61 protein-coding genes and 3 tRNA genes (1 of these 64 cut by a window edge) are annotated in these 55,771 nt (G+C 67.5%); 36 read left to right on the top strand and 28 right to left on the bottom strand.

The window, feature by feature from the left end; all coding sequences use genetic code 11:
* Positions 1–10: 10 nt before the first annotated feature.
* Positions 11–400, top strand: a complete 390-nt coding sequence (locus tag AC1DX8_RS16925; RefSeq protein ID WP_477631191.1) for an ArsR/SmtB family transcription factor — start codon at positions 11–13, stop codon at positions 398–400.
* Positions 397–888: an SRPBCC family protein gene (locus AC1DX8_RS16930; RefSeq protein ID WP_477631115.1), complete on the top strand. Its 492-nt coding sequence runs from the start codon at positions 397–399 to the stop codon at positions 886–888. The genes AC1DX8_RS16925 and AC1DX8_RS16930 overlap by 4 nt, the downstream gene beginning before the upstream one ends.
* Before the next feature lie 12 nt (positions 889–900).
* On the opposite strand, the gene AC1DX8_RS16935 is transcribed toward AC1DX8_RS16930, so the two are convergent.
* The 3 genes from AC1DX8_RS16935 to AC1DX8_RS16945 form a co-directional block, all read right to left on the bottom strand.
* On the bottom strand, positions 901–1,887 hold the full coding sequence (locus tag AC1DX8_RS16935) for an NADPH:quinone oxidoreductase family protein (protein ID WP_477631116.1): 987 nt from the start codon (positions 1,885–1,887) through the stop codon (positions 901–903).
* 67 nt (positions 1,888–1,954) lie between these two features.
* Complete coding sequence (locus AC1DX8_RS16940; protein ID WP_477631117.1) at positions 1,955–2,749, bottom strand: SDR family oxidoreductase; 795 nt, start codon at positions 2,747–2,749, stop codon at positions 1,955–1,957.
* 1 nt (position 2,750) lies between these two features.
* Positions 2,751–3,896 (bottom strand): acyl-CoA dehydrogenase family protein, encoded by a 1,146-nt coding sequence (locus tag AC1DX8_RS16945; protein ID WP_477631118.1) that lies wholly within the window; start codon positions 3,894–3,896, stop codon positions 2,751–2,753.
* A 104-nt stretch (positions 3,897–4,000) separates the two neighbouring features.
* Between AC1DX8_RS16945 and AC1DX8_RS16950 the strand changes: the two genes are divergently transcribed.
* Positions 4,001–4,669, top strand: a complete 669-nt coding sequence (locus AC1DX8_RS16950) for a TetR/AcrR family transcriptional regulator (protein ID WP_477631119.1) — start codon at positions 4,001–4,003, stop codon at positions 4,667–4,669.
* Here AC1DX8_RS16950 and AC1DX8_RS16955 read toward each other — a convergent pair.
* From AC1DX8_RS16955 to AC1DX8_RS16965, 3 genes are all read right to left on the bottom strand, one after another.
* Positions 4,656–5,576: an LLM class F420-dependent oxidoreductase gene (locus AC1DX8_RS16955; RefSeq protein ID WP_477631120.1), complete on the bottom strand. Its 921-nt coding sequence runs from the start codon at positions 5,574–5,576 to the stop codon at positions 4,656–4,658. The genes AC1DX8_RS16950 and AC1DX8_RS16955 overlap by 14 nt on opposite strands.
* 108 nt (positions 5,577–5,684) lie before the next feature.
* A complete protein-coding gene (gene ettA / locus AC1DX8_RS16960) occupies positions 5,685–7,367 on the bottom strand; it encodes an energy-dependent translational throttle protein EttA (RefSeq protein ID WP_477631121.1) in 1,683 nt (560 codons plus the stop codon).
* Positions 7,368–7,410: 43 nt separating this feature from the next.
* A complete protein-coding gene (locus tag AC1DX8_RS16965; RefSeq protein ID WP_477631122.1) occupies positions 7,411–7,800 on the bottom strand; it encodes a hypothetical protein in 390 nt (129 codons plus the stop codon).
* On the opposite strand from AC1DX8_RS16965, the gene AC1DX8_RS16970 reads away from it, so the two are divergent.
* The 17 genes from AC1DX8_RS16970 to AC1DX8_RS17050 all read left to right on the top strand — a co-directional run bounded on the left by AC1DX8_RS16970 (position 7,799) and on the right by AC1DX8_RS17050 (position 23,470).
* On the top strand, positions 7,799–9,295 hold the full coding sequence (locus AC1DX8_RS16970) for a recombinase family protein (protein ID WP_477631123.1): 1,497 nt from the start codon (positions 7,799–7,801) through the stop codon (positions 9,293–9,295). The two genes, AC1DX8_RS16965 and AC1DX8_RS16970, sit on opposite strands and share 2 nt — an antisense overlap.
* Positions 9,296–9,463: 168 nt before the next feature.
* Positions 9,464–9,715 carry a hypothetical protein gene (locus AC1DX8_RS16975; protein WP_477631124.1) on the top strand — a complete coding sequence of 84 codons (252 nt, stop codon included), beginning with the start codon at positions 9,464–9,466 and terminating at the stop codon, positions 9,713–9,715.
* Positions 9,716–9,916: 201 nt separating this feature from the next.
* Positions 9,917–10,285, top strand: coding sequence for a hypothetical protein (locus tag AC1DX8_RS16980; protein WP_477631125.1), 369 nt, complete (start codon positions 9,917–9,919; stop codon positions 10,283–10,285).
* The gene (locus tag AC1DX8_RS16985) at positions 10,282–11,901 is read left to right on the top strand and encodes a hypothetical protein (protein WP_477631126.1); all 1,620 of its coding nucleotides are present in this window, start codon (positions 10,282–10,284) and stop codon (positions 11,899–11,901) included. The genes AC1DX8_RS16980 and AC1DX8_RS16985 overlap by 4 nt, the downstream gene beginning before the upstream one ends.
* A 491-nt stretch (positions 11,902–12,392) precedes the next feature.
* A complete protein-coding gene (locus tag AC1DX8_RS16990) occupies positions 12,393–12,740 on the top strand; it encodes a DUF732 domain-containing protein (protein ID WP_477631127.1) in 348 nt (115 codons plus the stop codon).
* 63 nt (positions 12,741–12,803) lie between these two features.
* Positions 12,804–12,968: a hypothetical protein gene (locus tag AC1DX8_RS16995; protein ID WP_477631128.1), complete on the top strand. Its 165-nt coding sequence runs from the start codon at positions 12,804–12,806 to the stop codon at positions 12,966–12,968.
* A gap of 363 nt (positions 12,969–13,331) precedes the next feature.
* Positions 13,332–14,747 (top strand): hypothetical protein, encoded by a 1,416-nt coding sequence (locus AC1DX8_RS17000; RefSeq protein ID WP_477631129.1) that lies wholly within the window; start codon positions 13,332–13,334, stop codon positions 14,745–14,747.
* Positions 14,748–14,865: 118 nt separating this feature from the next.
* Positions 14,866–15,858 carry a phage portal protein gene (locus tag AC1DX8_RS17005; RefSeq protein WP_477631130.1) on the top strand — a complete coding sequence of 331 codons (993 nt, stop codon included), beginning with the start codon at positions 14,866–14,868 and terminating at the stop codon, positions 15,856–15,858.
* Positions 15,859–15,861: 3 nt separating this feature from the next.
* Positions 15,862–17,358 (top strand): hypothetical protein, encoded by a 1,497-nt coding sequence (locus AC1DX8_RS17010; protein WP_477631131.1) that lies wholly within the window; start codon positions 15,862–15,864, stop codon positions 17,356–17,358.
* Complete coding sequence (locus tag AC1DX8_RS17015; protein ID WP_477631132.1) at positions 17,355–17,675, top strand: hypothetical protein; 321 nt, start codon at positions 17,355–17,357, stop codon at positions 17,673–17,675. Before AC1DX8_RS17010 ends, AC1DX8_RS17015 begins: the two co-directional genes overlap by 4 nt.
* Entirely contained in the window at positions 17,665–18,051 is a 387-nt protein-coding gene (locus tag AC1DX8_RS17020; protein ID WP_477631133.1) for a hypothetical protein, read from the top strand. The genes AC1DX8_RS17015 and AC1DX8_RS17020 overlap by 11 nt, the downstream gene beginning before the upstream one ends.
* A 7-nt stretch (positions 18,052–18,058) precedes the next feature.
* Positions 18,059–18,460 carry a hypothetical protein gene (locus tag AC1DX8_RS17025; RefSeq protein WP_477631134.1) on the top strand — a complete coding sequence of 134 codons (402 nt, stop codon included), beginning with the start codon at positions 18,059–18,061 and terminating at the stop codon, positions 18,458–18,460.
* Positions 18,461–18,961: a hypothetical protein gene (locus tag AC1DX8_RS17030; RefSeq protein ID WP_477631135.1), complete on the top strand. Its 501-nt coding sequence runs from the start codon at positions 18,461–18,463 to the stop codon at positions 18,959–18,961.
* Between the two features lie 3 nt (positions 18,962–18,964).
* Positions 18,965–20,476, top strand: a complete 1,512-nt coding sequence (locus tag AC1DX8_RS17035) for a hypothetical protein (protein ID WP_477631136.1) — start codon at positions 18,965–18,967, stop codon at positions 20,474–20,476.
* Positions 20,473–21,834, top strand: coding sequence for a hypothetical protein (locus tag AC1DX8_RS17040; RefSeq protein ID WP_477631137.1), 1,362 nt, complete (start codon positions 20,473–20,475; stop codon positions 21,832–21,834). Before AC1DX8_RS17035 ends, AC1DX8_RS17040 begins: the two co-directional genes overlap by 4 nt.
* Positions 21,831–22,955 (top strand): hypothetical protein, encoded by a 1,125-nt coding sequence (locus tag AC1DX8_RS17045; protein WP_477631138.1) that lies wholly within the window; start codon positions 21,831–21,833, stop codon positions 22,953–22,955. Before AC1DX8_RS17040 ends, AC1DX8_RS17045 begins: the two co-directional genes overlap by 4 nt.
* The gene (locus AC1DX8_RS17050) at positions 22,952–23,470 is read left to right on the top strand and encodes a hypothetical protein (protein WP_477631139.1); all 519 of its coding nucleotides are present in this window, start codon (positions 22,952–22,954) and stop codon (positions 23,468–23,470) included. The genes AC1DX8_RS17045 and AC1DX8_RS17050 overlap by 4 nt, the downstream gene beginning before the upstream one ends.
* 81 nt (positions 23,471–23,551) lie before the next feature.
* Here the strand turns inward: AC1DX8_RS17050 and AC1DX8_RS17055 are convergent, their stop codons facing one another.
* The 6 genes from AC1DX8_RS17055 to AC1DX8_RS17080 all read right to left on the bottom strand — a co-directional run bounded on the left by AC1DX8_RS17055 (position 23,552) and on the right by AC1DX8_RS17080 (position 28,611).
* Positions 23,552–23,758, bottom strand: coding sequence for a hypothetical protein (locus AC1DX8_RS17055; protein ID WP_477631140.1), 207 nt, complete (start codon positions 23,756–23,758; stop codon positions 23,552–23,554).
* Positions 23,758–23,895, bottom strand: coding sequence for a hypothetical protein (locus AC1DX8_RS17060; RefSeq protein ID WP_477631141.1), 138 nt, complete (start codon positions 23,893–23,895; stop codon positions 23,758–23,760). Before AC1DX8_RS17060 ends, AC1DX8_RS17055 begins: the two co-directional genes overlap by 1 nt.
* Positions 23,896–23,979: 84 nt before the next feature.
* The gene (locus tag AC1DX8_RS17065; RefSeq protein WP_477631192.1) at positions 23,980–24,246 is read right to left on the bottom strand and encodes a single-stranded DNA-binding protein; all 267 of its coding nucleotides are present in this window, start codon (positions 24,244–24,246) and stop codon (positions 23,980–23,982) included.
* 133 nt (positions 24,247–24,379) lie between these two features.
* Positions 24,380–26,071, bottom strand: a complete 1,692-nt coding sequence (locus AC1DX8_RS17070; protein WP_477631142.1) for a GTPase — start codon at positions 26,069–26,071, stop codon at positions 24,380–24,382.
* The gene (locus AC1DX8_RS17075; RefSeq protein ID WP_477631143.1) at positions 26,068–27,774 is read right to left on the bottom strand and encodes a dynamin family protein; all 1,707 of its coding nucleotides are present in this window, start codon (positions 27,772–27,774) and stop codon (positions 26,068–26,070) included. Before AC1DX8_RS17075 ends, AC1DX8_RS17070 begins: the two co-directional genes overlap by 4 nt.
* Before the next feature lie 78 nt (positions 27,775–27,852).
* Entirely contained in the window at positions 27,853–28,611 is a 759-nt protein-coding gene (locus AC1DX8_RS17080) for a hypothetical protein (protein WP_477631144.1), read from the bottom strand.
* A gap of 122 nt (positions 28,612–28,733) precedes the next feature.
* Between AC1DX8_RS17080 and thpR the strand changes: the two genes are divergently transcribed.
* Positions 28,734–29,300, top strand: coding sequence for an RNA 2',3'-cyclic phosphodiesterase (gene thpR, locus AC1DX8_RS17085; RefSeq protein ID WP_477631145.1), 567 nt, complete (start codon positions 28,734–28,736; stop codon positions 29,298–29,300).
* A gap of 8 nt (positions 29,301–29,308) precedes the next feature.
* On the opposite strand, the gene AC1DX8_RS17090 is transcribed toward thpR, so the two are convergent.
* The 3 genes from AC1DX8_RS17090 to AC1DX8_RS17100 form a co-directional block, all read right to left on the bottom strand.
* Positions 29,309–29,384, bottom strand: a tRNA-Arg gene (locus tag AC1DX8_RS17090).
* A gap of 13 nt (positions 29,385–29,397) precedes the next feature.
* Positions 29,398–30,654 carry a M20 metallopeptidase family protein gene (locus AC1DX8_RS17095; protein ID WP_477631146.1) on the bottom strand — a complete coding sequence of 419 codons (1,257 nt, stop codon included), beginning with the start codon at positions 30,652–30,654 and terminating at the stop codon, positions 29,398–29,400.
* A gap of 10 nt (positions 30,655–30,664) precedes the next feature.
* Positions 30,665–31,855, bottom strand: a complete 1,191-nt coding sequence (locus AC1DX8_RS17100; RefSeq protein WP_477631147.1) for a PrsW family intramembrane metalloprotease — start codon at positions 31,853–31,855, stop codon at positions 30,665–30,667.
* Positions 31,856–31,936: 81 nt separating this feature from the next.
* Here AC1DX8_RS17100 and orn point away from each other — a divergent pair, with 81 nt between their 5' ends.
* The 5 genes from orn (at position 31,937) to AC1DX8_RS17125 (ending at position 34,360) form a co-directional block, all read left to right on the top strand.
* The gene (gene orn, locus AC1DX8_RS17105; protein ID WP_477631148.1) at positions 31,937–32,566 is read left to right on the top strand and encodes an oligoribonuclease; all 630 of its coding nucleotides are present in this window, start codon (positions 31,937–31,939) and stop codon (positions 32,564–32,566) included.
* A 143-nt stretch (positions 32,567–32,709) separates the two neighbouring features.
* Positions 32,710–32,785: transfer RNA gene (locus AC1DX8_RS17110), tRNA-His, on the top strand.
* Between the two features lie 88 nt (positions 32,786–32,873).
* Complete coding sequence (locus AC1DX8_RS17115; RefSeq protein ID WP_477631149.1) at positions 32,874–33,524, top strand: class I SAM-dependent methyltransferase; 651 nt, start codon at positions 32,874–32,876, stop codon at positions 33,522–33,524.
* 55 nt (positions 33,525–33,579) lie between these two features.
* A complete protein-coding gene (locus AC1DX8_RS17120; protein WP_477631193.1) occupies positions 33,580–34,203 on the top strand; it encodes a copper resistance CopC family protein in 624 nt (207 codons plus the stop codon).
* Between the two features lie 81 nt (positions 34,204–34,284).
* Positions 34,285–34,360, top strand: a tRNA-Lys gene (locus AC1DX8_RS17125).
* 10 nt (positions 34,361–34,370) lie between these two features.
* Here the strand turns inward: AC1DX8_RS17125 and AC1DX8_RS17130 are convergent.
* A complete protein-coding gene (locus tag AC1DX8_RS17130; RefSeq protein WP_477631150.1) occupies positions 34,371–35,843 on the bottom strand; it encodes a site-specific integrase in 1,473 nt (490 codons plus the stop codon).
* A 23-nt stretch (positions 35,844–35,866) separates the two neighbouring features.
* Complete coding sequence (locus AC1DX8_RS17135) at positions 35,867–36,073, bottom strand: helix-turn-helix transcriptional regulator (RefSeq protein ID WP_477631151.1); 207 nt, start codon at positions 36,071–36,073, stop codon at positions 35,867–35,869.
* Between the two features lie 896 nt (positions 36,074–36,969).
* Here AC1DX8_RS17135 and AC1DX8_RS17140 point away from each other — a divergent pair.
* A complete protein-coding gene (locus AC1DX8_RS17140; protein WP_477631152.1) occupies positions 36,970–37,935 on the top strand; it encodes an anti-sigma factor RsbA family regulatory protein in 966 nt (321 codons plus the stop codon).
* A gap of 424 nt (positions 37,936–38,359) precedes the next feature.
* On the opposite strand, the gene AC1DX8_RS17145 is transcribed toward AC1DX8_RS17140, so the two are convergent.
* A complete protein-coding gene (locus AC1DX8_RS17145) occupies positions 38,360–38,539 on the bottom strand; it encodes a hypothetical protein (protein ID WP_477631153.1) in 180 nt (59 codons plus the stop codon).
* Between the two features lie 185 nt (positions 38,540–38,724).
* Here AC1DX8_RS17145 and AC1DX8_RS17150 point away from each other — a divergent pair, with 185 nt between their 5' ends.
* From AC1DX8_RS17150 to AC1DX8_RS17185, 8 genes are all read left to right on the top strand, one after another.
* A complete protein-coding gene (locus AC1DX8_RS17150) occupies positions 38,725–39,150 on the top strand; it encodes an ATP-binding protein (protein WP_477631154.1) in 426 nt (141 codons plus the stop codon).
* A gap of 684 nt (positions 39,151–39,834) precedes the next feature.
* Positions 39,835–40,269, top strand: a complete 435-nt coding sequence (locus AC1DX8_RS17155) for a response regulator (RefSeq protein ID WP_477631155.1) — start codon at positions 39,835–39,837, stop codon at positions 40,267–40,269.
* 159 nt (positions 40,270–40,428) lie between these two features.
* Complete coding sequence (gene bioB, locus AC1DX8_RS17160; RefSeq protein WP_477631156.1) at positions 40,429–41,445, top strand: biotin synthase BioB; 1,017 nt, start codon at positions 40,429–40,431, stop codon at positions 41,443–41,445.
* A 13-nt stretch (positions 41,446–41,458) separates the two neighbouring features.
* Positions 41,459–41,656, top strand: coding sequence for a biotin synthase auxiliary protein BsaP (bsaP, locus tag AC1DX8_RS17165; RefSeq protein WP_477631157.1), 198 nt, complete (start codon positions 41,459–41,461; stop codon positions 41,654–41,656).
* Positions 41,649–42,962: an adenosylmethionine--8-amino-7-oxononanoate transaminase gene (locus AC1DX8_RS17170; RefSeq protein WP_477631158.1), complete on the top strand. Its 1,314-nt coding sequence runs from the start codon at positions 41,649–41,651 to the stop codon at positions 42,960–42,962. The genes bsaP and AC1DX8_RS17170 overlap by 8 nt, the downstream gene beginning before the upstream one ends.
* A gap of 13 nt (positions 42,963–42,975) precedes the next feature.
* Positions 42,976–44,100 (top strand): 8-amino-7-oxononanoate synthase, encoded by a 1,125-nt coding sequence (locus AC1DX8_RS17175; RefSeq protein WP_477631159.1) that lies wholly within the window; start codon positions 42,976–42,978, stop codon positions 44,098–44,100.
* Positions 44,093–44,851, top strand: a complete 759-nt coding sequence (bioD, locus tag AC1DX8_RS17180; RefSeq protein WP_477631160.1) for a dethiobiotin synthase — start codon at positions 44,093–44,095, stop codon at positions 44,849–44,851. The genes AC1DX8_RS17175 and bioD overlap by 8 nt, the downstream gene beginning before the upstream one ends.
* Positions 44,852–44,866: 15 nt before the next feature.
* On the top strand, positions 44,867–45,505 hold the full coding sequence (locus AC1DX8_RS17185) for a hypothetical protein (protein ID WP_477631161.1): 639 nt from the start codon (positions 44,867–44,869) through the stop codon (positions 45,503–45,505).
* 68 nt (positions 45,506–45,573) lie between these two features.
* Here the strand turns inward: AC1DX8_RS17185 and AC1DX8_RS17190 are convergent, their stop codons facing one another.
* The 3 genes from AC1DX8_RS17190 to AC1DX8_RS17200 all read right to left on the bottom strand — a co-directional run bounded on the left by AC1DX8_RS17190 (position 45,574) and on the right by AC1DX8_RS17200 (position 48,176).
* Positions 45,574–46,398, bottom strand: coding sequence for an alpha/beta fold hydrolase (locus tag AC1DX8_RS17190; protein WP_477631162.1), 825 nt, complete (start codon positions 46,396–46,398; stop codon positions 45,574–45,576).
* Positions 46,399–46,440: 42 nt separating this feature from the next.
* Positions 46,441–47,727, bottom strand: coding sequence for an RNA polymerase sigma factor (locus tag AC1DX8_RS17195; protein WP_477631163.1), 1,287 nt, complete (start codon positions 47,725–47,727; stop codon positions 46,441–46,443).
* Between the two features lie 71 nt (positions 47,728–47,798).
* A complete protein-coding gene (locus tag AC1DX8_RS17200; RefSeq protein WP_477631164.1) occupies positions 47,799–48,176 on the bottom strand; it encodes a YciI family protein in 378 nt (125 codons plus the stop codon).
* 369 nt (positions 48,177–48,545) lie between these two features.
* Between AC1DX8_RS17200 and AC1DX8_RS17205 the strand changes: the two genes are divergently transcribed.
* A complete protein-coding gene (locus AC1DX8_RS17205) occupies positions 48,546–48,686 on the top strand; it encodes a hypothetical protein (protein ID WP_477631165.1) in 141 nt (46 codons plus the stop codon).
* Positions 48,687–48,874: 188 nt separating this feature from the next.
* Here the strand turns inward: AC1DX8_RS17205 and hisD are convergent, their stop codons facing one another.
* The 7 genes from hisD to AC1DX8_RS17240 form a co-directional block, all read right to left on the bottom strand.
* Positions 48,875–50,206 carry a histidinol dehydrogenase gene (hisD, locus tag AC1DX8_RS17210; protein ID WP_477631166.1) on the bottom strand — a complete coding sequence of 444 codons (1,332 nt, stop codon included), beginning with the start codon at positions 50,204–50,206 and terminating at the stop codon, positions 48,875–48,877.
* Positions 50,203–51,483, bottom strand: coding sequence for a DegT/DnrJ/EryC1/StrS family aminotransferase (locus AC1DX8_RS17215; RefSeq protein ID WP_477631167.1), 1,281 nt, complete (start codon positions 51,481–51,483; stop codon positions 50,203–50,205). The genes hisD and AC1DX8_RS17215 overlap by 4 nt, the downstream gene beginning before the upstream one ends.
* Positions 51,480–52,724, bottom strand: coding sequence for a threonine synthase (locus AC1DX8_RS17220; RefSeq protein WP_477631168.1), 1,245 nt, complete (start codon positions 52,722–52,724; stop codon positions 51,480–51,482). The genes AC1DX8_RS17215 and AC1DX8_RS17220 overlap by 4 nt, the downstream gene beginning before the upstream one ends.
* 22 nt (positions 52,725–52,746) lie before the next feature.
* Entirely contained in the window at positions 52,747–53,541 is a 795-nt protein-coding gene (locus AC1DX8_RS17225; RefSeq protein WP_477631169.1) for an ABC transporter ATP-binding protein, read from the bottom strand.
* Positions 53,542–53,546: 5 nt separating this feature from the next.
* Positions 53,547–54,458, bottom strand: a complete 912-nt coding sequence (locus AC1DX8_RS17230; RefSeq protein WP_477631170.1) for a taurine ABC transporter substrate-binding protein — start codon at positions 54,456–54,458, stop codon at positions 53,547–53,549.
* A gap of 214 nt (positions 54,459–54,672) precedes the next feature.
* On the bottom strand, positions 54,673–55,455 hold the full coding sequence (locus tag AC1DX8_RS17235; RefSeq protein WP_477631171.1) for an ABC transporter permease: 783 nt from the start codon (positions 55,453–55,455) through the stop codon (positions 54,673–54,675).
* 94 nt (positions 55,456–55,549) lie between these two features.
* Positions 55,550–55,771, bottom strand: partial view of a FadR/GntR family transcriptional regulator gene (locus AC1DX8_RS17240; protein ID WP_477631172.1) — the end only. Its footprint extends 588 nt past the window's final position; only the last 222 of its 810 coding nucleotides appear in the window; its start codon lies beyond the right edge, outside the window; the stop codon is at positions 55,550–55,552.

Here is a 55,771-nt window from a genome sequence, read left to right on the forward strand (position 1 = left end):
GTTAAGGACTGTGGACCACGACCCGCTGAGCACCACCTTCGCCGCCTTGGCCGACCCCACGCGCCGCGCGATCCTCGAGCGCCTCGCTGACGGTGACGCCACGGTGGGAGAGCTCGCCGAGCCGTTCGCCATGAGCCTGCCAGCCATCTCCAAGCACCTCTCGGTGCTCGAGCGGGCCGGGCTGGTGGCCAAGGACCGGGACGGCCAGCGACGCAACTGCCGCATCACCGCCACCCCACTGCAGAGCGCAACGTCGTGGCTCGAGGAGTACCGCCGCCACTGGGAGGCCAACCTCGACCACCTCGACGCGTACCTCAACCGCCTCCAGGGGACCGCGTCCCCCACCAGCACCAGCGCCGGATCCACCCCCGTCACACCCACCCAGGAGAACCAGCCATGAGCAACGCAGCCGACACCCACGAGCGCGCCACCGTCACCCGCGACGGCAGCCAGGTGGTCATCACCCGCACCTTCGCCGCTCCCGCCGCCCTCGTCTACGAGGCGATGACCACCCCCGAGCACATCCGCCAGTGGTGGGGTGCCGGGCACGGGGAGGTCACCGTCTGTGAGGTCGACCTGCGGGTCGGCGGCCGTTGGCACTTCGCACAGACCACCCCCAGCGGCGACGAGGTCTCGTTCTCCGGCGAGTACCGCGAGCTGGACCCGCCGGGCCGGATGGTGCACACCGAGGTCTTCGACACCATCCAGAGCCCGGAGTCGGTCATCGAGTCCACCCTCACCGAGCACGACGGCCGCACCACCCTGCGGGCCGTGATCACGTACGACTCCCCGGAGACCGTCGAGATGGTGTTCGCGTCGGGCATGGAGACGGGCATGAACGACTCCTACGACGCCCTCGAGAAGGTGGCCCAGGCCCTGGCCGCCTGAGACGTCAGCGGCTCAGGCGCCGCGCACCACGAGGCGTCCGGTGCTCTCGCCGGCTCCCAGCCGGGCGAGGGCTGCGGGCGCCTCGTCGAACGCCACCTCCTGCGACACCACCGGGCGCACCAGACCGGCGTCGGCCCACGCCACGAGCTGGTCGTGCGCCGCAACGGCGACGCCGTGGTCGCGCTGGAGGTAGAGGCCCCAGTGCAGCCCGAGGATCGAGTAGTTCTTGACCAGGGCGTGGTTCAGCGCAGGGGCCGGGATCGTGCCGCTGGTGAAGCCCACGACCACGATCCGGCCCTCGAACGCCACCACCTTCGTCGAGGCGTCGTAGGCGGCGCCGCCGACCGGGTCGAAGACGACGTCGGCGCCGGCCCGCCCGAGAGCATCCTTGAGGGCGGTCACGAGGTCACCCGCGGAGCGGTCGACCACCGTGTCGGCGCCAGCGGCCCGAGCGACCTCGGCCTTGGCCTCGCTGCCGACGACCGCGACCACCCGCGCCCCGAGCGCCGTGCCGACCTGGACCGCTGCCGTGCCGACTCCCCCGGCCGCCGCGTGCACCAGCAGGGTCTCCCCCGCACGCAGCGCGGCGCGCCGCACGAGCCCGACGTATGCCGTCTGGTAGCCGATCGTCAGCGTGCTCGCCTCGGCATCAGGCAGGGCGGCCGGAGCCGCGAACGTCCCGGTGGCGGGCATGAGGCACTCCTGCGCCAGTCCACCGTGTGGCACCGCCGTCGTGCCGACGACCCGGTCACCGACCGCGAAGCCGGCAACGCCCTCGCCGAGCTCGAGCACCTCACCACAGACCTCCACACCGGGGGTGAAGGGCAGGTCAGGACGCACCTGGTAGTGCCCACGCACCATGAGCACGTCGGGGAAGTTGAGCGCCGTCGCCAGCACCCGCACCCGCAGGTGGCCCGGCACGACCTCAGGAGCCGGCGCCTCGACGGCGCGCATCACGTCGACCGGCTCGCCCAGAGTCGGGACGTTCCAGGCCCTCACGCGCGCCCCGACGGCGTCACGACGCGGTGCAGGGCAACCACGGACTGAGTCGTATCACGGTGCTGCACTAGAGGTTTCCACCCAGGGTCACGCCGCCATCGACCACGAGCGTCTGTCCGGTCACCCAGCTCGCATCCGGCGACAGCAGGAACGACACGGCTCCTGCGATGTCCTCGGGAGCCCCCAGCCGCTTCATCGGGTAGGCCGCCGCGACCTTCTCCTCGCGGCCCTCGTACAACGCCTGCGCGAACTGGGTCTTGACGATCGCCGGAGCCACCGCGTTCACCCGCACCGACGGGCCGAGCTGGTACGCCAGCTCGACGGTGAGGTGGATCAGCGCGGCCTTGCTCACGCCATACCAGCCGATGGAGCCGGTGGCCCCCAGCCCGGCGATGGACGCGACGTTGACGATGGCCCCCGGACGGTCGCCCTGGCCGAGCCCGGCCGCGATCGCCTTCTGGGTCCACGAGAACGCGGACAGCACGTTGACATCCATGATCTTGCGGGCGACGTCGAGCGGGGCGTCGAGGATGGGCCCGTAGACCGGGTTGATGCCGGTGTTGTTGACGAGGTGGTCGAGTCCGCCGAACGCCTCGTGGGCGAGCCGGAGGACCTCGTCCTGGTGCGCCTCGTCAGCGGCGTTGCCCGCGACGGCGAGGGCCTTGGACTCGCCGCCGAGCAGCTCGACCGCCTCGGCGAGGGCCTCGGGCTTGCGCGCCGTGATGACCACGCGGGCACCCTCGGCCACCAGCTTCTGGGCGATGCCCAGGCCGATGCCGCGGGAGGCACCGGTGACGATCGCGACCTTGCCGGCGTGGACGCCCTGGCGGTCAGGGCGCGGCGCGGCGCTGTCGGGAGCCACGTCAGAGGCCCAGGTCGCGGCCGATGAGCTCCTTCATGATCTCGTTCGACCCTGCCCAGATCTTGGAGACCCGGGCATCGCGCCAGGCACGCGCAACGCGGTACTCGTTCATGAAGCCGTAGCCACCGTGGAGCTGGACGCACTCGTCGAGCACGTCGTTCTGGACCTCCGCGGAGAACCACTTGGCCTTCGCGGCGTCGACGGCGGTGAGCTTGCCCTCCGCGTGGGCGGCGATGCAGTCGTCGACGTAGGCCTGGGTGACCTCGAGCTTGGTCTGCAGCTCGGCCATCTTGAACTTGTTGTGCTGGAACGACCCGACCGGCTGACCGAAGGCCTTGCGCTCCTTGGTGTAGGCGACCGTCTCACGGAAGATCTGGAAGGCGTGGGCGGTGTTGGCCACCGCAGCGCCCACCCGCTCCTGCGGGAGCCGCTGCATCATCGAGATGAAGCCGAGGCCCTCTTCGCCGAGGCGGTTCGCGTCCGGCACCTTGACGTCCTCGAAGAAGAGCTCAGAGGTGTCGGCCTCCTCCTGGCCGACCTTGTCGAGCTTGCGACCACGGCTGAAGCCCTCCATGCCGGCCTCGACCATGAACAGGGTGATGCCCTTGGCACCCTTGGACGGGTCGGTGCGGGCGGCGACGATGACCAGGTCGGCCTGGTAGCCGTTGGTGATGAACGTCTTGGAGCCGTTGAGGACCCAGTGGTCACCGTCGCGGACGGCGGTGGTCTTCAGGGCGGCGAGGTCGGACCCACCGGACGGCTCGGTCATGGCGATGGCGCAGATGAGGTCGCCGTTGGCCATGCCGGGCAGCCAGCGCTCCTTCTGCTCCTGGGTGCCGAGGTCGACGATGTAGGGCGGGCACACGTCGGAGTGGATGCCGAAGCACGAAGACACGGCGAAGTTGAAACCCGCGATCTCCTCGGCAGCGATGGCGTTGAACCGGTAGTCCTCGGCGCCGGCACCCCCGAACTCCTCGGGGATGTCGAGTCCGAACAGGCCCTGCTTGCCGGCTTCCTTCCAGATGTCACGGTCGACCGACTTCACCTCGAGCATCTGCTCGGCACGCGGCTTGAGCGTGCGCTCGACGAACTCGCGGACCGAGCTGCGGAAGGCCTCGTGATCGGGACCGTAGATGTTGCGGGGCATGGCTCTCCTTGACGATGACACCGGTGACGCTGGACCGTGGCGACGCTGAAGTGAGGTTAGTAAGCGCTTGCTTAGTGTCCGATGGCTGGGGCATGCTGTCAACCATGTCCAGCCCCGCGCGCCACGTGGAACCCGAGGCCTCCGTCGACCCCGCGGCCTCCCTCGACCCCGCGGCGTCCATCGACCCCGCGGCGTCCATCGAGCGCGTGGACACCGCCCACCGGCTGCTCGAGGCGGCGGCCGAGGCGTTCGCCGACCGGGGCTTCCACGCCACCACAACGCGTGACATCGCCTCACGGGCCGGCCTGTCCCCCGCCGGGGTCTACGTGCACTTCGCGTCCAAGGAGGAGCTGCTCTACCAGCTCAGCCGCGAGGGACACGTGGCAGCTCGCGACATGCTGCTCGCCGCAGCGGAGGGGGCGTCGTCCCCCACCGAGGCACTGCGGGCGATCATGGGGCGGTTCGCCACCTGGCACGCCGAGCACTTCCGGGTCGCCCGCATCGTCCAGTACGAGTTCGCGAACCTGACCCCGGAGCACCGCGACGCCGTGCTCGCGCTGCGCAAGCAGATCGACGCGGTGGTGCGCGACGTCGTCACGGCCGGGGTGGCCAGTGGTGAGTTCAGTGTCGACGACGTGCCCGACACGACGTTGGCCCTCATGTCGATGGCCGTCGACGTCGCCCGCTGGTACGACCCGGAGATCAAGCGCACCCCCGAAGCCATCGGCGCGGCCTACGCAGACCTCGGGGTCCGCCTGGTCACCGCGCGCTGAGCGGCTCGACCTGCCTGACCACCTCGGCGACGAGGTCGTACGCGGCATCGTCCGTGTCGTTGCCCATGCCGAGGAGCACCGTGTCGATCCCGGCCTCCGACAGCCGCCCGAACCGCTCCACCGCCTGGTCCACCGTCTGCACCGGCGCCCGCGACGTCGAGTCGCCCTTCCCGTCCTTGGCCAGGGTGACCCGCGCCAGGCAGGTCTTCTCGATCTCGGCGTAGTCGCGGCCCAGGTCGTCGCAGTGCTGCCGGATGACGTCCAGCTTGCGCGGGATCCCCTCCGGCCCGAGCCCGAGGTCGAACAGGTTGCAGGCGTCCGCGTACTGCGCCACCAGCCGGAGCGTCTTCTTCTCGCCGCCACCGCCGATCAGGATCGGGGGGTGGGGTCGTCGCAGGCTCTGCGGCACGTTGAGGGGCCGCTCGAGCTGGTAGTGCTTGCCGGCATACGGGCTCTCATCGCCCTCCCACATCTGGAGGCAGATCTGCAGCGTCTCCTCGAGGCGCTCGAACCGCTCCCGCGTGCTGGGGTAGGGCACCCCGAGCCCGCGGTGCTCCTCCTCGTTCCACGCCGCCCCGATGCCGAGCCAAGCCCTCCCACCCGAGAGCACGTCGAGGCTGGTGACGGTCTTGGCCAGCACCCCCGGGTGGCGGTAGGTGACGCCGGTGACGAGGGTGCCGAGCTCGATCCGGCTGGTCTGACCGGCCGCGAACGCCAGGGCGGTGTAGGCCTCCACCATGTCGAGCTCGGACGGCCCGATCACGTGGATCTGGAAGAAGTGGTCCATCACCCAGAGGCTGGCCAGCCCGGCGTCCTCCGCGTTGCGGGCGATCCGCCCGAAGGTGGGGCCGATGGAGGCTGGTGCATCCGGCCAGGAGAAGTACGAGACCTGCAGTCCGAGGCGCATGGTTGCATCCTGCACACATCTCGGGATCGATCACAAGGTCGTTGGAGCGTCGTGGGACCACAAGGAGATTGGTGTGTCGGTGCAGCCGCCAGGCAGCGCGAGGACCGGTCAGTCGCGGGTCAGCTTGCGGTAGGTGACGCGGTGCGGCCGGGCCGCATCGGCACCGAGGCGCTCGATCTTGTTCGCCTCGTACGACTCGAAGTTGCCCTCGAACCAGTACCACTTGGCCGGGTTCTCTTCGTCCCCCTCGTAGGCGAGGATGTGCGTCGCCACGCGGTCGAGGAACCACCGGTCGTGGCTGATCACGACGGCACAACCCGGGAAGTCGAGCAGGGCGTTCTCGAGCGAGCCCAGCGTCTCGACGTCGAGGTCGTTGGTCGGCTCGTCGAGGAGCAGCAGGTTGCCACCCTCCTTGAGGGTGAGCGCCAGGTTGAGGCGGTTGCGCTCGCCACCGGACAGGACGCCGGTCTTCTTCTGCTGGTCGGGGCCCTTGAACCCGAACTGCGACACGTAGGCCCGCGAGGGGATCTCGACCTGGCCGACGTTGATGTAGTCGTGGCCGCCGGACACCGTCTCCCAGAGGTTCTTCGCAGGGTCGAGTCCGCCACGGCTCTGGTCGACGTAGGAGATCTTGACCGTCTCGCCCACCTTGACCGAACCGCTGTCGGCCTCCTCGAGGCCGACGATGGTCTTGAAGAGCGTGGTCTTGCCGACTCCGTTGGGGCCGATCACCCCCACGATCCCGTTGCGCGGCAACGTGAACGAGAGGTTGTCGATCAGGACGCGGTCGCCGAAGCCCTTCCTCAGGTCCTTGACCTCGATGACCGTGGACCCCAGGCGCGGACCCGGCGGGATCGCGATCTCGTCGAAGTCGAGCTTGCGGGTGCGGTCGGCCTCGGCGGCCATCTCCTCGTAACGGGCGAGGCGGGCCTTGGACTTCACCTGGCGGGCCTTCGCGTTGGACCGGACCCACTCCAGCTCTTCCTTGAGTCGCTTGGAGAGCTTGGCGTCCTTCTTGCCCTGCACCTGGAGGCGGGCCTGCTTCTTCTCGAGGTAGGTCGAGTAGTTGCCCTCGTAGGGGTAGGCGCGGCCGCGGTCGAGCTCGAGGATCCACTGCGCGACGTTGTCCATGAAGTACCGGTCGTGCGTCACCGCGACGACGGCGCCGTGGTAGGCGGCGAGGTGCTGCTCGAGCCAGAGGACCGACTCGGCGTCGAGGTGGTTGGTCGGCTCGTCGAGCAGCAGGAGGTCGGGCTTCTGCAGGAGCAGCTTGCACAGGGCCACCCGGCGACGCTCACCACCCGAGAGCACGGTCACGTCGGCGTCCGGCGGCGGGCAGCGGAGGGCGTCCATGGCCTGCTCGAGCTGGGAGTCGAGGTCCCAGGCGTCCGCGGCGTCGATGGCCTCCTGGAGCTTGCCCATCTCCTCCATCAACGCGTCGAAGTCTGCGTCGGGCTCGGCCATCTCGGCGGAGATCGCGTTGTAGCGGTCGAGCTTGGCCTTGATCTCGCCGGCGCCCTCCTCGACGTTGCCGAGAACGGTCTTCTCCTCGTTCAGCTCCGGCTCCTGCATGAGGATCCCCACGGAGTAACCGGGCGTCAGCCGGGCCTCACCGTTGGATGGCTGGTCGAGGCCGGCCATGATCTTGAGGACCGACGACTTGCCGGCTCCGTTCGGACCGACGACGCCGATCTTGGCGCCGGGGTAGAAGGAGAGGGTCACGTCATCGAGGATGACCTTGTCGCCGTGGGCCTTGCGGGCCTTCGACATGACGTAGATGAACTCGGGCATGGGGGCAAGGCTATCCGCCGGTGCCCCCACGCCCGAATCCGCGTCAGACGGTGGAGAGCTCCCGGCCGCCGTCCTGGCGGGGCACCTCACCGGTCGGCTCGACGGCCACCTCGTAGTCGTCGGTCTCGGGATCGTGCTCCCCCGGGGTGCGCCGACCCGCGAGGTCGCCCGGGTCGTAGGAGGCGAAGTCGTCCTCGACGACGATCGGCTCGCCCTCCAGGGCAGCCATCGCGTCCTGCACGCCCTCGTCGGCCATCCGGTCCTGGGTGTCGAGCTGGGCTCGCGACACCCGGGTCAGTGACGTGGTGCCCCAGCTCAGGTCGTGTCCGACGCTGTACGCGTCGATCTCCACCGAGGTCGCGTGCGAGTTGTCCTGCCGCAACCACTGGTTGACGCGCAGCCGGCCGTAGACAACGATACGATAAGTAACCATGGCGAAGCAGCAGCGCGAGTGGTGCGCATACGTACGAGTGAGCAGGGTCGGCGGGCGCAGTGGAGAGTCGTTCCACTCCCCCGATGAACAGGAACAGGCGGTGCGCCGCGCGCACAACGTGGTGCGGGTCTTCACCGACCTCGACGTCTCGGGCGCGGAGTTCTCGCGAGAGGGTCTGGACGCCGCGCTCGCGTGGGTGCATGAAGACCCTGACCATCGCGGCATCAGCGTCTACGACATCGACCGCCTCGGGCGCGACCTGATCGAGTCGCTGCTGCTCGTGCGCTCCTTGCAGGACATCGGAGTACCGGTCACGGTCAAGGGCGACGAGGTCGAGACGCGCTCGGCGGACGGCATGCTCAAGTGGGGCATCCACATGAGCATCGCGGAGTCCTACCGCCTCAAGGTCGGCGCACGCTGGCGGTCGGTGGGCGCACGCCGCATCGAGGCGGGCCACCCCAAGAACGGCAACCCGCGCCTGGGCTACACCAAGAACGACGTCAAGCGGTTCATAGTCGACCCTGTCACCGGGCCGGTGCTGCGTCAGTGCTACATCGACTACATCAACGGCGTGGGCTTCACCAACCTCGTGCAGCGTCTCGCCGACAAGGGCATCCGGTCGACGCGAGGGAACGCCATCGGAGTCGCCACCCTGCGCAGTGCGATGGACTCGGGCTTCGCGGCGGGGCTGATCATCGACAAGAAGACGCAGACGTTCTCGCAGGGCGCGCACGAGCCGCTGCTGTCCGACGAGGAGTGGGCGCGGTACCTCCGTCGGCGTGAGCAGATGGCCGAGCTGCCCTCGCGCTCGCAGTCGCCCAAGTGGTTCCTCGCGAGCATCGTCCGGTGCGGGCTGTGCGGTGGGCGCATGACGATCAACTCGTTCAACGCTCTGCCCTCGAAGTCGCTCGCCGCCTGCGCCAACCGCAACAACGGCGAGGGCTGCACCGGCGTGAAGATGATCCGGGTCGGGATCGAGAACGTCGTCGGCAAGTGGCTCGGCGCACACATCGAGACGCTCGCCGCTCACGCTTACGAGGACAAGAGCCGCACCGATGAGCGCGCTCAGGTGGAGACACGTCGTGACGCCGCGCTCGCTGCGGTGGAGGCTCACGAGCGCAGCCTCGGCAAGTTGACCACCCTCTTGGCCACGGACGTGATCGACCAGACGGCCTACAACGCCTCACGTAGCGAGATCGACGCGAACCTCAAGGCCGCTCGCGCCAGCCTGCGAGAGGCGCACCATGCGCTGGACTCCCTCGCGCCCGTCGACCTCGACGTCTACGAGCGGCTGGCCGCAGGGACGGAGGGTATGGACTCCGCCGAGTGGAACCACCTCCTCAAGCGGGTCATCGACAGGGTCGAGGTGCACAAGGACGGGCTGCGCATGGTGCCCGTGGTGGGAGAACCCGTGCAGTTGCCGAGACCGCCTCGCGCGGCCTACGGGAGTCGGTCACGGAACGGCGAGGGCAGGTTTACAAAAGCCTCGCATTAGGTGACCTTATTGCGGGGGTGATATCAAAAGTCCGAGTCCTTTGTGGGCTCGGACTTTTGACATCTGAACAGCGTAGATAGTTCTCGTGCGATTCCTGAGCGTGGAAGGACGCACGCCCTTTCCAGCGCCGCGTAACGTCGTCCTTACCACCACCAACAAGGAGAAATCGTGGACCACTTTGAAATGAACGGTCGTCATATCGTTCGACCGGAAGAGGCGGCAGACCTAATTGGCCTCACGCCACGGCAACTGCTCAACCTCGCACGAGACGGCAAGGTCGAGTCCTTCTGGGTCGGTCGCCAGATCTGGTACTTCGCCGACTCGGTTAATGCAGAGCGGACCGCCCGTCAAGAGCGGGCCGAACGTCGCAAGAAGGTCGCCGCTGATCAGAGATACATCTCGCGTTACGCGGGCAACTGATGGCTGCCTACTACGTCTGCTTCGTGCTGGGTTTCTCGACCCTCGGATACGGCATCGGTAACGCTGTTGCCGAGCGACTAATCAGAAACGTCCCCGCCGCGGCTAAGGACGGGACCGCGACGGGGACGAGTGACTGAACTGTTTCTAAGAGGTGTTAATCAACGCACGCTACGAACATTGAACCAACAGGAAGATAATAACGTGGAAAGCAACAACGGTGCATTTGCACCAAACGATCTATGGCACGTCGGAGACACTGTCATCCGTGACCGCTGCCCGAGCGTGACGGTTAAGAAGTGCACGCCATTCGTGCGACGCATGGTCAACTGGCGTAACACCCACGAGCGCCCGGCCGACCAGTGGATCTGCTACAACGTCAAGAGCCGTCACGGCGTGAACCTTGATGATCTCGCCCGCGCGGTCCACCCCGACCGGGTCTACGTGGGCAACGGCTGGCACCTCATCGAGCGCAAGGACGCGTGGCGTCTCGTTGCTGCGTTTGATGCGATGGGCGAGATCCGCGCTCTCACGTTCATGCAGACTGAGGATGTCTCGGACGGTGCAGCGTGAACGTGGCTCCATCCGGCGGAGTGCCGGTATCTACCAAGGACCGACAGGTCGTCCTTGAACGGACGATCCACGAGGTGAAGACCGTGAACAACACGGTGCCAACTCTGTTCCTCTCGAAGAGCGCGCTCGTCACCGTGTTCGACGGCTCGATCTTCTACGTGGCCAAGCCCGCTCAGTTCAAGGGTTGGTGCGTTCGTAATGGCGTGACATTCGTGAACCACGAGGGCAACAACCAGTTCGCCCCCGACGACGTGTCCGCCATCTGCGTCCTCGATACCCCGATCTGGGGTCACCACCTGCCTCGTCTCAACTCCATCTCCACGCTGCCGTTCGCCCACAAGGACGGGTCCTTCGTCTCGACCTTCGGCTACGACAAGGAGACAGGGGTCTACTGCACGGACACAAAGGTGGGTGCATTCGCCCACCTTGTTCCCGAGGCCCCGAACCAGGAGAACGCACGGCTTGCGGCGAAGTGGCTGCTCGATGAGGTCTTCACTGACTTCCCGTTCGTCTCGCAGGCCGACAAGGCCAACGCCCTTGGCCTCCTGCTCAGTGCGCTCACGCGGTATATCCACAACCGTCCCAGCCCGCTCTGGGGCGTTACTGCGCCTGACGCAGGAACGGGTAAGGGTCTGCTCACCGCAGTCCTCTCGATGATCCTGCAGGGCACCACGCCTGAGATGCGCACGCTCTCCAGCAGCACGGAGGAGCAGCGCAAGGCCATCACGGGCGTGTTGAAGGACAGCGCCAACCCTGTCGTCGTGTGGGACAACATCGAGACAGGCTCGAAGGTTCGGTCATCGGTGCTCTGCATGCTGCACACAGCGGACTCATGGTCTGACCGCGTCCTCGGCACCAGCAACAGCGTTGAGTTCGCCAACGACCGGATCTGGATCGCAACAGGCAACAACATCGGGCCAGCCGACGACATGGTGCGGCGATGGGTGCAGATCCGCCTCGACGCGGGCGTCCCGCACCCTGAGCAGCGCAAGGGCTTCAAGCACAGGGACCTCAAGGCATGGGTATTGGAGAACCGGCACACGGCCATCGCCGCGCTGCACACCATGATCAAGGCCTGGCACCTTGCAGGGCAGCCACGACCCACAGAGAACACCCCCGTGGTCGGGGACTACCAGCCCATCGTCAACACGGTGGGAGGCATCCTCAACTTCGCTGGCATCGACGGGTTCCTCATGAACACGGACGACGTGCGCGACGAGGCTGCTGCTGGGTCGGACGCAGAGGTTTCAGAGGACTTCCTGCACTGGCTCTACGGCGCTATGCCGCTGGCTGGGTACGAGCTGTCGGGGTTCAACGCCCAGCAGGTCCAGAAGGCGATCCAGAAGATCGACGGGGCCTTCTCGGCGAACCTGACTGACGTGCCCCTACCTCAGCCGATTGCCGAGAATCTGAGCAAGGGCAGCACTGCCACCTCAGTGTCGATCACGGCGTGGCTCGCCTCTCACGAAGGCCAGCGCTTCGGCTACGAGGGCTTCAGGGTCGTGAAACTGAAGAACAAGGTCGACAGGCGCGCGGCATACGCCCTCACTGTCGAGGCCACCACTGTCGATCTACACCCTCTGGTGGCTCAGAGTGCAACCAGATTGGAGGCCTAAAGCGAGGTTGCACAGGATGGTTGCATCGGTATAGCTGCAGGTCAGAGCGTTAATAGGCTACTTAAATACAACCATACAACCATTACAACCACTTACAGCCCTAAGCATGACCTGTAGTTAGATGGGATATCCGGAAAACAGGTTGCATTGGTTGCATGGTTGCACAAGACCACTTCTGACCTCGATAAATACCAAAGGCAACCACTGATGTAACGACAACCATTGCTTGCATCGACACCTGACATTGCCGTACTTCACAGCGACGCACTTGTAAACCACAACGCGTCAAGGAGTACGACCCATGAACCACCAAGAGCAAGCGCACCTGTGCGACCAGTGCAGACGAGTAATGATCGACCTCAACTGGATGATCGTCTGCCCTACGGCAAAGCCGCCAACAACACAACAACACGGCCAAGAGAAATAAACATGTACATAGATATTGAGGCTCGATACGTTACGACTTCGACCACAAACGATAAGGACAAGAAATGAAGTACACAAAGGCGGCCCTCGTGGCAGCAATTGCGCTGGGACTATCCGCCTGTGGTGGTAGCCCTAAGGCGGCAACACCAACACCGACTGTCACCGTGACAGCAGCACCTACTACCACCAGGGCGCCTGACACTCAGGGCTACCTCATCTACCTCCGCTCAGGAAACGTCGAGAACGTGACGGCGTTGGATACCAGCTATGTGGAACTCGGCATGGCTGTCTGTGAGTGGCGCGACAGCGGCAAGAGCAGGGACGACTACGTGACCCTTGTCCGCGCCAATGGCATCCAGATTATTGACGCCTTCGTCATCTACGACGGAGCCGAGAAGTACCTCTGCTCCTGATCCACCCGCTCTACCAAACGACACAGCGACGACCCACTCAGAGAACGAGAAGAAGGAATCGCTGTGATCGACAACAAGATTGACTCCGATGTAGCCATCCTCGCGGCGCGAGCGCGAGAACTGGCCGAGAACGTCGAGGATGCCACGCTGGTCCTAGAACTGGCTGAGTACGAGTATCGCGTCGCCTGTGACCGGCTCGTGGCTCTGGTGATGGGTGGCCGTGGCTAAGGACCACCGCAGTCTGTGGCAGGGCAAGGTGGTGCAGGACGCGCGCAAGTACTGGCGCGCCCTGCTCCCCCTCCCCTGCTACCGCTGCGGTCTACCGGTGACCACCGATATGCGGTGGCACGTCGACCACCTCGTTGACCTGGTCCGAGGTGGTGACCTACTCGACCGCAAGAACCAGTGGCCGAGCCATGGGCCGTGCAACGAGCGGGCTGGTCAAGCGACGGCGCAAGAAAGAACGCGCGCCCGAAAGAATGGCGAACAAAAGATTAGAAATTGGTTGACATAGAGACTTTTTGGGAGAGGCACCATAACCCTCTCGTCTTCCGCGAAAGTTTTACTTATTCTTAGAGAGAGCAGTTGTAAATGCAAGCCGTTCCCCTCCATCTGTCCCCGACTCCGGACGATGTCGATCTATCCGAAGCGCTCGATGGACTGAGGGCGCTCGGGCAGACACCTACGCCGCAGCAACTCAACGTGGCGCGTGTCCTGTGCGCACTGGACGGGTCTGGAATGCCTCTCTACCCGGAGACGGGTATCTGTATCCCGCGCCGCTCCGGCAAGTCCAGCGCCATCTGGGCCGTTGCCATCGGCCGCTGCATGAACCGTGACGACTACATGGTGGTGGTCACGGCTGCGACCGGCCTCGCGCTCGACAAGTACGCCAAGGGCATCAACGCCACGCTCGACAAGTTCGACCCTGACCCTGACCACCTGCGCCGCAAGTTCTACAAGGGCGCTGGGCGCGTCCACTGGGAGTGGACGAACGGCTCGCAGTTGTGGATCGTCCCGCCGCGCGAGAACTCCTACCGAGGCGACGCCGCCGCGCTGCTGATCTTCGATGAGGCGCAGTCCCACGACCCCGAGACCAGCGACGACCTCGTGGCCGCCGCTGAGCCGCTGACCGACACGGTCCCTGAGGCGCAGCTGATCGTCGCCGGGACGGCTGGCTCTGTCCGAGCGGGCATGTTGTGGGGACAGCTAGAGGCCGGGCGAAACGACCCGTCTCGCAAGGGGATCGTGGAGTACGCCGCAGAGCCGGACGCCGACCCTGAGGATGACGCAACCCTGCTCGCCGTTCACCCAGGCATCACGAGTGGTCTCACGACGCTGGAGAAGATTGCTGGGCGCCGACTGAAGATGTCGCTGCCCGCGTTCGCCCGTGAGTACTGCGGACAGTGGCCCGAGTCCGGATCAGTTCGTGCAATTGACATCGACCAGTGGGAGAAGGCGGCAGGCGAATTCGCTGAGCGGCCCGAGCACTTCGCCCTTGGCTTCGAGGTGAAGGCGTTCACTGGGGACACGACTGCTGTGGTTGCCGCGTGGCGCGATGAGAACGGTGTCGCGTGCATCGAGGTCTTGGCTCATCGGGCAGGCTCTGACTGGGCACCGAGGTTCGTGCATGACCTCGTGAAGAAGCACCGCGTTCAGTGCCGCCACGACATGTCGTCCAGCAATGTAGATGTTGCCGATCGGCTTTCGCGTGAGCCCGCGACGCGCAGCCGCGTAGCACCGACCAGCGCCAAGGACACTTCGGGCTCACAGTCACGGCTAGAGCGCGAGATCAGAAACGGAATGCTCCGTCACGCTGACCAACCGTCACTAAACGCGGCGGTCGATGCTGCCGTTTGGAGTCCGCAGGGACACCGTTCTGGACGCTATCTCAGAGCGCGCGCATTCACGGATGACATCACTCCTCTGATTGCTGCGGCGCAAGCGCTGTGGGCATTCGACCAAGCAAAGGAAAAGGGTGCACTGCTAAGCGTGGTGCAAGTGGGTTAAAAAGGCCGCGTATATTTAGTACTGACTGAGCGACGCATTTCCCTTTCTTTAGGAGCGTCGCTTGAACTGGCTCGGAAGCCTCTTTAAGGATGTCGGTGGTTATCCGACGTCCGATGTGATGGGCTCCCCCACTCAGGGCATCCGTTCTCCGTGGGCGACCACGAACCTTCAGCCGGTCATCCTCGCCGACATCTTCGGCACCGCAGACCTCGTCCCTGTCACGCGCGCTGAGGCGATGTCCATCCCGGCCATCAAGAAGGGCCGCAACCTCATCACGGGCAACATCGCCCGCCTGCCACTGAAGGCGTACCAAGGCGCTGATGAACTAGCCGACCAGCCGACGTGGCTCTACCGCACGAACGGGCAGACGCCTCCGCAGCACCGCATGCGCTGGACTCTCGATGACCTGATCTTCTCCGGCTGGGCGCTGTGGGTCGTTGAGCGCGGCGCGGTCGGCCAGATCATCGACGCGGTCCGAATCCCGCCGCACTCGTGGGCGTTCGACAAGGTCGGCAACGTCCTCATCAACAACCAGCAGGTGCCCTCGGACTCCGTGATCCTGTTCTCCGGTCCTGACGAGGGACTGCTGGCCAACGGCTCCCGCACGATCCGCACCGCCGCCGACATCGAGCGGACTGCCGCGATCCGGGCATCAAACCCCATTCCGATGATGGCGCTCAAGCAGACCAATGAAGATCAGCTCGACCCGAGCGAGGTCACGTCCGTAGTCAACGACTGGGTCGTTGCCCGTCAGTCCAAGACCGGCGCGGTCGGCTTCCTGCCCTACGGCCTCGACATCCAAGAACTCGGTGCTGGCGGCGCTGACTTCATGATCCAGGCGCGCAACCAGATCGCCATCGACATCGCCAACCTGCTGTGCCTACCGGCGTCAATCCTCAACGGCACCACCGCTACTGCGTCACTCACCTACACGACGCAAGAGGGCTCACGCGGCGAACTAGTCGACTTCGCCCTCTCGATGTGGACCGACTGCATCACGGCCCGCCTGTCCATGGACGACTGCGTGCCGCGCGGCACCCGCGTTGGTTTCGACCTGTCGTTCCTCACCACCACCCCACCGCCCACCGGCGGCGTACCAGTTCAGGACTGACCTATGACCGCTCCCATCCAACTCGCCGGATCGCTGATCGCCAGCGATGCGGAAGACCGCATCCTCAGTTACCTCCTGCTCCCCTTTGGCGAGGAAGGTCGCACCTCCGTTGGCCGCGTCAGCGCAGCCAAGGGCGCGATCACGATTCCCGAAACCCTGATCGCCAACATGGAGCACGACGGCACCCGCCCGGTCGCTCGCTCGACCTCAGTCGCAGAGACGGACGCCGGCATCGTCGCCACGTTCCGTGTCCTTCCGACGAACGCAGGCAACGACCTGCTGATCGAGGCGCGCGAGGGCGTGCGTACCGGCATCTCCGTCGAGATCGACAACCCGACCATTCGCTCTGGCGCACTCGTCGCAGGCGAACTCACTGGCGCTGGCTTCGTCACGCGCCCCGCCTTCCCTTCCGCGCAACTCGTTGCGTGCGACTGCGGAGACGACCCCACAGACACCTCCGATGACGATGCGGCGCTCACTGTTCCGTCGTCGGAGGAACCAACTTCTGAGGCAGACGCCGAAGAGGTCACCCAAGAAGAAGAGAAGGAAGTAATGGAAAACACCAACGCGGCGGCACCTGCCGATCTCATGGTGGCATCGCGCGGCGGTGCTTCCAACGAGGTCACAGTTGTTGGCCCCAATGACGTCGCACGCATGGTTGCGGCGTACCACGAGAGCGGCCGTTCCGACAGCACGCTTCTCGCTGCCCTGTCCGACATCACGCAGACCGGCGTCTTCAACAACCTTTCGGTCCCGCAGTACATCGGTCAGCTCTGGAACGAGCGCACCTACCAGGCCAAGTACACCGGCCTGATCGGTCACAAGGACCTGACTGCCATGAAGATCGTGTCGTGGAAGTTCGACAACCTCCCGGTTGTTGACGACTACGCCGGAGACAAGGCATCGATCCCGTCCAACGCTGTCACCACCTCCGCCCTCAACGAGACGGCTGCTCGCCTCGCTGCTGGCTGGGACGTGGACCGCATCATGGTCGACTTCCCCAACCCCGAGTTCTGGGCTGCGTTCTTCGCTGCTGCGACCGACGACTACTCCCGCAAGATCGACGCCAAGGTGCTCACCCGCCTGAAGGCCGACGCGGTTGCAGTCACAGGTGCAGGCGCTGGCCCGGTCGCCAAGTTGATCAAGGGTGCTCGCGCACTCGACGGTCAGAACGTTGGTCTTCCGACCTACGCCATCATGGGCTGGGACCTCTACGAGACCTACCTCTCGACCACGAACAACAACGTGGCGGTCTTCCTCTCGCAGGCTCTCGGCATCGACGCCGGATCCTTCGAAGGATTCCAGATCGTTCCCACTGAGGACGCTGGCGTTCTCGGCAAGGTGCTCGTCGGAACCAAGGCGTCGCACACCCTGTTCGAACTGCCGGGTTCGCCGATCCGCGTTGACGCTCTCGACATCGCTCGTGGTGGCGTGGATTCTGCATTGTTCGGCTACTACGCCATTGTGTCCCACGGCAAGGGTCTGGTCTCGGTCGCATGAGCCTCGTGGGCTGGGTGACAACAGAGGAGGTGCGTCTCCACTTCAAGGATGACGTGCCGCTGGATGATGACGTCCTCACGTCTCTACTCCAGGCTGCGTATGAACTTTGCAGCGCATACGCACCTCAGGTTGTCCCCAGCCCACTGCCCGAGCGATGGAAGCTCGCGCAGATGACTCAGGCAAAGAATATGTGGGACGCCGACCGCGAGTCGGGCGACGGCCTTGGTCCGGATGGGTTCGCAATCCGAGTCTTCCCAATGGACTGGAAGGTCAAGAACCTTCTCCGTCCGAAGCGGGGTCTGGGCTATGTCGGGTGACTTCACCTCAGTGCGTCAGGACGTCGCCAACATGCTCACGGCTGCTCTCGGTGCGGGCTGGCTGGTCTTCCCGTATGCCAAGTCGTTCAACCAACTCAACCCCGGCGTCGGCGTCATCGTCGTCAGCCGGTCCAAGGTCGCACCGGCTGGTTCCGGTCTACGCACGAACACGATGGAAGTCCACGTGATCGAGCCGACGACTGACCCAGCCACCGCGGAGGACGCGCTAGAAGCCCGGCTGGACGCCGTGCTGGATGCGTTCGATACGAGCGACTTTCAGGCCCTCGTCGGTGACGCAGACCGCGCCATGTACCCCGTCGGCGATTCGTCCAACCACTCCTACGTAGTCAACCTCTCCGTTCTAACTCGAAAGTAGAAAGCAAATGGCAAACATCGTTCCCGCACCGTTCACGCTGAAGGACGCAGTCCTCACGCTTGACGGCAACACGTATGACGGTGTGGACGGTGTGACCTTCACGCCCGACACTCCTGTCAACACATGGAAGAGCATCACCGGCAAGGTGTTTCAGGACATCGGCGTCACCGCCTGGACCTGCACCATCGACGGTGTTCAGGACCACGAGACCGCGAACTCGCTGTCTCTGAAGTTCCTGTCCGCCACCTCGACTCCGGTGACCGGCAACTTCAAGCCGAAGGGCAGCGGCACGAAGTCCTACAACTTCTCCGCCGTCCTGCGCCCGACTCAGATCGGTGGCAAGGCCAACGACTGGGCGACGTTCTCGGCTGAGATCGCTCTGTCTTCCGGCCCGACTCCGATTCCGTAAGTGCTGCGCGTCGGCGACTCTCGCGAGTTGCAGGCTGCGGTTCTCGCAATGAAGGCGATGGACCGCAGCCTGCGCTCTGACGTCAACCGTGAGACGCGCTCGATGGCTGGACCTGTCTGGAAGCAGGAAATCCAGTCCCGCGTGCGGACACCGATGGACACACGAGTCCTCGCCAAGGGCGCGGCCCTACGAGCCGGAAACCCACCCGTGCTGGTCGCCGCTACGAGCAACCGCAAGTTGCGCGGAGGCCTCGTCCCGGGCAACGACTGGAAGTGGTTCGAGTTCGGCGCGAACCGCAACAAGACCAAGACCTACTCCCGCCGCTCGAAGAACGGCGGCAAGCACCAGGTCACCCGACACACCGCGCGTCAACTGCCCGCCCACCAGAAGGGCGGACGAGTTGTGTTCCCAGCGGTCGCCGACATCGCACCACGCATCGCGAGCCTCTGGGTTCAGACGGTGGTTCGCAAGGTTTACGAAGCATTTGGAGAAACGAGCTAGTCAATGGCAATCAAGATCCCGCTCATCGCGGACGTCGCCAACTTCCTGCGCGGTACGCGGGACGTTGCTGACGCTCTCGATGATGTGTCGGGTGCCCTTGACGATCTAGGCGACGAAGGCAGCCGCTCTACCGACAAGCTAGAACGCTCGCTCAAGGATGCGGCCGACGCCGCTGACAAGGTCGGCAAGGAGTCCGACGGCGCATTCGACAAGTTGGCCAAGAGCAGCAAGAAGGCCGACGACAGTGTCAGCCGTGCCAAGAAGGGCATGGGCGACTTCAAGGAAGAAGCCGCTGGCACTGGCCGTGAGGCTGCCGCGTCCATCTCTAGCGTGGGCGACTCGGCAGATGCCGTGCAGGAGACACTCGCTAATGCGCTTGGCGGGTTCGGTCCCGCTGGTGCTGCCGCTGGTGTCGCACTCGCGGCGGGCTTCGGTATTTTCCGCGCGAAGGCTGAGGAAGCCAAGGCAGCCGTAAAGGAACTGGCCGGTCAACTGATCGAGTCGGGCGGCAAGTTGGGCACCGACGACATCTTCTCGAAGATCGGCACGGCTGCCACCGAGGGCCAACTGAAGTCGATGATCAAGGACGCCAAGGACCTCGGCATCGCCACGAGTGATCTGGCCGTGGCGTTCTCGGGCAGTTCAGCCGACATCTCTAAGTACATCGACGGCCTCAAGGCCCAGCGCGACGCACTGCGCAACACCGACGAGGCGCAGGCGCAACTGCGTGAGAACGTCAAGTCCGCCGGTAGGGCGTGGGCGGTCTCGACCAACTCGGTGAGCGGCCAAGACCTCGCCCACCAGAAGCTCATTCACTCCCTCGAAGGCTTCTCCGAGCAGGCACGCAAGGCCGAGGAAATCCAGCAGCAGTTCAAGGACCTCACTGGCGTCTCGCTCGACACGGTTCAGAACTACGAATCGGCGATCCAAGACCTCGCAGGGTCCAACGACGACCTAGCCGACGCGACCGAGACCGCCGCCAAGCGTCAGGCCGCCGCGACAAAGTCCACCAAGGACTCGTGGGAGGACTACAAGGACACGGCGATTGCCTCCATTGACGAGGTCATCGCGGCGCAAGAGCGTGACATGAAGGCCGCGCAGGAGTTCGAGGACAACGCGACCAAGGTGTTCAAGGCCGTTGGGCAGGCAGGTGTCGACTGGGCTCTCGCTCAGGGACCCAACGCTGACAAGGCAATGGCGCTACTCGCGAACGCTCCGAAGGCCAAGCAGGCCGAGGTGGTCCAGAACTACAAGACCATCGGCTCGCAGTCCGGTCTCGCACTCGCACAGGGTCTCACCGGGCAGGCGCCCAACGTCGTGAAGTCTGCTCGCGAGATTCACGAGGACGCGGTCGCCGCACTGACCCACCGCATCAACATTCCCGTTGGCGTTGATGGCGCATACGTGTCCCGCTCAGTCCAGCAGGCATGGCTCGACGCTGACCGCTACTTCCGCAGCCACCCAATCACCATCCGCACCAAGCGCGGAGCCCATCCAGATACGGACATCCCGTGACCACGCTCGCCCTCACTCCTCAGCCGACCACGGCGTCGGTCCTGCTGAGCATCACCGGCACGCCGCTCGACCTCGGGCAGCCGCTCGTTGAGCAGCGCCGCAACCTCGTGCCCAACCCGTCATTTGAGGTCAACACCACCGGCTGGGCGGCCAACACTGGGACCCCCACTCTGGCCCGCATCACGACTAGCTTCTACAAGGGCGTGGCCTCGCTGCGCTTCACAGCGACTGCTGCTGGGTTCATGCTGGCGACCACACCGACGGGCACGAGCGGAATGCCTGTGGTGGCCGGACAGAAGTACACCGTGAGCGCCTACGTGCAGGCAGCCACCACAGGACGCATGTCCACGGTCGGCATCTACTGGTACACCGCTGCTGGCGCTGCCATTAGCAACTCGTTCAGCGGCTCTACGGACTCAGTGGGTTCATGGACGCGGCGGTCCTACACGCTGACCGCTCCGGCTACCGCTGCTTTTGCAGCGGTAGGAGTCAGCTTCGACAACAACATCATCGGTGAGCAGCACTATGTCGACGCGGTCATGCTGGAGAAGTCGGGCTCGCTGGGTTCCTACTTTGACGGCGCATCCACGCCAGCCAGCGGCTACGAGGCCTATGCCTGGACCGGCACCGCCAACCAGTCGGCGTCGACCTACTCCACACGACTCGCGGCTGACGGGCCTGTGACGGTAACTCGCACTGACGCCAACGGGACAAACCCGGTTCGCCTGCGCGACGGCCAGAAGCCCATCAGCGGCTCGATGACGGTCGTGGACAACGAGGCCGCCCTGACTGGCACGCTGCGGTACGACGTGCTCGACTCCGCAGGGGTAACCACCACCGCCAGCACAGTGCTGAACGGAACCACTCCTGTCCTGCACGCCGTCGCGCTGCCGCAGTACCGCTCAGACCTCGCCCTCGTGACCGGCTACAACGCACGTCGAGACAGTGCAGCCACGGTTCACGAGGTGGTCGGCCGCGCTGATCCTGTGGTGGTTCAGTCAGGTGTATCTCGTCTACGTCAGGGCCGGCTAGAACTGTGGTGCGCGACTTTCGAGGACGCGCTCGCGCTTCAGGCGGTCTGCTCGACAGGTCGATTCCTCATGCTGCGCCAGCCCACCTTCGCGGGCATGGACATGTACCTGCACTGCAACAGCAGCGAGGTCAACCCCGAGAACACCGAAGCGGCCATCGGCTGGCGCTGGTCTGTGTCGTGCGACTACGTCGAGGTTAAGTCGCCGTCATCGTCGCTGCTCGGCGCAGCAGGCTGGACGTACTCCGACATCCCCGCCACATACGCCACCTACTCCGCGCAGCGCGCCGCCTTCGCGTCCTACGCCGCACTGGCGGTTGGTCCGTGAGCACCCTTCCGTTCGACTCCTCTGTAGCCACGCTGGTCAAGGGACCACACGGGCAGTCGTTCCGCGCTGTCGCCGTCACCAGCGGCGGGAACATCGCCCTCGACGTCACGGGCGGCTCGCTGGATTGGGACGAGACGCGCGCACCCCGCGTGGCAGGCACGCTGACCTGCGCGGTCCCCGACGCACAGGCGACCATCGACCTGCTAGACCCACGCGCCTTCGTGCGCGTCCAGTGCTTCGTCGGCTACCGCCTCGATGACGGCTCGCTCAACGAGCAGATGGTCGCGGATCTCATGCTGCGCGAGCGCCGCGTCAGCCGTCCCGACAACGAGATGACCCTGACGTTGCGGTCAGACGAGTGCCTGGTCATCGAGCGCGGCGAGGGCTGGTACCGCTTCGGCCAGTCCACGTTCACCGCGACAGGTGCGGGACCACAGATCAAGCAGTGGATCCTCGACGCTCTCGCGTACGGACCCGCCGCAAGCGCCACCGTGATCGACGCACTTCCCGCGACAGGGCCGATCCCCGGCGTCACTGTCGCCCGTGACTACTGGGACTCCATGCAGGAGATGGCTCAGGCCTACGGCGCTGACATCTACGACAACGGCGACCGGATCTTCCGCATCACCCAGCGGAAGTTCGTGGCAGCCGAGTCCAACGCCTCCCTGACCGTCGGCGTCAACGGCACCATCCTCGCCAGCGAGGCCAGCGCCAGCCGCGACGACTGGGCGAACGACGTCACGATCATCTACTCGTGGACCAACGAGGCCACCGGCGTCGAGAACCGGCTCGTAGGGCGGTCCTTCGTCACTGCTGGCCCGTACCTGCCCGCCACTGCCGGGTACCACGTCTCCGTCGAGGAGCGTTCGACTCCGACCACGCAGCTGCTCGCTACGGCCGCCGCGCGGACCCGCCTAACCCGGCTCCTGTCGCGGGCTCGCTCGTTCTCGGTCAGCGCGGTCGCCATGTGGTGGCTGCGCCCCGGAGACACGGTCACGGTTCAACTGCCGACCGGCTCGCAAGAGCGACACATCGTCTCGTCGGTGTCCTTCGACATCGAGAGCGCCCGCATGACGGTGGCCACAAGGCTCCCTGACAACGCATCAACGATTGGAGAATGACCATGCCCACCACACCGACATACGGGCTGCCTTACCCCGCACCTGACGTCACCCCTGACGTTCCGTACGACATGCAGAAGGTTGCCGAGGCAGCCGAAGCAGCGATGCTGACGCTCGCCGCAGCGCCATCATCCGACGCCACCTACCCCAAGGCGGCCGCCGCAGTCACCACCGAGACGGTCATCGACCGCGTCACCATCGCGTCGGCGACCTACAACCGGCGTGCCCTCGTCAACGGCAACGCCTACGCTGTGGCCGCGACCGCGATCATCCAGGCCGACTACATCCTCTATGCGTCCCTCAACGGCGCAGCGTTCGCCCAGATCGGCTACGGACGCGAGAGCCTTGGAATCGGCCTGCCGACTGCGCTCACGGCATCGGGCAAGATCGACATTCCATCCGGCCAGTCATGCGTCATCGAGATCCGCGTCAACCGCTCCAGCGGTACCGGCACGCTGACCACCTCCGTCAGCAACAACTTCACCAACACCAACGTGCTGCTTGTCCGGCAGTGAGCGACCCGATCTACCGACTAGATTCACGCAGAGAAACGCCCGAGCCATCTATCTCATGGCTCGGGCGTTTCGTGAGGTGGATCAGAAGTTGTAGGTGATCGGCCACTCCTCGATGGTCGGCAGGGTGGCCCCGTAGAACGCGAGGATGCCCTCCTCACGCCCGCACTTGGCGCAGACGATGGTCCGATTGTCTGCGCGGCTGAGGGCGCACCTGCCCTTGGGCATCTTGCTCGTGCAGCGCGGGCAGGTGGTCGCCGTCTTCGGCTTGGTGGTGGGCTGGGTCGCCATCACTTCACCGTCCGCAGGGTGTTGGCGTGGCCGCAGACCAGCAGGCCGCGCGTGCAGTCCTGGTGGTTCATGCAGTGGTTGCCGTTGCTCGGTCCGCCGCAGGGGCCGTGGCCGGTGTCCTTGAACTTGCACTCCATGTCGTCGTTCCTTCGTTCGTCGTTTTGGTTGCGTTCTGCAACTAACGACGAAAGTACGCGGCGAGTGCGGTGGTGTACACCTACTCACATGGGCGCGTTTGGTTTACGTTGTCCGTAGACGACGACGGGCTCGCCCTTCCCGAGCGAGTTCGCGACGTTGGCCCCGAGTGAGCGGAACGCCGTGACGTTGTAGAAGCTGGTGCCGCCGTCCTCGTACTCCCGCGTCCTCGGGTTGAGCCGGCGCACGGTGGACGCGAGCCGGAAGGCCGCGAACGGCACTCCCAGCTTCGTCGTCCGGGACTCCGGATCGGCCACCAGCCGTCCGGTCACCGTGATGTAGGACTCGTTCATCTCGCTCACCTCATCTGTGTCATGTCCTGGGGTCGGACACCACTGTGGCGAGGAGGGCACGGCGGGGCGACGGCACGAGGCGCCACCTGTGGACAGCCGCGCGAAACGAGACGACCGGTGGACGAGCGCTGCCTCAACGGCGCCGGTTCTGCTCCGCCCGGTCGAGCGACTCACGGGTCAGCCGGTGCCGATCCAGCACAGCCCGGACCGGGCCGACGATCCGCTCGGCCGCCACCCCGGAGACCTTCTCCATGAGGCGGGCACGGATCTGCTGACCCCTGCGACGGGCTCCCCGACGCCCGAGAGCACGGGCCAGGGCGGCCAGGCCCAGGCCGAGCAGCAGCCCGCCGACGAACATCAGCAAGGGGTAGGGCAACGGACCCAGCCGGGGGGTGTCGAGCTCGGGCAGCGCGAGCCACCCCATCACCACGAGCACCGCGAGCCAGAGGAAACCGAGGACCGCGACCAGGGCCAGCACGAGCTGGGCCGCCCCGAACAGCTGCCACCATGCGGGCGCCCGCATCTTCAGGGACGTGCCCACGACCGCCTGGTCGAGCGCGTCAGCAAGTTCCGGACCCGGCGGGGTCGCGGCGTCGGCGACCGCCTCGGCCCAACGGCTGGGGAGTCCCTCGGCGGCCTGGTCGCCGACTCGACGGGTGGCCAGCTCCACGGAGGAGCGCGCAGCCGGGGTGGGCGGCGGCAGCGACGAGCGGCCGAGCACGGTGCGGACGTCACCAGCCGTGACGGCCAGCTTCTCCTCCACCGCGTCGCGGGTGTTGAGCCGCAGTCGCTTCATGGGATCGGGGCGCAGCGCGCGGACCCACCGGGTGAACGGCCACCCCGTGCGTCCCCATGCCTGGTTGCGGTAGTCGCGCTCGACCGCCGCCACCACCGTGGGGATTCCTGCAGCCCGGGAGAGCGCGTCGACGAGCTCGGCGTCCACCGTGTCGGCCAGGGTCGGCTCGCTCGCCGCCACTCCCCCGCGCAACGTCGTGGCGCTGGCTGACACGTCGGCGAGCAGGCGGTGCTGTGCGGCGTTCTGCGCAGCCACCGCGGTCGCGAGCCGCATCCGCAGGTCGTCCACCCCGATGCCGCTGGTGGCGGAGGTGGTGATGACCTGCACGCCGGCGATCCCGTCGTCGGCGGCGAGCCGGGTCAGGTCACCGCGGATCTGGCCGGTCGCCTCGCCGGTCAGGCGGTCGGACTGGTTGAGGACGACCACCGTGACGGCGTCGTGGGTGGACAGGGCGCGCAGGTAGTCGTCGTGGAGCCGTGCGTCGGCGTACTTCTGCGGGTCGGTGACCCACACGAACACGTCGACCAGCTCGAGCACCCGCTCGGACTCGACCCGGTGGGCGAGGACGCGCGAGTCGAAGTCGGGTAGGTCGAGGAGCACGAGGCCGTCGAGCGTCCACGGTGTCTCCCTGGTCGCGTCAGTGGCCCGCGGCGACACATGGTGGCGCTGGGCCACTGACAGCCAGTCCAGCAGCTCGGTGGCGTCGTCGTCGCCCCAGACCGCAGCCACCGGCCGGGAGGTCGTGGGGCGCCGCGCGCCGACGACGGCGACGTCGGCGCCGACCAGCGCGTTGAAGAGGCTGGACTTCCCCGAACCCGTGGCCCCCGCGAGGGCGACGACCGTGTGGTTGCCGGCCTTGGAGATCCGCTCGCCGATCTTGTCGACCACGGCGCGCGCCGTGGCCACGGCTCGGGGGTCGAGTTCGGCGCCACCGGCCTCCAACGCCTCCTGGAGGGCGCTCGACCTGGTGGTCAGCTCCTCGGCGTCCACCGCCTTGACCTGCCTGGTGCCCATCTTCAACGGGCTCATCGAACCGCCTTCACCGCTGCTGCCGCGTCCGCCAGGCGTTGCGCCTGGCCTTGCTTGGTCTCCACGTGCTCCAGTGCCCGGTCGTAGCGGACCCGCTCCGCGGCATACAGCTCGTGCACGTGCTCGATCAGGCGCTTGCGCGCCTTGGTCGCCATGTCTCGCACGGCCTGATCGCCGAAGATCGCCTCGAGGACCTTCTGGGCCAGGACGGCGGTGCCGCCGGCGATGCCGACCTCGGCACCGACCAGCCCACCGGTGTGCGCGAACGCCACGAGCATGAGGATCACGCCGATGCCGTTGAGCCCGTATGCCGCGATGCGGGCCGTCGTGCGACGGTCCTTGCCCTCGCCGCGGACCAGCTCGAGCACCTCGCCCTGCCAGTCGCGGACCAGGCGCTCGGTGCGCGGGGCGAGGTCAGGGGACGCCTTGGCGAGCTCTGTCGACCCGTCGAGCAGCGCGTCGCCACCCGGGAGCTTGCGCCACTGGCGGGCGGCGGTCGCGGCAGCCCCCTGGCCCTGGGCGTTGATCAGTGCCGCGACGCCGGTCTGCAGCGCCTCGCCCAGGTCTCCCGACGGCGGGGCCTGGCCCTTGAGGGCCGCGGTGATCCGGTCGCGGACCTTGGAGATGGTCGACTCGACCTGCTTGAAGAACTCCCCGGTGCCGACGTACTCCTGCCAGCGGGCCAGCACCTCGCCGCGCAGGAGGGTGCCGTCGGTCATGCCGTGCTCGACGTTGGCGAGCGCCTCGCGGTAGGCCGCGTCGGACTCCCGGTGCAGGGCCGCCACCGCCTGCTCCTGGTGGTGGGTCGCCGCCACGAGCACCCTCGTTCGCTCCTCGAGGCTGCCGAGCGCGCCGTCGAGGGTCTGCTTGACGATCACCGCGCGGGCCCGGGCGTCGCTGGCGAGGGCGGTCAGCCACGAGCGCAGCCGGGCCACGTCGGTCTCGGGCAGGCGCCCCTCCGAGGTCAGCGTGGCCTCGGGGATGCCGAAGATGGGCGCGGTGGACAGGCCCTGCTCGCGCAGCATCGACGCGAGGTGGCTGCGGATGTCGGCCATCGCCTCGGGGGGCACCCGGTCGAGGACGATCGCGACCGCCGTGCCGCGCTCCGACGCCTGGCGCAGCAGGTCCCACGGCACCGCGTCGGCATACCGCGCAGCGGTCGTGACGAAGAGCCAGAGGTCGGCGGCGGCGAGCAGCTGCGCGGCCAGGGCACGGTTCGCGCTGACGACGGAGTCGATGTCGGGGGCGTCGAGCAGCGCCATGCCCGGCGGGAGGGAGCTCGAGGAGACGAGACGCAGGGCGTTGACCCCATCTGCCTCGCGCGGCACCCCGGTGACGCGGCTCAGGCCCGGCAGGACCCGGTCGTCGGAGAACCACCGCTCGTCCTGCGGGTGGTGGACCAGCACCGGGGTCGTCGTCGTGGGGCGCAGGACCCCCGACCGGCTGACCTCGGCGTCGACGATCGAGTTCACGAGCGTCGACTTGCCCGCTCCCGTCGACCCACCCACGACCGCCAGCAAGGGCGCGTCGAGCGAGCGGAGTCGGGGGATGACGTAGTCGTCGAGCTGCTTCAGGAGGGCGTCACGGGTGGCCCGACCGGTCATCACGTCGGGGACCTCGAGAGGCAGCTGGGCCTGTTCGACCTGCTCACGGAGGGTCGTCACGGCGCCCAGCATGGACACGGCGTCGTCCCTGGAAATCACACCGCAAGCCTAACGAACCGAACGAGCGCCACTGCACGCGACAGACCCGACCGGAGGCATGCGTTCGACAAATAAGGCCTAGAAGCGGCGGAAGTAGTCGTCGTACCCACTGGCGGTCGAGCCGTCACCGCCCACGTCGCGCGGGTGGAGCCGCTCGACGGGCTCGATCAGCTCGACCCCGTCGAGGGTGAGGTCGTCGACATTGGCGTCAGGGGCGGGCCGCCGGCGGCGCGGCTGGCGGACCGGCTTCTCCACCACCTCGTCCGGCGCCTCGAAGTCGACCGGGAGCCGCAGCCACCAGAGGGCCGACACCGACAGCAGGAGGAGGCACAGCACCGGGAGGGTTGCTCCGGAGAGCAGCACCTCCGTGAAGCCCGGTCCCGGGTTGAAGGTGACGGTGCCTTCCTCGGGCGCGGTGGGGTCGCCGTGGATGAGGGCCACCACGACCGCCGCCACGACGACCAGGGCGTGCAGCGCAGCGGCGACCCAGAGGGCGAACACCTCCCAGCGCAGCACGGAGGCGTGGCTGACCGGTTGCGCGAAGTGCAGGATGCCCAGGAGCGCGAGCACCAGGAGGGTGGCGACGACGCCCCCGATGGGCGCCTGTCCGTAGCCGAGCCCGTACATGGCGAACTGCGTCACGCGGTCGAGGAAGGAAGGCCCTTCGGGCGTGGGCTGACCGTTGGGCCCGAACGCCTGGCTGGTCGACTGGTAGACCTGCCAGCTCAGCCACACCGCCCCCACCAGGCCCACCGCGGCCGCCGCCTCGAGGAGCCGTGCGGTCACGAACCAGGTGCGCGGCGGTGTCCAGTCGACGCGCAACGACGACAGCTGCATGGCGGCCCCTTCCTCCTCGCGCCAATCTAATCCAGTGCCGCCCCCACGGCAGTGCCTGACGACAGAATGGCCTGCCGACCGGATGGCCTGCCGACCGAATGGCCTGACGACAGAATGGGCGGATGCGCATCTTCGTCGCCGTCGTGCCTCCGGAGGCCGCCCTCGACCACCTCGGGGAGTTCCTCGACCCCCGTCGTGACGCCGGGCCGGACCTGCGCTGGACCGACCCGAGCCTCTGGCACGTGACCACCGCGTTCATGGCCGAGGTCCCCAGCCGGCTGGTCGACCCCATGGTCGACGGCGTGGCGGAGGCGGTCGGGAGTCGCCGCCCGGTCACGCTCCGCATCCGTGGTGGCGGCGCCTTCCCCAACCCGTACGACGCCCGGGTCACGTGGATGGGCGTCGACGGGGAGCCTGACGAGCTGGAGTCGTTGGCCGGCCTGGCCCGCGCCGTCCGTCGCGCCTGCAGCCAGGTCGGCGCGAACCCCGAGGGCGGCCCGTTCACGCCGCACCTGACGGTGGCCAGGTCGCGCCACCCCTTCGAGGCGACCCGGTGGTTGCGGGTGCTCGACGCGTATGCCGGGCCGGTCTGGACCGCGGACGAGGTCACCGTCTTCGCGTCGCACCGCGGTGAGGGCAAGGGCCGACCGCACTACGAGCCCATCGCCGTCGTGGAGCTCTCCGGCTGACGTGTGGATGGCGCCCCCGGCAGGACTCGAACCTGCGACCCAGTCATTAGAAGTGACTCGCTCTATCCGCTGAGCTACGGGGGCAATGCCGCAGAGTCTAGGACGAGTTGGCGGTCGGTCCGGCTGTCGCCAGCTGACGCAGGCGACGCAGGGCGAGCTCGGCCAGAAGGGCCGCGCCGTCGGGCACCACGGAGTCGTCGAAGTCCGCCCGGGGTGAGTGGTTGTCAGGCGCCGAGGCGAAGTCGGTCGCCGGGCAAGCACTGAGGTTGACGTAGGCGCTCGGCACCTGCTGCCCGACGAAGGCGAAGTCCTCCGCCCCCATCTCCGGGTCGCGCTGGTGGACGTAGCGGTCCGGCCCGAACAGGTCGACGATGGTGTCCTTCGCGAACGCGTACTCGCTCTCGTCGTTGATCGTGACGGGGTAGCCCGGGAGGTACTCGACCTCGGCGGTCAGGCCGTGGGCCTCGGCGAGACGGGCGGCGAGCAGCTCGATCTTCGCCGCCATCGCGGCGCGGGCCTGCTCCGACAGGCTGCGCAGCGTCGCCTCGAAGACCGCGTCGTCAGGGATGATGTTGTCCTTGGTGCCGCCGACGAACTTCCCGACGGTGATGACCACCGGGTCGAAGACGTCGAACTGGCGCGTGACGAGGGTCTGCAACGCGACGACGATCTCGCAGGCGACCGGGATGGGGTCCTTGGCGCGGAACGGCTGCGACCCGTGACCGCCCTCGCCGACGACCCGCACCTTCACCTCGTCCGCGGCCGCCATCAGTGGCCCGGGACGGCCGAACCAGGTGCCGAGCGGGTGCTCCGAGGAGAAGACGTGCAGGGCATAGGCGGCATCCACCCGTCGCCCCGCGACGTCGAGGAGCCCCTCGTCGATCATCGGCTTCGCCCCGCCGGGGCCCTCCTCTCCCGGCTGGAACATGAACACCACGTCGCCGTGGAGCTCGTCGCGCAGCTCGTGCAGGATCCGGGCGGCGCCCACGAGTCCCGCGACGTGCAGGTCATGGCCGCAGGCGTGCATGAGCCCTTCGTGCTCGGAGACGAAGTCGAGCGGCAGGTCCTCGGTCACGGGCAGCGCATCCATGTCGCCGCGCAACAGGACGACCGGGCGTCGCGCGCCGGCCGGGTCGCCCTCGGGAGCGGGGTGACCACCACGCCCTCGCAGGACGGCGACGACGGACGACAGCGACTGGCCCAGCGTGATCTCGAGGTCCAGCCCGTCGAGGGCCTCGAGCACTGCCTGCTGGGTGAGCGGGAGCGACATCCCCAGCTCGGGCATCCGGTGGAGGCGGCGACGGAGCGCGATCAGGTCCGGACCGAGGGCGGAGGCGAGTTCGAGGGAGCGCACGGCCTGCACGCTAGTACGCGCCGAGGAGGTCCCGGCGGCTGGCGGTGATGGCCTGCAGGAGCTCGCGTTCGGTCTCCAGCGCTCGGGTGTCGGCGGCGCTGTGGTGCATCCGGGCCCGCAGCAGGGCCAGCTCGCTCGCCGAGTCCTGGAAACGTCGCATGGAGCGCAGCATGGCCCGACCCCCTGTCGTGCGGGCCCACACCCGCGCCGACCGCCGGCCGCTCATGGTGGACAACATCTGCACCTCGCTGGGCGACAGCCAGCCCGCGTCGGCGTACTCACTGAGGTGGCGACCGATGAGACGACCCTCCCGCCGGCGTGCCCAGACCACGAGGGCGACGAAGCCGACGAAGATCGGCACCTCGACGACGAGGTAGACCGACAGCATCCCCGCGCCGCCGGTGATGGCGGCCAGGTTCCACAGTGCGTGGGACAGCACGGCGAGCAGGTAGCCACCGACCGGGGCCAGCACCTTGAGCCCGCGGTGCCGGGTCGTGGCGGCGATCCCGATCCCGATCCCCGTCAGGACCGTGAACATGGGGTGGGCGAAGGGGGTGAACAGGCAGCGCGCGATGAAGGTGCCGGTCAGGGCAGAGTCCCCGCCGTCGCTGTAGGCCATGCCGAGGTACTGGATGTTCTCGGTGAACGCGAAGCCCGCCGCGACCACGCCGGCGTAGACCATGCCGTCGATGATCCCGTCGAACTCACGGCGCCGGAACCACCAGATCAGCAGCACGAGCAGGCCCTTCGACGCCTCCTCCACGAGGGGCGCGGAGAAGACCGCCGTGGCGAGGAGCGCATCGTCCTCGTGGCCGGTCGCCGCCTGGAAGGCGATGTTGGCGCCCGTGTTGAAGACGCCGGCGATCAGGGCGGCGACCAGCGAGCCCCAGAGGAAGGCGGTCACGAGGTAGCGGACCGGCTCGGCCTCGAACCGGTCCAGCCACAGGAAGGTCGGGATGACGATGCCGAGCGGGATGGCGGCGAGCACCACGGCGAGGAGCGTCGTCACCAGCCCCAGGGTGCCCCCGTAGTACACGGCGAGCACGACGGCCGCGAGGCCGAACCCCACGACGATGACCCCTGCCAGGAGCCACCCGCGAAGCCGGCTCCGGCCGGAGGTCGCTGGCCCGGTGCCGACGGACTGCGGCCCGCCCGCGGGCGGTGCGCTCGCGGCATACTCCTGGCCCTGTCCCCACGTCATGCCGGGAAGGGTAGTCGAGGAGGCCAACGGGAGGAGGTGACGCGGGCGCCGCCTGTCACAGTGGGGCAATAAGGTGGCCCGGTGACTGCCACCCCCACCGACCGCTCCGTCAACGACCGCATCGTCTGGATCGACTGCGAGATGACCGGGCTCTCCCTGGAGACCGACGCCCTCATCGAGGTCGCGGCCCTCGTGACCGACTTCGAGCTCAACCAGCTCGGTGACGGCGTCGACGTCGTGATCCGTCCCCCGGACGCGGCCCTGGCGCAGATGGACGACTTCGTCCGCGACATGCACACGACCTCGGGCCTGCTCGAGGAGCTGTCCGGCGGCACGACCCTGGAGGACGCCCAGACGCAGGTGCTCGCCTACATCCGGGAGTGGGTGCCCGAGCCGCGCAAGGCCCCGCTCGGCGGCAACACCGTCGGCACCGACCGCAACTTCCTCGCCCGCGACATGGCCGAGCTCGAGGCCCACCTGCACTACCGCATCATCGACGTCTCCTCCATCAAGGAGCTGTCCCGTCGCTGGTACCCGCGGGCCTACTTCGGCTCGCCCAAGAAGTCCGGCGGGCACCGCGCGCTCGCCGACATCCGCGAGTCGATCGCCGAGCTGCGCTACTACCGCGAGGCGGTCTTCGTCCCGCCGCCCGGCCCGGACAGCGACACGGCCAAGGGCATCGCCGCCCGGCACGTCGTCGACCACGGCTGACCACCTCCCCAACCAACAGGCCGTATGCCGCAGCCTCGCCGGCCGAGTCCACCTCACCTGCGCGGGGTGGTCACGAGCACCGCTCCGGAACAGGTACTATTGGCGTCGCTTCCGCGACCGGCACTGTCCGGTCGCGACGCATGGTGGGCGTAGCTCAGCTGGTAGAGCACCGCGTTGTGGTCGCGGGGGTCGCGGGTTCAAGCCCCGTCGCTCACCCCACACCGAAGGCCCCTGACCGAGATGGTCAGGGGCCTTCGTCGTACTTCTGGACGTGGTGTCACCAGCCTCGCCCCGGGAGACTGGCGGCATGGCCGGCTGTTGTGACCCGCACGGGTTCGACGAGGTGTTCAGCCCGCGGTTCGCCCGCAAGCAGGCGAGGCGCTACCGCAAGCGCGGGCTGGGCAGGGCTGAGCGCGACATGGTGGAGTTCCTCGCCGCGCAGGGGCTGGCCGGTGCGACGGTCCTCGAAATCGGTGGTGGGGTGGGCGAGATCCAGCTGGAGCTGTTGCGCCGTGGGGCCTCGCGCACGACCAACCTCGAGCTGGTCACCTCCTACGACGGCGTGGCCGACGAGCTGGCCCGGGAGGCCGGCCTGGCCGACCGGGTCGAACGCCGGCAGCACGACATCGTCGAGGCCCCCGACGAGGTAGAGCGCGCGGATGTGGTGGTGCTCCACCGTGTTGTGTGCTGCTACCCCGACTACGAACGGTTGCTGGGAGCGGCTGCCGACCACGCCGGACGCCTCCTGGTCTTCAGCCACCCGCCGCGCAACCTCGCGAGCCGTGCCTTCGTCGCCACCCAGAACGCCGTCCTGCGCCTCACCGGTCACCGGTACCAGTCGTTCGCCCACCCGCCGGAGGCGATGCTCGCCGTGCTGCGGGACCGCGGGCTCACCGCCGTGCACACCCACCGCGGTCCGGTATGGCGCGTCGAAGGGTTGGAGCGGCGGGTGGCCTGAGCCCCGGGTCGCTGGCGTCGGGAGCCGACCGGTCGGGCAGGATGGTCGGGTGTTCATGGACTCCGAGGGCAAGCGCCGGGTCATCAGGATCGGAGTGTGGGTCGCCATCGTCGGCCTGCTGCTGGGGGTCCTCAGCTCGCTGGTCATGGCGACCGGCGCCGATGCCCACGCGGCCCTGAGGTCGATCTCCCCCGACGACGGCTCGACGCTGACCGTCGCGCCCACCACGGTGGTGCTGACGTTCGACGAGCCGATCGGCACGAGCTTCGCGACCGTCAGCGTCGCTGGTCCCGCTGGCTCGGTCTCGACGGGCAGGGCGGCGGTCGACGGGGTGACCGTCACCCAGGCCCTCATGGCGGGCCTGCCGAACGGCCGCTACACGGTCTCTTTCCACGTCGTCAGCGAGGACGGCCACCCGGTCTCCGACCGCACCACGTTCACGGTGGCCACCCCCACCGCCGCCCCCCTTCCCGGCACCCCCGTGACGCCGTCTAACTCGACCACGAGTGAGCCGGCCACCGGCGAAACGACCACGACGCCCCCCTCCGCCCTGGCCGCAGACGAAGGCGAGGGAACCGGTCGCGCGGTGCGGATCGGCCTGGCCTTCGGGGTGGCTGCCCTCGCCCTCGCCGGGGGCACCGCCCTCGTCGCCGCCACCCGGCGCCGAACCAGCGAGTGACCCGCGATTGATCGGGCGAATGCCCCGTGGCGTCAGCCGATTTCACCCGCCCCGCATCGTCCTGCTAAGGTCTCTCCTCGCGCGCCATTAGCTCAATTGGCAGAGCAGCTGACTCTTAATCAGCGGGTTCGGGGTTCGAGTCCCTGATGGCGCACCATTGGTGCAGGTCAGCGCGTTGGGCTTTCGGGCCGAACTCGACTTTCCCCCGGTAAACCCCCCGGTTTTGGCTCCATCGGGTACTCACCCATGGCCTGCTCGAGGGCTTCGGCGGCCGCTGGGTTCTTCGCACGCCGTCCCATGTAGACGTCCTGGGTCAGTGAGGGCCTGGCGTGGCCAAGTTGGTCGGCAATCTGTCGGGCAGACTGGCCGGCGTCGTCGAGGATCGTCGCTGTCGTCTTCCGGAAACTGTGCGATGTAATCCACGCGAGGGCGTCCCCGTCCGTACGTTGCGACGCCTCAGCCGCGACAGCCAGAATCTGTGCACGTTCACCGCCGCTGATCCCGTAGTGGTCAGCCAGCGCGATGACGTCATCTACGTCGAGCCGAACGCGACCCGTCTCCAAGAGCTCGATGCGGGTCCGGGGCCATGTCATGGCTTCGGCCACGTCGTTGCGCGACCGCCGCGTGGCTCTGCGGGCTCGCATCAGGGCGACTCCGAGCTGCTGACGCGCCTCACTTGCCATCGGTGCCCGCGCACGACGCAGATCACGTCGGACGTTGTTGGGGTCACGGAACCGCCCGAGTGCGTCGCAGAACACGGGCTCCTCAGGCCGGACCCCCTGCTGCCACCGGCGCATCAGCATCTCGAGACACCAGGAGGGAAGCTTGAGCACTCGCTCCCCCGCAGCAGACTTCGTGCTGACCCGGAGCAGCCCTTCGCCCCTGATCCGGGTCACCTGATGGGTTATCTCGATCTCGCCAGCCTGCAAGTTGACCTCCGCCCACAGGATGCCGAGCGCTTCACCGATCCGGACGCCCGTGGCCAGCAGGAAGGTCGTCAGGTCAGGTAGGTCCGCTTCGGCCGCCTTCGGGTCCCGTGCGAGCATGGCGAACCAAGCCCTCCTCTCGTCCTCATCCAGAGCCCTTGGCCGCCTCTTCGGCTTGGACGCGATGGTGTCAACGTCTCGGACTGGATTGGTCGGGATGGCGCCGTGCCGCACAGCCAAACCAAGGACGCCAGAGATGACGGTTCGGCTGGTTCTGGCCGTGGGTGGACCTACGCCCTTCTTGATCGAGCCGACCACTTTGTCGACTAGCGGTGTCGTGATCTCCCCAAGCCGCACCCCCGCAATAGCGGGAAGAACGTGGTTGTCCAACTTCTGCCTGTAGGTGTCCCGAGTTCCTGGAGATCGCCGACCGTCGGCAACCATCTCGGTGACATTGGCTAGCCACAGCTCGGCGGCAACTGAGAACCGGTCTGTCGACTTGAGTGAGGCGACGTTCCGAGACTGGACGCGCTCACGCAACTTCTTCAGCAGACGGGTCTGCGCCGCCGATTTGGTTTTGCCCTCGGCCTGAACCTCGCGACTGATGCCGTCGAAGTCGCGGTACAGCGCACGAGCTCGATAGACCGGCTGCTTGCCACCTGCGGTCGGAGCACGTTTGGTCACCCAGATCTGGCCCCAAGTTCCGAGCTCCAATGACGCTCGTGCCATGGGTCGCCTCAGGAAGCGAGTTGCTTGCGGTCTTCGACCCAAGCAACCACGTCATCGGGCACATACCGGAGGTGCTTCCCGACCCGCAGGCTCGGCGGTCCGTGCTTCTCCAGGCGCCACTTGTAGAGCGTCTTGACGGGCACCCCCAGGTACTCCGCCACCTCTTCAGTGCCCCACAGGGGCCGCGGCTTGGGCGTCTCTGCCTTGAGATCCATGGAGCTCTCCATTCCCGTCGCGTCGCGCTCGTGGTCCAGCGCGACCCCTGATAGGACAACGAGAACGAAGGGGCACTATGGGGATTCCGGGCGCACCACGTTCATACTCCGGACGGTGCGGAGCCTCTCTCAGCCGTAATGTCGGAGCACAACGGAGGCACAAGACCGACCGTGGTCGACCGCCTCCGGCACGGCAAAGGGCCGATAAGCCTCTCATTGCGAAGGCAGCCAAGGGCTGACGCAAGGGGAGGCAGTGTGCTTAAGGCGGGGCGATCGAGTGCATGCGGTGCACCGCGTCGGAGTCCCGGAGCATGTCATCGAAGGTCGTATCTTGCGGACCATCCACCCGGTCGGCAACGGTGCTCTGCTTCGGGGCCTGGCCAAAGCCATCGAGCGGCCCCTCGCGCAGCGCGACGGTGCGGAGAAGCTCGCGGGTGACTCATCGGGCTCATTGACTCGGGCCTCCTGCACTGGCCAGCCAAGCACTACTACGGCTAGCCGAATGAGAAGTCACCGATCTGCTCCCCGGCCTGTGATCCGGGACTGAGAGAGCACCGGCGCAGAGCATGTGAACAGATCGACTGCCGAGAAGGCAAGGATCCGACCTGCTCGATTCCCATGATGGCGACTCGCTATGGAACCGATCGCCCGCTCACGCCGCGATCAGCTGGGGCGCGGATGTCAGTGCGTTGCGCGTTTCGGGTGCAGATGGCCACCGCAGGCGGACTCGGGCCGTGACCTGCGCTTTGTCGCCACCGAGCGGGTCCTGCGGTCCCATTCAGGCGTAGCCTCCAAAGCAGACGTTTCGCACGGTTGACCGCCTTTGGCGGTAAACCCCTCCGGAAGGGGCGGCTACGTCACAGCAGGGAGCCGATGGTGGCACCGTCCCGAACGGGGTGCGGGATGGTGCCGACCGGCCCCGTCCGGAGAACCGGCGTCGCACCCATGATGGGTACCGACACGAGGCGTTCTTCTGGGATGGCGATGAGCAGTTCGTGGCCGGAACGGTCCCGTTCATCAGGGAGGGTCTGGCAGCGGGGCAGCCGGTCCTCGCCGCGGTCACCCCGGGCCGCATCGCGGTGCTGCGGGATGCCTTGGCCGCTGACGCGGCAGGGGTCGAGTTCGTCGACATGGCTCAACTGGGCGCCAACCCGGCGCGGATCATCCCGGCGTGGCAGCGTTTTGCCGACGACCACGTTGGGCAGCCGGTGCGCGGCATTGGTGAGCCGATCTGGGCCGGCCGCCGCCTGGCCGAGCTCGCTGAGTGCCAGATGCACGAGGCGCTGCTCAACATGGCGGTCGACACGGACACCCCGCTGTGGCTGATGTGCCCGTACGACACCACGACGCTGCCGGACGACGTGGTCGCCGAAGCGCATCGCTCCCACCCGGTGGTGGTCGACGTGCAGACGCACCGCGGCAGCACCACCTATGGCGGAGCCCATCACTTGGGGAAGATGTTCAAGACCGACCTTCCCCAGGTCCAGGTCGTGGTTTCCCATCGCGGCTTCGATGGCGACGACTACGCGGCGGTCCGCGCCGACGTCCGTGCGCACGCCGCGTCAGCGGGACTGACCCTCGATCGGACCAACGACCTTGTCCTGGGCGTCCACGAGGTGGCCGTGAACAGCGTCAGGCACGGCCGCGGCGCAAATGAGCTACGCATCTGGGAAGAAGACCACTCGTTGGTCTGCGAGGTGCGCGGAGGCGGCCTCATCACCGACCCGTTGGTCGGGCGCCGCCCGCCATTGCCCGCGAACGAGCACGGCCGCGGGCTGTGGATGGCCAACCAGTTGTGCGATCTGGTTCAGGTTCGCTCCGGCAAGGCCGGGACCACGGTCCGGATCCACACCTGGCTGTAGTCGATTCGCCGCGGGAAGAGGGTTCCAAGTCCCATCCGTTCTTCTGCGCGAACTCAACCCTGAGGCATTCCCAAGCGACACTCTGCGATGTCTGGGAGAGGGTGCCAGGCCCTCCCCTGCTGGTTGTTGCCAGCGGGGGCAGCACATTTCTGCCCAGCATCTTGCCGAACCAGCACGAGCGTCGCCCGCACGACGTCCGACGTCAGTAGGCGACCCGCGGTAGCGACACCGGCGGACGAGCTCCCTACCTCGTCGGCTCCACGATGTGGACTTGCCGTTCCTTTGCCTTTCGCTGCCGCAATCATTACGTTCGCCAGCCCCCGCAACGCGGTTCGTCGCGTGGCCGGATTTGCTGGTCGATTGGTCGCGTCGAGCAGCGCCGTGAAAGACGTGCGTGAGCAAGGGGGGGCAGATGTCCGCGGTATCAGTTCATGAGGGCACTCAGGCGCCTGGCCGCAGTCGCGCAGTACGCCCCGTCGCTGATGCTCCGAGGTTGCTGCTGCGCGACGACGCAGCCCCGACCGCGGACCTCTTCGCGTCGCTGGCCGAACGCGGCGCGGCTCTGGTTGACCGACAGCACGAAGTGCTGGAAGGCCTGCAGCACCGCGAGGAGGACCCCGAACGCCTCGCAGTCTGTTCAGACTCGACCACCTCGCCGCCCAGCTTCGCCGCAACAGCAACGCCGCACTCGTCCTCGCCGGACTGCCCACCGTTCGCAGCATTCATGCACCGAAAGTGCTCAGCGAACTCGCCTACGCCGCGGTCTCAGAGGTCAACGGGTACCAACGCGTGACCGTGGGAGCCTTTCCGACCCGTCGCGTGCAGGCACACGTCGCATCGGACCTCGTGCACATGATGGGCGATCTCCTCGAGAACGCTTTGGCCGTCTCGCCCCGGTCCGGCGGCGTTTGGGTGCGCGGTGAACGACCCACGTCCGCAGGAACCATTTCCCCCACCTTGGTCAGGGTCGGCGACAGCGGAACGGGTGCGTCGGATGCCGCCCTGGAACGCCTCAACGACATCGTCGGCGGGCGAGCTCCCCAGGTCGGGACCGGCTCCGGAGTCGGCCTCGTCGTCACCCGCGAGATCGCCCACCGGCACGGGCTGACCGTCCGGTTCGGGCGGCTGGTAAGCGGAGGACTGGTCGCGACCGTCTCGCTGCCCGACACGCTTTTTGAGCCCCCGCATCAAGGAAATCCCCTCCAACAGGTTTGACGACCCGATCATTTCGGTGAGTGCGACCTCACCAGATCTTCCGCCGCAGATCCGGTGACGTTTTCAGTAGCCGGTTCGCCATCTACTGACAGGGAGGGCTCGGGCAAGGCGGTCCAACTTTGCAAACCCGTTGCACACAAGGCTCCGGTCTGGTTCGCCTGGGCCCTCTGCTTCGGGCGCGAAGCAGCCGTCGGAGCGGGCCGGAGTCGGCTCGGCGCACCCACGCGCAGCCGGAACACATCGAGATTTTCGCCCCGCCAGAAACGGCAACGGCAAACCCGATCCCAACACTGTGGTCGTTCCCCATCAATGAAGCCCGTGCCCCGCGACCAACCGTGCCGCCAAGGCCCGTGGCATGGAGCGTGATCGCCTCGCTTGCGCGGAGTCAATGTGTGAGTCACTTCACACCTATGTCACGGAGGTACCCAACGGTAACTATGTCTGTGGGCTATCTAATTTCAGATAGTCACGATCTGACGCTTTCGAGCCGAGCCCTGATGTAGCAGCGGAAAGTTGTACAACGACGTCCGGTTGCCGCGGGTGATGTGAAGTCCGTCGGGGATCGTCGGTTGTGAATGCGCTTGGCTCGCATCTTCGCGGACGGATCGCCAAAGGGCGGAACAGTGCCGTTGTTGTTGACGGCACCTGAGCCGCGACGATGACGTGCGAAGGGGCCGGGTTGGGATGCAGGGATCCCCGCAGCAGTCCTTCGCGTTGATCGCCGATGATGATGCGGACGCCCGCGCGTTGTTGTCCGTGGCCGTGGGCCGGGTTGGCCTTGCATCGGTTCAGGTTGAGGACGGACGACAGGCCGTCGAAATGCTGGCCGACCTGCACCCGAGCGTGGTCCTCCTTGACGTCAAGATGCCAGGTCTGAGTGGGATCGAGGTCTGCTGGTGGATCCGGCGGCAGCGCCACCTCGCGGACGTTCCGGTCATTCTGGTAAGCGCACTCACTTCGCAGTTCGAGATCGATGCGGGCCTGCTGGCCGGTGCCAACCATTACGTGACGAAGCCGTTCACGAGCGCCCACATCACAGCCGTGGTCGCGCACCTCCTCCTTGGGCGCCCCCTGTTGCCGCCCCCGGCCCGCGTGATCATCGCCGACCCAGCAGACTGAGGCGCAAACTGGCTCGGTCAACGACTGGATGAGATCGATGGCGGCGACGTCACAAGACCTCTCGCGCAGACCCCGTGTCGTGACCGGTCCCCGCCGTCTGAACGTTCGGGGTGTGAGACCACTCCGCGGCCCAAACACGGCTGCGCCAGACTCGCGCTCATGACTGCTGAGGCAACCGTCAGTGCCGACATCCTCCGGGTCGCTCGCGAGCGGGTGCTGGAGCGTGGCGAACCCTTGACGTACGGCCAGATCCTCGAGGTGCTGAGGACGCCGGATGACCGGCTCGAGGAGCTGCTGGCACTGGCCCACGAGGTCCGGTTGCAGTTCAACGGTCCGGAGGTCGAGGTGGAGGGCATAGTCTCCATCAAGACTGGCGGTTGTCCGGAGGACTGTCATTTCTGCAGCCAGTCTGGCCAGTTCACCTCGCCCGTGCGTTCGGTGTGGCTCGACATTCCCGAGCTGGTCCGCGCGGCGCGGCAGACCCGGGACACCGGGGCGAGCGAGTTCTGCATCGTCGCCGCGGTGCGTGGTCCCGACGCTCGTCTGATGACGCAGATGCGCGAGGGCGTCGCCGCGATCAAGGCGGAGGTCGACATCCAGGTCGCCGCGTCGCTGGGCATGCTCAGCCAGGACCAGGTCGACGACCTGGTCGACATGGGCGTGCACCGCTACAACCACAACCTCGAAGCCGGGCGCTCGTTCTTCCCCCAGGTCGTGACCACGCACTCGTTCGAGGAACGGTGGGACACCTGCCTGATGGTGAAGGAGTCCGGGATGGAGCTGTGCTGCGGCGGCTTGGTCGGGATGGGCGAGACGCTCGAGCAGCGCGCCGAGCTGGCCGCCCAGCTGGGCGAGCTTGCCCCGCACGAGGTGCCGCTCAACTTCCTCAACCCGCGCCCGGGCACCCCCTTCGGCGACCTGCCGGTCATGGAATCCAAGGACGCCTTGCGCACGATTGCCGCGTTCCGTCTCGCGCTGCCCCGCACGATCCTGCGGTACGCCGGCGGACGCGAGCTCACCCTGGGCGACCTGGGCACCCGTGACGGACTGCTCGGCGGGATCAACGCCGTCATCGTCGGCAACTACCTCACCACGCTTGGCCGGGACCCGAAGGAAGACCTCAGCCTGCTGGCGGACCTCGGGATGCCGATCAAGGCGCTGAGCGAGACGTTCTGAGAGCGGGACGGGTATGCCGGGCGAAGACCAGTGGTGCGGCCGCTGCGGCCAGGCGCGCGGGCAGGGAGACCACTCCGTGTGCGACCGTGCCCTCCCGCTGGAGCCGCCCCGGTTCTGCGGCCAGTGCCGTCGGCGGATGAAGGTGCAGGTCCTGCCGCGGGGCTGGTCCGCCCAGTGCGCGGTCCACGGGGAGACCCGCAGTGATGGCTGACTTCGACCGGTTGATGGCTTTCGATAGGGACCATGTCTGGCACCCGTACTCGTCCGCCGGAACGGCCTCCGCGGCATACCTCGTCGAGTCGGCGTCGGGCGTCCGGCTGTCGCTGCGTATGCCGGACGGCTCAGGACTGGACGCCATCGACGCCATGTCGTCGTGGTGGTGTGCGATCCACGGCTACGCCGTGCCACAGCTAGACGAGGCAGCCCGCGCCCAGCTCTCCCGGATGAGCCACGTGATGTTCGGCGGCCTGACTCATGAGCCTGCGATCAACCTGGCCGAGCAGCTCGTAACGGTCACGCCGGCCGCTCTGCAGCAGGTGTTCTTCGCGGACTCGGGCTCGGTGTCCGTCGAGGTGGCGATGAAGATGGCCCTGCAGTTCCACGTCGGCGCCGGCACCCGTCGCACCCGTTTCTTCACGATCCGCGGCGGGTACCACGGTGACACGTTCTCCCCGATGTCGGTGACCGACCCGGTCGGGGGCATGCACTCGCTCTTCACGGGCCTACTCCCCCAGCATGTGTTCGCGCCCATCCCCCCGGCAGGCATCGACGTACAGGTTGACGATCCGGCCATGGTGTCCTGGGAGCGCGAGACCCGCAGCCTGTTCGCGGAGCACGCGCACGAGGTTGCCGCGGTCATCCTGGAGCCGCTGCTGCAAGGTGCTGGCGGGATGCGGTTTCACAGCCCCCACGTGGTGCAGGTCCTGGCCGAGCTCGCGCGCGAGCATGGTGCGTTGGTGATCTTCGATGAGATCGCCACCGGGTTCGGGCGCTCCGGCACGATGTTCGCGCTGGAGCGGGCCGCGGTCGTCCCGGACATCCTGTGCGTCGGCAAGGCCCTGACCGGCGGCTACCTGTCGCTGGCGGCGGTGTTGTGCACCGACGAGGTGGCCGAGGGCGTGAGCAGCGAACGGGCCGGAGGTGCGCTGATGCACGGTCCGACGTTCATGGCCAACCCGTTGGCCTGCTCGGTCGCACTGGCCAGTCTCACCCTGTTGCAGGACAACGACTTCGCCGCCCAGGTGCGCAACCTGGAGACCGGACTGACGACGGGCCTCAAGCCCGCGCAGGACCTTCACGCCGTGGCCGACGTCCGGGTCCTCGGCGGAGTCGGCGTGATCCAGCTGCGCGAGCCGGCCCGTGTCGCCGAACTCACCGCCACGGCGTTGGAGCGCGGCGTGTGGGTCCGCCCGTTCCGCGACCTCGTCTATGCGATGCCGCCCTATGTCACGACCCCCGAAGACCTGAGCACCATCTGCGACGCCATGGTGCATGCCGTTGCCACGGTTCACGCCTGAGGATGATGCACCCATGAGCATGTTCCTCGACTGGCTGGCCGACCGGGCTCTCGACCGCGACCGCATGGGACTTCGTCGCGAGGTCAGGCCGTTCAAGTCCGGTGAGATTCTGGATCTGGCGGGGAACGACTACCTAGGACTGCGCCGCCACCCGGCCGTGATCGCTGGCGCCGTCGCGGCCGCCGAGACCTACGGCGGCGGGGCTGGGGCATCCCGGCTCGTCACCGGCACTCTCGAGATCCACGAGGAGCTGGAGCGCGCCCTGTGCCTCCTCACCGGCGCCCCCTCGGCCCTCGTGCTGTCGACGGGGTACCACGCCAACCTTGCGGTCCTCACCTCGTTGGCCGCCCCCGACACCCTCATCGTCTCCGACTCCCACGCGCACGCGTCCCTCATCGACGGTGCCCGCCTGAGCCAAGGCGCCGTGGCCGTCAGCCGCCACAACGACCTCGGCCACGTCAGGGAACTGCTCGCCGGACGCACGCAGCCGCGGGCGATCGTCGTGGTGGAGTCGGTGTACTCGGTCCTCGGCGACGCGGCGCCGTTGAGGGAGCTCTCGGACCTCGCCGAAGAGTTCGACGCGATCCTCCAGGTTGACGACGCCCACGGTCTCGGCGTGGTGGGAGAGCGCGGTGAGGGTGGGCCCGCCAAGGCCGGTATCACCGCGAGCGCCCACGTCGTGGTGACGGTGACGTTGTCGAAATCGCTTGCAGCCCAGGGCGGGGCGGTCCTTGCCCACGAGGCTGTCCGTGAGCACCTGGTCAACACGGCACGCCCGTTCATCTACGACACGGGACTCGCACCGGCGGCCGCGGGCGCTGCCCTCGGCGCCCTCGACGTACTGGCCGCGGTCCCCGGTCTACCAGCCGCGGCGCGACGGAACTCCGCACTGCTCGCCGAGGCCTGTGGGGTCGTCGTCCCCGCTGGGGCGGTCCTCTCGGTGACCATGCCCGGACCCGCCGAGGCACTCGCGGCGGTCGCCCAGGCCGAGCGGGGCGGCATACGCATCGGCTGCTTCCGGCCACCGTCCACTCCGGATGGCAGCTCACGACTGCGGCTGACCGCGCACGCCGACCACGGTCCCGACGTCCTCGACCATGCCCTCGACGTCCTGCGCGAGGTGGTCGCCCATGCCTGAGTCGCCGCCGTCCGAGTCGCTGCCGTCCGAGTCGATCCCGTCGGACCCGATCTCCCTGCCGAAGGTCGTCGTCGTCACGGGCACGAGCACGGGCGTGGGGAAGACCGTGGTGACGGCTGCGCTCGCCGCGATGCTGCGCAGCCGCGGCGCCGAGGTGGCCGTCGTCAAGCCCCTGCAGACCGGCGTGGGGGCCGACGAGGACGGCGACCTCCAGGTCGTGCAGCACCTCCTCGGCGAGGACCCGGGTGTCTCGTACCACGAGTTCATCCGGCTGGACACGCCACTGGCGCCCGACACGGCGGCCCGACTCCAACAGGTGGCCCTGCCCCCTGTCGCAGAGCACGCACGGTCGATCGCCACCCTCGCGCAGGACGTCGACGTGGTGCTCGTGGAAGGCGCGGGTGGCCTCCTCGTCCGCCTCGACAGCCGCGGAGGCACTCTGGCCGACCTGGGAACAGCATTGCGCTACAAGGGAATCAGCACCGGCTACGTGCTCGTAGCCAGTCCCGGCCTCGGAACCCTCAATCACACCGCTCTCACGGCCGAGGCCCTGGCTTCGCGTCAGCTCCCCCTGCTCGGCGTCGTCATCGGGTCACATCCACCTGACCCCGGACTGGCTGAGCGGACCAACCTGGTCGACCTCCCCAGCGTGGCTGGGGCGCCGCTGTTGGGAGTCCTCCCGGAGGGCCTGGGCGCCGTCACGGCGCCCGAGTTCCGGGAGCGCGCTCCGAGGGCACTCAACGTTTCCTAGGTGGAGGAGAGCACGATGACAGACACCGCCGACGCCTACGCGCAGACCCGTCGCAGCCTCCACGCACTGGCGGAGCTGGTCGTCGCCGGTCCACGGTTCCGCGAGACCGGCGAGCTGCGGTTGCGGGTGCGGCAGGAGGGCATCGGCACCTGGGAGGACCCGGTCATCGGGCTGGAGGGAGGCGAGCTGGTCACGCCGACCGCACGGATCGCCGTGGACGGACTGACCATCACGGAGGCCGCCAGACGGGTCGGGCTGGAGGCAAGCCCGCTGGAGGACGTGTACCACGACGGCCCACACGTCCCCACGTCGGAGACCGTGCGACTCGACCCGGCTGCCGTGCGCGTGGTCGAGACGGCGTTCCGCCTCGGCGACGACGCCCTGCGGCAGTTCTCACCAGACGCCGAGCGCACGCTATGGCCGGAGCACTTCGACGTCGCCACCACCGTGGACGGCGTCAACTACGGGGTCTCCCCCGGCGATGGGTACCTCCACAGGCCCTACGCCTATGTCGGTCCGCACGACCCGCTGGCCGGAGACTTCTGGAACGCCCCCTTCGGCGCCGCCCGTCTCGTCGAGGAGCTCACCGACGTCGGAGGGATCGCGGCCTTCTTCACCGAAGGCTCTCGCCGCGCAGCCCGCTCGCGACTTTGACCGTCTGAGGCGAGAGGGGCCGTCGTCATCAGCGTGCGCGGTCCCCCTGGACCTGGCCCGGGGACGCCTCAGCTGCCCCAGAACTCGCGCAGCACAGGGACAGTCGCCTTGCCACGCACCATGTGCGTCTGCCCGGGCAGCTCCTTGAGCGTTCCGTTCGGCAGGGTGGCCGCCAGGGCGGTCTGAGCGTTCTTCATGTACAGGGGGCTCTTGCCGCCCACGATCACCAGGGCGGGGACCGTGACCCCCGACAGGTAGCCGACCGGCAGCGGCTCGCCCTGCTGGTGCTCCAGCACGAGCGCGTAGTCGTGGGGCAGGGTGTGCGCGACGCCGCAGAGCTTCTTCCAGACTGGCAGCACCCTCATCATCGTCCTTGCCGGGGCGGGCACGCCGACCGTGCGCATGAACAGCTTCACCGCGTCGCTCTGTCGTCCCTCGTCGACGAGTTGCTGGGTCCGGACGCCGAGGTCGGCATCGTTGGGGGCGTGCGTGGCGTCGACGATGAAGGGGGGTTCGTACAGGGCGACCTTCCGCATCGAGGCGCCGGCACGCAGCGCCTCCAGCACCAGCACGGCGCCTGACGAGGCCCCGATGACGAAGGCCTCGGGACCCGCGACCCCGAGCACGGCCACCAGGTCCTCGACCTCACGCTGCACGGCGGACGGCGAGGAGCCCGGGCCGCTCTCGCCACGGCCGCGTCGGTCGTAGGCGAAGACCGCGTAGTGCTCGGACAACAGCGGCGTCAGCGCCTTCGCCGTGCCCATCGTTCGCTGGCACAAAGCACCCTCGACCACGACGACGGCGGGTCCGGTCCCGGTCACGTCGTAGGCGATCGGGGTCCCGTCGGCCGACTCGACGAACCGGGTGCTGCTCGTGGCGGTCAGGGTGGTCATGATCTCTCCTCGGTCGGGGACTCTCACCATGCGTCGAACGGGTCAGCCGGATTTCGACACGCGCGCCAGGTTCTCGTCGGCTCGCCGCCGAAGGACCGCACGCTCAGCCTCGTTGCGGGTACGGGCGACCGCCGCACTGAAGGCGTCTGCCGCCTCAGTGTGCCGGCCGGCCCGCTCGAGGAGGTCGCCACGCACACTGGGTAGGAGCGGGGAGTCAGCCAGCGCGTCGGCTCCCACGTCCGCCAGCACGGCGAGCCCGGCTGCCGGTCCGAACGCCCGGCCGTGCGCGACCGCACGGTTGACCTCGACGACCGCTCCCGGTGCTGCTTGGGCGAGGATGTCGTAGAGCCTCGCGATCCGGTGCCAGTCGGTGTCCTCGGCTCGTTTGGCGCGGGCGTGCTCGGCAGCGATCGACGCCTGGAGGAAGTACTTCCCCACCGGCTTTCCGCGGGCGGCGAGGCCCTGGGCCTGGTGGAGTGCGGCCTGCCCGCGTCGGATCAGCAGCTGGTCCCAGCGAGCCCGGTCCTGCGCCTCCAGGAGCACCGGCGCACCGTGTGGGTCCAGTCGCGCGCCCATCCGCGAGCCCTGGATCTCCAGGAGGGCCTGGAGCCCGAGCACTTCGGGCTCGGTGGGCGCGAGAGCGGCCAGCATGCGGGCCAGCCTGACTCCCTCGTTCGCCAGGTCGGGCCGCATCCACTGCTCACCGGCCGCGGCGGCATACCCCTCGTTGAAGATCAGGTAGATCACCGCCATCACGTCGTCGAGGCGCTGGTCACGGTCCCGGCCGGTCGGCAGGTCGAATTCCGCCCGCACCTCGGACAGGGTCTTCTTGGCCCGGGAGATCCGCTGGCCCATGGCCGACTCGGCGGCCAGGAAGCCCCGTGCGATCTCGCTGGTGGTCAGGCCCCCCACGAGGCGGAGCGTGAGCGCTGCCCTCGACTCCGGGGTCAGGGAGGGATGGCACGACAGGAAGATGAGGCGCAGGACGTCATCCTCGATGTGGTCGACCTGTGACTCGAGGTCGGGCATCTGCTCCTCCTGTCCCTGCCTCTGGGCGTGCCCGAGCTCCTCGGTCTTGCGCCGAAGGTTGTCGGCACGACGGAAGTGGTCGATCCCCCGGCGCTTGGCGGTGGTCATCAGCCACGCGGCGGGGTTGTCCGGCAAGCCCGCCGTGGGCCACTGCTCGAGCGCGGCAACGAGCGCGTCCTGGGCCAGGTCCTCGGCCAGCTCGACATCGCGGGTCATCCGGGTCAGGGCGCCGACGAGTCGGGCTGACTCGGCTCGCCATGCAGTGACGATCGCCTCGGCGGTCGCGGACTCGGCTGGCACGTGGTGAGCCTACGAGACCGGCGCCGTCCGCAGGGCGGCGCCGGTCTCGGCAGGCTCATGGTCCGGCATGGTCAGGCGTCGGCAGCCTCCGGGGGTGCCTCCGAGATCTGGCGCAGGGTGGCGACCATCGAGCACTCGGGCCAGTACTTCGCGTGCAGGTCGGCGAACTCCTGCTGTCCGGCGATGGCGTCCTCCAAGGTGTCGAACTGCATGATGGCGAACCCGCCGACGACCTCCTTGGCCTCCGCGTACGGGCCGTCCACGCGCGTGGTCTCGCCCTGACGAACCACGAAGTTCACGGCGTCCTCGGTGCCGTATAGGCCGCCGCCGTCGAGGAAGACGCCCTTGGCGGCCTGCTCGCCGATGTAGGTGTCCATCGCATCCATCAGCGCCTGCGGCGGCGCGCCGGATCCTTCTTCCATCTTCACGAATCCCATGAAACGGGGCATGTCGTTCAGTCCTTCCGATTGGGGGGTTGGCGCTCTGTCGCACGTACGTCGAACAACGGGCAAGCTCTTCGACATCGACTCCCGACGTTGTCACAGAAAGTGGGAGCCTGCGGGTCGGCAGGCTCCTCGTTCGGAAGGACGCGCGCAACCCCGACAGCGCTCGTGTCGTCGACAGATCGCTCGTGTCGTCTGCGAGATGCTGTGGTCACCAGGACACGCCGGTGTCACACCGAGCTCGCGAGGATGCGATGGCCGACGCGGCCCACACCTACACGCAGACCCGCCGATGCCTGAACGGCCTGGCCGAGCCGGAGCTCGCCGGCCCACGGTTCCGCGAGACCGGCGACCTGCGGCTGCGGGTGCGCCCTGATGGGAGACTTCTGGAACGCCCCCTTCGGCGCCGCCCGCCTCGTCGAGGAGCTCACCGACGTCGCGGGCGTCACCGACCTCGCGGGGGTCACCGCCTTCTCTAGGGAAGGCGCCGCGCTCGCCGCCCGACCGCGCGGATGAACAGCCGACTGTGTGGCGCGGTGACCGCAGCAGCCCAGGTGGTCACGCAGCACGCGAGATCACGTCGAGGACGCGGGCGCGGCGACCAGCAGGACGCGTCGGTGGATGGCCGAGGCGACTTGCCCCCTTTCCGCCCGCGTGACAGGGCCGTTATGCGAGACCCATTTGGCTGCCGGGGCCGGCAGCCCTCAGGCGTGCAGGGTTCCCTGGGGCAGGTCAGCCTGCGGGGTCAGGACGAACTGCTCGTGGGGGAAGTACTTCTGCAGCCTGACGTCAGCGGCCCGAGCGTGACCCTCCATCCCCTCGACGCGTGAGATCCGGGCGACGACCTGGCCGATGTCCCGGCTTGCTTCGCGGGTCATGTTCTCGAAGGTCAGCGTCTTGATGAACTTGCCCACCCACAAGCCACCCGTGTACTTGGCGGCCTCCTTGGTGGGCAGGATGTGGTTCGGGCCAGCGGACTTGTCGCCGTAGGAGACCGCGGTCTCCTCGCCGAGGAAGAGGGTGCCGTAGTTGCGTAGGGAGTCGTGCCACCAGTCCAGGTCCGCAGCGTGCACCTCGACGTGCTCGGAGGCGATCTCGTCGGAGACCTGTGCGGCTTCCTCCCGGTTGTCGCACAGGATGACCTCGCCGCAGTCCCGCCAGGCGGTGGCTGCTGCGGTAGCGGTCGGCAGCGGGTCGATCGCCGCGGGCATCAACTCAAGGACCGCCTCAGCCACACGACGAGAGGTGGTGACGAGAACGGTCGGCGAGTCGGGGCCGTGCTCGGCCTGGCTCGCGAGGTCCACTGCCACCAGCCACGGATCGGCGGTGTCGTCCGCGATGATCAGGGCCTCGGTCGGGCCGGCGAAGACATCGATGCCGACTCGGCCGAACAGGAGACGCTTGGCCTCTGCGACGAAGCGGTTCCCGGGCCCGGCGAGCACGTCGGCCGGCTTTCCGGTGTACAGCCCGAACGCCATTGCCGCGATGGCCTGGACGCCGCCGAGCGCGAGGATCACATCGGCACCTGCGTGGGCCATGGCGTACAGGGAGGCCGGGTGGATCCCACCCTCGCCGCGCGGCGGGGAGCAGGCGACGACGAACGGCACGCCTGCCGCCTTGGCCGTGCCGATGCTCATGGCGGCCGAGGCAGCGTGCGAGTAGCGGCCACCTGGCACGTAGCACCCAGCAACGCCGACGGGGATGTGTCGGTGTCCTGCGACCAGGCCCGGGCTGAGCTCGAGCTCCAGGTCGTGGAGGGTGCCCCGCTGAGCGAGCGCGAAGCCGCGGACCTGCGACAGGGCGAAGTCGATGTCCTCGCGAGTCTGTTCCGACAGCTGGCGTCCCGCCAGCTCGATCTGCTCGGCGCTGACGACAAAGGACTCCGGCGACCACCCGTCGAGCTGCTGGGAGTACCTGGCCACGACGTCCTCGCCGCCCGCCTCGATCTCCTTGAGCATGCCCGCGACGAGCGCGGTGGTCTCCTCGTCCTCGCTGACGGCCTTGGGGCTCGCCTTCTTCAGGTACGTGATGGTCATGATGTGCTCCCGAGTTCGTCAGAGGGTAGGGGGTTGAGGGCCTGCGGCTCGGCCGCACGGGTCAGGGCGTACGCGATGATCGCGACGATGTCGTCACACCGATCCAGGGGGAGCGCGACGGGGATCCGGATGTCCAGCAGGGTCGACAGCACGTGGTCGGTTCCCGTCAGGTCGGCCGACCGCGCGTATCGCCACGAGCGATAGGTGCTCGTGAAGCCGAGGGGCTGCGGCGCACCGAACCACTTGACATGGACGCCGAGCTCATCCGTCGTCGCGCAGAAACGTGAGATCTGTTCTGGCGTCAGCTGTTCGGCGAAGAACTGGAGGGAGCTGCCGACGAACTCCTCCTCTGGAGGGCGTCGAGTGAGGCGCAGCCCCGGCAGTCGTGACAGGCCCTCACTCAGGCGGTCGTACCTGGCATTCCACTGCTCGATGCGCGCCGGCAGCGTGCGCAGCTGGGGCCGCAACACGGCTGCGGCGAGGCTGGTGAGCCGCATGCTGTGGTTGGGCTCGAGCGGAGCCAAGGCGTCGAAGCGGTCCAGCTCTGGCCGGCTCGTGTGCTGTCCGAAGAGCATGTAGCTCCCGGACGCGAGGATGGCCCGTGCAGCGGTGTCGGCATCATCGGTGACGAGCACCCCCCCTTCACCGGAGTTCAGGTGCTTGTAGGTCTGGGTGCTGAAGCAGGCGACGTCACCGAAGGTTCCGGTCGGCTGCCCATCCCAACGCGCGCCCAAGGAGTGTGCGCAGTCCTCCACCAGGCGCAGGCCGTATTCGCGGCAGATGCGCGAGACGGCCTCGAGATCAGCCACGTGACCGCGCATGTGGGAGAGGAGCAGGACGCTGCCCGGGTGCGCCTCGGCCTGACGCCGAAGGTCGGCGAGATCGATGGTCAGGTCAGGGGTGGTCTCTACGAGGACCGCCTTGGCACCGACGTGCTGGATCGCACCCGGCACCGGCGCCAAGGTCCAGCTGTTGAGCAGCACCGGGTCCCCGACCCGAACTCCCAGGCAGTGCAGGGCGAGGTACAGCGCCGCGCCGCAGGAGTTGACTCCCAACGCATAACGCCTTCCCACGAAGTGGGCGAACTCGCTCTCCCACAGGGCCGCCTCCGACTCGGATCCGCTGACTTCGCCATAACGGAACAGCTGACCGCTGCGGAGCAGCTCACTGGCCCGGGCGACGCCCTCTTCCGGGATGGGGTCAGGAGTCGCGAGGTCGACGTCCAGACGAGCAGGACGGTGGCCCGGCGGGTGGTCTGCTCTAAAGCTCTCGCTCACTGCGTGTGGCCCGTCTGGGTGCCGAGGTCGGACAGCTTGGTGCCCGGAGCAAGGACAGGCAGGTTGATGTCGACGCACTCCGGGTACTTGATGCCGGCGCCAGTGTTGAGCACCACCACACGGTCCGTCGGCGCGATCCACCCTTCGTCAGCGAGCTGCCGGGTCGCGACCAGCGCGGCGGCGCCCTCGGGGCAGATGAACAGTCCCTCCTTCTCGCCCAGGGAGCGCAGCTCGGTCAGCACGTCCTCATCGGCGACGGCGACGGCTCGGCCCTTGGACGTGTAGAGGACGTCGAGGACGATGAAGTCGCCCAACGCCTTAGGCACGTTGATCCCGAAGGCGAGGGTCTCGGAGTTGGGCCAGAAGGTGCTTTCAGGTGCGTTCTGGTCGAAGGCCGCGACGATCGGGGCGCAGCCGGTCGACTGCACGGCCACGAAACGGGGCATGGCGCCCTCGACCCACCCGAGTTCGAGGAGCTCCGTGATGGCCTTGTGGATCCCGATGAGGCCGACCCCGCCGCCGGTGGGGTACACGACCACGTCGGGCAACGTCCAGCCGAGCTGTTCGACGATCTCCAAGCCCATCGTCTTCTTGCCCTCGATGCGGTACGGCTCCTTGAGCGTGGCCACGTCCACCCAGTCTCCGTCAGCCACTGCGGCCGCGACCATCGCGCCGGCGTCGCTGATCACCCCGTCGACCAGGTGTACCTGTGCGCCGGCGTTGAGGCACTCCGCCCGGGTGATGTGGGGGGCATCCTCGGGCATGACGATCAGCGCCTCGATCCCTGCCCGTGCGCTGTAGGACGCCCAAGCGGCGCCGGCATTGCCGTTGGTCGGCATCGCGATCTTGGTGATGCCGAGCTCGCGGGCTCGAGAGACGCCCACCGCCGCGCCCCGCGCCTTGAAGGTGCTCGTCGGCGTGGCGCTCTCGTCCTTGATCCAGAGCTCGTCGAGCCCGAGGTCCGCGGCGTAGCGATCCATCCGCAGCAGCGGCGTGACGACCTCACCCAGGTGCAGCTCCTCCTTGGCGCCCGAGGACGGCAGCAGCTCGTGGTAGCGCCACAGCTCCCAGGCTCGGTCGGCCAGATCGTCACGACTCACCTGCGACTTCAGTGCGGGCAGGTCGTAGCGCACCAGGAGCGGGGAGGAGCACTCAGTGCACAGACCCTGAGCGACGGTGGCATCGTGCCGTCGGCCGCAGCGGGCGCACTCCAGGTGGGACAGGTAGCTGTATGGCGTCATGGGAGTTCCTCGACTGTCGTGGTCAGGTGGTGGGGGCGGCCGTGGCGCCGTGGATGGCATCACGGACCTCATCGGTCAGGGACACGAACGCCGGCAGGGCCCGGATGTCAGACGGGTCGATGGGCTGACCCGGCTCGGAGAACAYGGCCGGCCGGTCCAGGACGATGCGTCCAGGGCGCGGGCTCATCACCATCACCCTGGAGCCGAGGAAGACGGCCTCGTCGACGCTGTGCGTGATGAAGACGATCGTCTTGCCGGTGGCACGCCAGATCTCGAGGAGCTCGTTCTGGAGTCGCTCCCGGGTGAGTGCGTCGAGGGCCCCGAACGGCTCATCCATGAGGATGATGTGGGGATCGTTGGTGAGGACTCGGGCGATCTGGCACCTCTGCTGCATGCCGCCGGAGAGCTCGTACGGGCGACGCGACGCGAAGTCGGTCAGGCCCACCAGGGCGAGGTACTTCTCTGCGTCCGCCCGACGCTGCTCGCCATCCACACCGCGCAGCTTGGGTCCTAGCTCGACGTTCTCGCGAACGGTGAGCCACGGAAACAGGGTGGGCTGCTGGAACACCACACCCCGGTCCGCGCCCGGCTTGGTGACGGGCTTCCCGTCGACGGTGATGGAGCCCTCGGCTGGCGACATGAAGCCTGCCATGAGGCGCAGCAGGGTGGTCTTGCCGCAGCCCGAAGGACCGGCGAGACAGAGGAACTCCCCAGAGCCGATCCGAAAGTCGATGTCGGCCAGCGCGTGGACCGTGTCACCCTTGCTGACGTAGTAATGGCTGAGCTGGTTCACCGACACGGTGCGGTCGTTACTCACGGCCCCTACCCCTTCGCGGAAGCAGCAGGACCGGGGTCGACTGCGTCGAGGTAGGACTGCTCCGGACTGACGCCCTTGACCGAGCCCTGGCTGAGCAGGAACTTGGCGGTCACGGACAGGTCCTTGCCCAGCTTGCCGTCGAGCCACTTGTTGCTTGCCTGCTCACTCGCCGGCAGGTACAGGTAGCCGCTCAGCTGGTCACCGACCTCTTTGGGGGAGACCCCCATCTGGATGGCGATGGCCTCTGAGGCCTTGCTTGGCTCCTTGAGGATCTGGCCCACGGCATAGTCCTCAGCCTTGGCCCACTGCTTCATGAAGGCCGGGTTCTTGGAGACGAAGTCGGCGGTGGCAGCCGACAGGTCGTACGTCGGCTTCCCGGCCTTGGCGGTGTCAGCGCTGGAGTAGATGCGCTTTCCGGTCTTCTCAAGCTGGCTGAGCACGGGATTCCACACCCATGCGGCGTCGATCTGCTTGCCGCTCCAGGCTGCCAGCATCGCGTCGGGTGCCAGGTTGACCAGCTTCACGTCCTGTCCGGGCTTCAGCCCGGCGCCGTCCAAGGCCTGCAGGAGCGAGAAGTGGGAGGTCGAGCTGAACGGGACGGCGACCGTCTTGCCCTTGAGGCCGGCGAGGCTGGTGATGGACGGGTCGCGAGCGACCAGCGACTCGGCGTCGCCGATGACCTCCTGGATCCAGACCACCTTGATGGGCATCTGCAAGGGTTGGGACAGGGCGATGGTCGTCGGTGAGGACCCGAGCATGCCGATGTCGATGCTCTTGGCCCCGAAGGCCTGGATGACGTCGGCGCCGGAGGAGAACTGAGCCCAGGTGATCTTCGCGTTGGGCATGCAGGTCTCGAGCAGCTTCATGTCCTTGACCACCAGGTCGCCGGTCGGGCTGGCCTGCCAACCCAGCTTCACCGGGACCTTGACCGAGGTGTCCGGCGTCCATGGGCAGGCACTCTTCGGGGCGCCGACTGCAGAGGAGTCCCGCCCTCCTTGTACGCAACCGCTGAGCGAGAAGGCCACAACGATGGCGGCGCCTGTGGCAGCCGTACGGACACGCGACGAACTGTTCATGGTGGATCTCCATCTGGGAGGTGAGGGCAAAGAGAGCGGTGTTCCAAGCGGTCAGTCAGGCCTTGCCGCGCCACGGCACAAGGGTTTTTTCGATGAACTTCAGGACGCCGTCGAGCACGACTGCGGCGATGCCGATGACGATGATGCAGGCGACCGTCAGGGGGGTGTTGAGCTCGGTTCCCGACAGGTAGGCGAGGCCACCGATGCCCGGGATGCCGTTGTTCAGCTCCGCGGCGACCACGCAGGTCCATGCGAAACCCGTGGCGACTCGGATTCCTGTCATGACCTCCGGAAGAGTGGACGGCACCATGACGTGGACGATCGACTGCGTCTTCGAGGCACCCAGGCTCAAGACGGCGTTGATCTGGTCTTCCCGGACCCCACGGACCCCACTGATGGTGGCCATCGCGATGGGTGGGAAGGCCGCCAGGAACAGCAGCCAGATCTTGGACGTGTCGCCGATCCCGAACCACACGATCAGAAGACCGATGTACCCCAGGGGAGGTAGTGACCGCAGGAAGTGCAGGTACGGCTCGACGACCACGCCGATCCACCGGACGGTGGACATCAGCAGACCCACCGGGATTCCGACGATGATCGCGGCCCCGACACCGACGCCGATGCGCTGCAGGCTTGCCACCAGGTGTTCCCACAGGTAGTAGTTCTGCTCCCCCCGCACGACCCGGTCGACGCCCTCGGCAATGGGGTGATCGGTATTCGCTCTGACAAATGCAGACCAGACGGCCGAAGGCGGCGGGAGGTAGAGCGGCTTGACGAGCTCCAGGGCGGTGATCGCGAACCACAGCCCGAGGAACAGCACGAGGGTGAACAGCCTCATCCCCCACCGTCGCGAGGCTGGTGAGAGACCGGACCACGGTCGCACCCCGGGCGCCGGCGTCCGACTGCCCTCCGTGGGCTGACTGCGTGAGAGCTCAGAGGTCGCGGACATGCGATTCAACGCTTTCGTTGGAGGTGGTAGGAGCCGTCCAGTGCGAGAGGCCCACATCGGACAGGAGCTTTCGCATCCGGTGGTCGAGCTCGGGATCGCCCGCCGTGGCAGCCGCGAGGTTCGCCACGACGGAGGCGAGGTGCTCAAGGCATCCAGCCCGCGCCCCCGCAGGATCACCGTCATGGATCGCCTTGTACACAGCCTC

This window comes from Pedococcus sp. P2_A3 (genome assembly GCF_056405035.1).

Bases quoted from the DNA above. Each gene is read 5' to 3' on its own strand.
- AC1DX8_RS17220 (WP_477631168.1), bottom strand. From the start codon at position 52,724: ATGACGCCATACAGCTACCTGTCCCACCTGGAGTGCGCCCGCTGCGGC.
- AC1DX8_RS17000 (WP_477631129.1), top strand. From the start codon at position 13,332: ATGCAAGCCGTTCCCCTCCATCTGTCCCCGACTCCGGACGATGTCGAT.
- AC1DX8_RS17050 (WP_477631139.1), top strand. From the start codon at position 22,952: ATGACCATGCCCACCACACCGACATACGGGCTGCCTTACCCCGCACCT.
- AC1DX8_RS16945 (WP_477631118.1), bottom strand. From the start codon at position 3,896: ATGCCCCGCAACATCTACGGTCCCGATCACGAGGCCTTCCGCAGCTCG.
- AC1DX8_RS17170 (WP_477631158.1), top strand. From the start codon at position 41,649: ATGGCTGACTTCGACCGGTTGATGGCTTTCGATAGGGACCATGTCTGG.
- AC1DX8_RS17190 (WP_477631162.1), bottom strand. From the start codon at position 46,398: ATGACCACCCTGACCGCCACGAGCAGCACCCGGTTCGTCGAGTCGGCC.
- AC1DX8_RS17070 (WP_477631142.1), bottom strand. From the start codon at position 26,071: ATGAGCCCGTTGAAGATGGGCACCAGGCAGGTCAAGGCGGTGGACGCC.
- AC1DX8_RS16955 (WP_477631120.1), bottom strand. From the start codon at position 5,576: ATGCGCCTCGGACTGCAGGTCTCGTACTTCTCCTGGCCGGATGCACCA.
- AC1DX8_RS17205 (WP_477631165.1), top strand. From the start codon at position 48,546: ATGGGAGACTTCTGGAACGCCCCCTTCGGCGCCGCCCGCCTCGTCGAG.
- AC1DX8_RS17055 (WP_477631140.1), bottom strand. From the start codon at position 23,758: ATGGCGACCCAGCCCACCACCAAGCCGAAGACGGCGACCACCTGCCCG.
- AC1DX8_RS17155 (WP_477631155.1), top strand. From the start codon at position 39,835: ATGCAGGGATCCCCGCAGCAGTCCTTCGCGTTGATCGCCGATGATGAT.
- AC1DX8_RS16990 (WP_477631127.1), top strand. From the start codon at position 12,393: ATGAAGTACACAAAGGCGGCCCTCGTGGCAGCAATTGCGCTGGGACTA.
- AC1DX8_RS17175 (WP_477631159.1), top strand. From the start codon at position 42,976: ATGAGCATGTTCCTCGACTGGCTGGCCGACCGGGCTCTCGACCGCGAC.
- AC1DX8_RS17020 (WP_477631133.1), top strand. From the start codon at position 17,665: ATGTCGGGTGACTTCACCTCAGTGCGTCAGGACGTCGCCAACATGCTC.
- AC1DX8_RS16970 (WP_477631123.1), top strand. From the start codon at position 7,799: ATGGCGAAGCAGCAGCGCGAGTGGTGCGCATACGTACGAGTGAGCAGG.
- bsaP (WP_477631157.1), top strand. From the start codon at position 41,459: ATGCCGGGCGAAGACCAGTGGTGCGGCCGCTGCGGCCAGGCGCGCGGG.
- AC1DX8_RS17080 (WP_477631144.1), bottom strand. From the start codon at position 28,611: ATGCAGCTGTCGTCGTTGCGCGTCGACTGGACACCGCCGCGCACCTGG.
- AC1DX8_RS16930 (WP_477631115.1), top strand. From the start codon at position 397: ATGAGCAACGCAGCCGACACCCACGAGCGCGCCACCGTCACCCGCGAC.
- AC1DX8_RS17115 (WP_477631149.1), top strand. From the start codon at position 32,874: ATGGCCGGCTGTTGTGACCCGCACGGGTTCGACGAGGTGTTCAGCCCG.
- AC1DX8_RS17010 (WP_477631131.1), top strand. From the start codon at position 15,862: ATGACCGCTCCCATCCAACTCGCCGGATCGCTGATCGCCAGCGATGCG.
- hisD (WP_477631166.1), bottom strand. From the start codon at position 50,206: ATGACCATCACGTACCTGAAGAAGGCGAGCCCCAAGGCCGTCAGCGAG.
- bioD (WP_477631160.1), top strand. From the start codon at position 44,093: ATGCCTGAGTCGCCGCCGTCCGAGTCGCTGCCGTCCGAGTCGATCCCG.
- ettA (WP_477631121.1), bottom strand. From the start codon at position 7,367: ATGCCCGAGTTCATCTACGTCATGTCGAAGGCCCGCAAGGCCCACGGC.
- AC1DX8_RS16965 (WP_477631122.1), bottom strand. From the start codon at position 7,800: ATGGTTACTTATCGTATCGTTGTCTACGGCCGGCTGCGCGTCAACCAG.
- AC1DX8_RS17200 (WP_477631164.1), bottom strand. From the start codon at position 48,176: ATGCCCCGTTTCATGGGATTCGTGAAGATGGAAGAAGGATCCGGCGCG.
- bioB (WP_477631156.1), top strand. From the start codon at position 40,429: ATGACTGCTGAGGCAACCGTCAGTGCCGACATCCTCCGGGTCGCTCGC.
- AC1DX8_RS17065 (WP_477631192.1), bottom strand. From the start codon at position 24,246: ATGAACGAGTCCTACATCACGGTGACCGGACGGCTGGTGGCCGATCCG.
- AC1DX8_RS17005 (WP_477631130.1), top strand. From the start codon at position 14,866: ATGGGCTCCCCCACTCAGGGCATCCGTTCTCCGTGGGCGACCACGAAC.
- AC1DX8_RS17100 (WP_477631147.1), bottom strand. From the start codon at position 31,855: ATGACGTGGGGACAGGGCCAGGAGTATGCCGCGAGCGCACCGCCCGCG.
- AC1DX8_RS17135 (WP_477631151.1), bottom strand. From the start codon at position 36,073: ATGGATCTCAAGGCAGAGACGCCCAAGCCGCGGCCCCTGTGGGGCACT.
- AC1DX8_RS17015 (WP_477631132.1), top strand. From the start codon at position 17,355: ATGAGCCTCGTGGGCTGGGTGACAACAGAGGAGGTGCGTCTCCACTTC.
- AC1DX8_RS17120 (WP_477631193.1), top strand. From the start codon at position 33,580: ATGGACTCCGAGGGCAAGCGCCGGGTCATCAGGATCGGAGTGTGGGTC.
- AC1DX8_RS17235 (WP_477631171.1), bottom strand. From the start codon at position 55,455: ATGAGGCTGTTCACCCTCGTGCTGTTCCTCGGGCTGTGGTTCGCGATC.
- AC1DX8_RS17025 (WP_477631134.1), top strand. From the start codon at position 18,059: ATGGCAAACATCGTTCCCGCACCGTTCACGCTGAAGGACGCAGTCCTC.
- AC1DX8_RS17185 (WP_477631161.1), top strand. From the start codon at position 44,867: ATGACAGACACCGCCGACGCCTACGCGCAGACCCGTCGCAGCCTCCAC.
- AC1DX8_RS17035 (WP_477631136.1), top strand. From the start codon at position 18,965: ATGGCAATCAAGATCCCGCTCATCGCGGACGTCGCCAACTTCCTGCGC.
- AC1DX8_RS16950 (WP_477631119.1), top strand. From the start codon at position 4,001: ATGTCCAGCCCCGCGCGCCACGTGGAACCCGAGGCCTCCGTCGACCCC.
- thpR (WP_477631145.1), top strand. From the start codon at position 28,734: ATGCGCATCTTCGTCGCCGTCGTGCCTCCGGAGGCCGCCCTCGACCAC.
- AC1DX8_RS17060 (WP_477631141.1), bottom strand. From the start codon at position 23,895: ATGGAGTGCAAGTTCAAGGACACCGGCCACGGCCCCTGCGGCGGACCG.